This is a genomic window from Candidatus Dependentiae bacterium, from assembly GCA_040878395.1.
Lineage (GTDB): Bacteria > Babelota > Babeliae > Babelales > Vermiphilaceae > JAKBEL01.
Genome location: JBBDMI010000010.1, coordinates 57,672 through 100,260, shown reverse-complemented (window position 1 = coordinate 100,260; position 42,589 = coordinate 57,672). Strand labels below are relative to the sequence as shown.

The window sequence follows — 42,589 nt, the reverse complement described above, 5'->3', positions numbered from 1 at the left end:
AACCTGTTTAAAATAATTATTTAAAGCATTACAAAAGATGTGGGTAATGCATAGGGCTTGAACGGGGATCCAGGCGATGAATACTTATAATTAAAGATGAATGTACGTTTTGTTTACTCTTTTTTTTTGAAAGTAAAAATGACCTGGATTCCCGTTCAAGCCGGGAATGACAAAAAGGAATACTTTTATTGTGCATATCCCTGATCGTAATATTGCTTTATTTCAGGTATTTTGTATTTTCGAACTCACGTTATACAGTTATCTTTTAGATCGATTTTACGAAAAAAAATTGGGCAAAAAAAAGCCCTTCAACTTTTAAAAAAGCTGAAGGGTTAGGGGGGTGAACAATACAAATTAAGTATTGTTCATTTAGGGACATTTTATTTCTATTTTATCTACAATTAATTGCAAAAGCATCCTATCATTGCACACATATCTTGTCAAGGTAGAAAAAAGGGCTTAATGATTTTAGGCTAATCAAAACATTTATTCAGTCGTATTTTTTCTATTTTTTGATATGATCATTTTTTATAGAGAGTTAACATATATGACACATTGTTGATTTAACTTTTAATTGAGGGATTTAAAATTTATATGTTAAATAATAAGATATTGGTTAGTTTATTAATGCTTCTTTTGTCTTCAGGCTGTGCAAAGAAAGTTGATTCTAAATCTTCAAAAATAGTTGATAAAAGCAGTGATGATAATCATGTTGCGGTATTGCGTCAATTTGAAGCTCAGATTGAAGGTATAGAGTGTGCATTATGTGCACAAGATGTAGTTGATGTATTTACTGCATTAGATGGCGTTCAATATGCAGATTTTATTATGAGCGGCACTGAGTATGAACAGGGATATATTCGTTTTGCCTATGATGTGAGCAAAAAAAATATTAATATACAGGCTATAGATGAGCGACTGCAAGATGAAGGCTTTGAACTGTTATTATTAGATGGTTCATTTTATATTGAACCTTTTTATAACCAGGGTAAGCAGTTCGTTGCTTTTGATGAAGAAACTGCAATGCCGTTTTGTTATGGTAATGATATTGAATCAATAAAAAAAATGGTCCGTCCGCATGATAGCAGAATGTTTCTTGCCGAAGGTAAAATAAAAAAAGATTCACAAGCAGACAGTTTCTTTTTTACGTTATTGAGTTAAAAGAAAGCCCCATTTAAGGGGCTTTCTTAGTTTATAAATAAGTTTTTCTTTCCCAGTCAGAAATATGCGTATTATATGCATAGAGTTCTTTGTTTTTTAAAGCAATAAATGATTGCATTAATGTCTCGCCAAAAAGTTTTTGAATAAAAGAGCTGTTTTGCAGGTTGTGTAATGCTTCATGTAGGCTTGCAGGTAATGATGCAATTTCATGTTGTGTTAACTGTTGTTTGGTTAAGGTGTATAGGTTTTCTTCTGCAGGTGCAGGTTCAATGCGTTGGTGGATTATGCCATCAAGTCCTGACTTGAGTAATGCTGCAAATGCAAGATAAGGATTGCACATTACATCAGGGCAACGTAGTTCAGCACGCACACTGCTAGGCTCATTACTTTCGGGCAGACGAATAAGGGCAGATCGATTTTTGGTTCCCCAACAGACATAAATTGGCGCTTCATAGCCGGGAACTAATCGTTTGTAAGAGTTTATAGTCGGATTAAAAATTGCAGTTGTTGATGGTATGTGATGCAATACGCCTGCCAAAAATTGTTTACCAACTTTTGAAAATTTATATGTATCTTGTTCATCATAAAATGCATTTTGTTGAGCGATCGGATCCCAAAGGCTAAAGTGAATATGCATTGCGCTCCCATTTTGATTGGCAAATGGTTTAGGCATAAAGGTGACATTGTGACCATATTCTTGAGAGATAGATTTGAGTGAGTATTTTGCTAGTGTTACTTGATCAGCAATTGCAATCGGATCGCCATATTTAATTGAAAACTCATGTTGTCCTGATGAAACTTCATGATGTAGTTTTTCAACATTAATACCCATTGCCTTGAGTATGTGTATTAATGATCCATTTTGCAATGTACGTTTTATATTTGTTTCAGCGTTAAAATAGTTATTATTATCAATAGGTTTATTATCTTGATCGAGTATAAAGAACTCTAATTCAGGGCCGATGTTGCATGCGTAACCGTGTTGCGCAATTTCTTGTGTAACATTTTTGAGTAAAATTCTTGGGCTATCTGTAAATGGTTCATGTTGGTTTAGATATAAATCACAAATCATGATTGCAGTTTTATTTATTCCTTGTAGCCATGGAACAATACGTATGGTATTTATATCAGGTTTTAAAAGCATGTCGCTTTTGCTGATATTTGAGCATCCTGCAACGGATGAACCGTCAAAAGTAATGCCATTTTCTAGTGCATCTTGGACATGATCAAGCGGGATTAAAACTTCCTTGAGATTGCCTAGCAGGTCAGAAAATAAAAAATTAACAAAATAAACTTCTTGATTTTTTAGTTCATCTACAATCAAATCCGCTGCATGTAATTGAGACATGCATGCTATAAAACAAAATATATAAGGAATTATTTTTTTCATCAGGTTCTCCTTTTTGATGATGCGTGATAAATAAGATTGCTATACGCAATGAAGATACGTTATTTATAAAGCAAGTCAATATTAAAAAAAGGAATGGATTATGTATGTTAGATGTGTGCTTTTGGTTGTGATGTTTTTTATAAAATTGCTAGATGCTCAATCGAATGAAAAGCCGGATATTACCGTTTTTATTGCACAAAATATTATCACGATGAATAATGATATGCCACAAGCAAAAGCGGTGGCTGTTAAAGATGGCAAGATACTTGGTGTCGGCACAATTGAAAGTCTCAGGCCATGGCTTGAGCGGCATTCATATGAAATTGATGATCGGTTTAAAGATGATGTTATTCTTCCCGGTTTTATTGAAGCTCATATGCATCCACAGGTTACCGGTTTGTTATGGCAAGCCGTTTACGTTGGGCATTTTGATAGACATGCTCCGGATGGCACTCCCATTAAAGGATTAAAAACAAAACAAGAAGCATTAGATAAAATAAAAGATGCAGTAGAGCGAAAGAAAAAAAATGGTGTGAAAGATGGATGGGTTTTTGCATGGGGATACCAACCGGAATTTTTTGATAACAGTCCATTAACTATTGATGATTTAGATCCAATTTCTGCACAATTTGATGTCATGGTAGAAAATGCGAGTATGCATTTATATTACGTTAATAGTAACGTGCTTAAAAAAATGGGCGTAACGCCTGAAATGAATATTACCGGTGTGGAGGTAAAAAATGGAAAATTAACCGGTGTGCTCAAAGAAATTAAAGCATTGAAGCGCTTATTGCCTTATTTGCCTCATTCAAATCTTAATGTATTAGAGCGGATTACACGTAATGCTGCACAATTAGCGCATCGTGTAGGGGTAACTACTATGGCTGATGCTGCTCTTGGTTATATTCCTGCAGCATATAAAGCGTATCAAAATGAAACAGCAAAATCTGATTTTCCTGTGCGGGTAGTGGTATTTCCTGAAATCGATGCGGTCAAAGAAAAAGGTGGCATTTCATATCTTGAGCAATTACACGCGCAAAATAATGAGATGCTTGCGTGTGGTCCGGTTAAATTTTTAATTGATGGTTCAGTTCAGGGATTTACTGCAAACTTACAGTGGCCATATTACTTGAATGGTAAAAATGGTATTGCAAATATGAGCTTGAATGAACTAAAACCGGATGTTCTTATGATACATAAAGCCGGTTATCAAGTCGCGATTCATACAAATGGTAATCAAGCAACAGAGGATGCCATACAAGCAATAAAATATGCATTAACTGCCGTGCCACGTTTGGATCATAGGCATCGTTTAGAGCATAATCAAATGGTAACCGAGAATCAGCTCATGCGAATGAAAACGTTTGGCATTGTAACAAATCTGTTTGTTAATCATGTGTACTACTGGGGTGACTTATATACCGATCATATTCTTGGTTATGAGCGCTCTCGTCGCATTGATCCTGCAAAATCTGCATTACGCCATGGAGTGAAATTCAGCTTTCATTCAGATGCTTCAGTAACACCGGTTGATCCGCTCAAGACAGTTTGGATTGCAGTTACGCGTAAAACAATGAGCGGCAAAGTGTTGGGGCCTGAGCAACGTATTTCAGTATATGACGCGCTTAAAGCAGTAACGTTAGATGCGGCATATTTATTATTTCAAGATGATAAAAAAGGGTCCATTGAAGTAGGTAAAATGGCTGATTTTGCCATTCTTGATAAAGATCCACTTGCGATAGATGTTGATGCTATTCCAAAAGTAAAAGTGAAAGCAACGGTTTTAGGCGGTAGGATATTTTTGGTTAAATGATATAGGGCAATTTATAAAAAACGTTATAAGTGACGCCAGCTGTTTTTATAAAGTTCATGATGAATTATTTAAAGTTATTATTTTATAAAATTACAGTCAAATATGTAGATTATTTGCACTTAGTATCTATTTGATAAAAAGATTGCATTTTTGTTTCCAGTATAAAGATGATGAAGGCAAGATAGCTGTACGTATGTTGAGATACAAAATGTAAATATAGAAAATATAAATCTGTTTTCTGTAGGAGAGATCAATGAAATGTTATAAAAAAATAATATTAATAAGTTTAATGCCTTTTTTCTTGTATGGGGGAAAAAAGAAGATAACGAAAAAAGCTGTTTGCGTTACTCCCGTTGTTCAATCGCCAATAGTACGCTCTGCACTATCATCATCGTCTGCAGTTCGTTCGATGAGTTTATCTCAACGATTGGGCATAGCTTCTTCACAAGGCAGTGTTGCGTCATTACAGGCAGATGTTGAAAAATTAAAGTACTTTACACAAAAACAAAAAGCGCCATCAGCTGCTCCGATGCAGGCGCAATCAACATCGAATCTTATTCAAGGTTTGCGTCATAAATGGGAATTACCTGTAACTGACGCAACTCGACTTGCCGCCATTATGCAAAAGTGGAATGTGTGCGCACCGGTTGCGCAAACATTACTTACACGTGGTTATAATACTCAAGAGCTTATTGAAAAATATGTGCGACTTCCATATGAGCAAGTAATTCCGCATCCTTCATTATTATTAAATGCCACAACGGCTATTGATCGTATTAAAGTTGCAATAAACAATAAAGAGCAGATATTGATTTGTGGAGATTACGATGTTGATGGTATGACTTCCAGTGCATTATTAGTAAGTTGTCTGAAGCCATTGGGTGCGCAGATAGATTGGCATATTCCACATCGAGTAAAAGATGGTTATGGTTTAAAAAGTGATACTATTGAAAAAGCTGCCCAAGCGGGATATAAAGTGGTCATTACGGTAGATAATGGCATCACTGCATTTGAACCGGCAAAGAAGGCAAAAGAGTTGGGCATTGATTTAATTATTACTGATCATCATCTTGCTCATGGAGGTGTTCCTGAGGCTTTTACTATTGTTAATCCAAATCAACCTGGTTGTCAGTATCCAAATAAAGCTCTTGCAGGCGTTGGCGTTGCCTTTAAATTGATGAGGTTGTTATATGAACAGATTGATCAACCGCTGCCACCAAAAGCATATGAAATGATGATGTTGGGTACCATTGCAGATGTTGTTGAGCTAAAAGATGAAAATCGGTTTTGGGTACGTCATGGCTTAAATCTAGTGAGTGAGCATGGACCAAGTCCTGCACTAGCGAAATTACGTGCAAATGCAGGGTTAGAAAAACCTCGCTTAGGTTCAATAGATATTGCATTTAATATTACGCCACAGCTGAATGCTTTAGGAAGATTAAGTGATGCTAATTTAGGGGTGAATTTTTTGTTAGATGAAGAGGTGGGAACAATAGGTGTGACTTTAAAGCAGTTCAATCAAAATCGAAAAAAAATTCAAAGTTTAATGTTTAAGGCGATTAAAGATAAAGTGAATAAGCGTGAAATAAGTTTGCGTAATGATCCGGTTATTGTCGTGTCAGATCCAGCTTTTCATCCGGGAGTAAATGGATTAGTAGCATCAAAAGTGGTTGAAAAATGGTATAAACCCACCATCTTGTTTCAAGAAATTACGTTACCTGACGGACAAGTCATTTGTAAAGGTTCTGGTAGATCGATTAATCGATTTAATATGTTTGAAGCGCTTAATCAATGCAAGGATCTGTTGCTTGGGTTTGGTGGACATGTATGTGCAGCCGGTTTAAGTTTAAAAAAGGAAAATCTTCCTGAATTCAAAACACGTTTGGCTGCAATTTTCGAACGCAGTGTTCAAAAAGAACATAAGATAAGTCGCCATGTTGTCGATGCGGTTGCTACATTAGCAGAATTAAATCCGACATTGATTGAGGATTATCGTCATCTTGAACCATTTGGAAACCATAATTTTCAACCTACTTTACTTTTTAAAGATGTCACTGTTGCCAAAAAACCGGAATGGTTAGGGTTTGGCGGTGGTCATGTTAAATGTGAATTGCAAGCAGATGGGCAAACACGGAATGTTAAGTTTTTCTTTCGACCTGAAATGTTTTATCGATTAAAAGAGTTGCATGAAAAAAAACAGTCATTTAAGTTAATTGGATATCCGGATGATAATCATTGGAAAGGGAAGCGAAGCATAGAGATTAATGGTGTTGATATAGAAAAAATAACTGCTTAAGGTTTTTAACATTAAGTATTAATCATTGTTTTGTTATTAAACAAATCTTTTGGATCTAAAGATAGCCTCTTTAGGTCCTTTTTATTAATAGATTGGTTTTGTTGATTCTATAGTTTTGGATAAAGTCTATGCATAAGGGCTTCTGTTTTAGCCTTTACCTTTTCAGAATATTCTTGAGGATCATTTTCGGGCTTAGTTATAACATACTCCCATGCAGAGCGCATAGGTGCTCCATCCATTGTGATGAAAAAATTTATCCATGGAGTGTTGTCTCGATTTGCTACCAAGATTTGAACATTGGGAGTTTTTTTGAGATGGAGAGCGCTTTTAATATAATCATTTATATCAAGAGCATAAAAAATATCTCCAGACCCAATCCAAATTTTTGAGAAAGGGGCAACTTTTTTATATTGTTTGTTGGTCAGTTTTATCTGTGCTTCTTTGTCTGCACTTAATTGACGGTTTGCATGTGTACTGTTTGTATATGTAGGTGCATATAAAATTGGGCTCTTAGTTTTATTAATAAGAGTGATGGAATTTTCTTTATCTTCAATCACTTTTTGTAGAATATCGCTCGCATCAATAAAGATCCAGCTAAAAAAAGCTAACGATAGTATAATTAGTCGTTTCATATTATTTGTTCCTCTTATAGAATATTTCCCCTTATTATATTATATAATAACACGATTTATTTCAAATTGTAAAGTTAATTTTAATCAGATTGATTGAAATTACTCTAATTTGTAAGTTTTATCTCTTTTTATCTTATTCTAGGCTTTGATTAAAGTAATGTGTTAATTGATAAAGGGCAGGTAATTGTTCAAAATTTTAGCAAAATAAGAGGCTCTATAATGTTGTTTAATGCAAAATATATAAAGTGCGCTTTATGTCTGTTTTTTTCTGTTTTTGCAGATTCAATAGTTGTTTATCCGGCAAAAAAAATTATAACTATGAATTCTACGCAACCTGAAGCGAATGCGGTTGCGGTAAAAGATGGTAAAATTTTTGATGTAGGGATGTTTTCACGAATTATATCAGAATTAACCGATTACGTAGTTGACCAACGTTTTGAGAAAAATATTATAGTTCCAGGCTTTATTGAAGCGCATATGCATCCACAGGTGACAGGTTTCTTGTGGCAGTATCTCTACGTTGGCTACTATGATCGTCATGATCCAAATGGGAACTTGATTGTAGGTTGTAAAACAAAACAACAGGTTCTTGAGCGCATTGCAAAAGCAGTTGAACAGAAAAGAGATAAAAATGGATGGATTATAGCTTGGGGTTATCAATCAGAGTTTTATGGTCATGAACCATTAGTTGTTGATGAGTTAGATCCGATTTCACGACATTATAAGGTTATGGTTGAAAATGCAAATATGCATGCACTTTATGTGAATAGCGCAGTTCTTGAAGAAATTGGTATAGATACGGATACAGAAATTCCTGGCGTGAGTTTGTTTGAAGGTAAATTTACGGGTGAATTGCTTGAATTACAAGCTATGAGATTAGCTCTTGCACATTTGCCAGAAATAACTATTAAAGATATGTGTAATATTACGCGAGCGGCTTCACGATTAGCGCACCGCGTTGGTGTTACTACAATGGTAGATGCTGCGTGCGGTCTTGCGTTTTTGACTCATGGGTTGGAAGCATACCAACATGAAGTGCCAAAATCGGATTTTCCACAACGTGTAGTGTTGTTTCCTATCAATGGTTTAGTTCTTAACAAGGGACTTGATTATATACAAGAGTTGCGCAAAAAAGATACAGCTAAGCTTTCAGTTGATGCAGTTAAGTTTCTAACAGATGGTTCGTTGCAATGTCATACCGCTCATTTACAATGGCCATTTTATCATCACTGCGGATGTAATGGTATGGAAAATATTTCTATTGAAGAGCTTAAAAAGCAATGGCTTATGTTTCATGAGGCAGGGTTGCGTGTGGCGGTGCATGTGAATGGTAGTCAAGCGATAGAGCAAGCATTGCAAGCATCTAAATATGTTCTAGATATATATCCGCGTTTTGATCATCGTCATAGTTTTGAGCATACACAAATGGCTACTGAAAATCAGCTTGAACGTATGGCAGCATTGGGGGTGGTATCAAATTTTTTTATTAACCATATATATTATTGGGGTGATACGCATATTAAAAATTTAGGGTTAACACGTGCTCAAAATTTAAACCCATTGCAATCGGCATTACGTCATGGTGTGCGATTTAGCGTGCATTCAGATGCATCAGTGACACCGGTTGATCCATTATTTTCTATGTGGGTTGCGACTAATCGTATTTCGGCTTCAGGAAATGTTTTGGGAAAACATCAATGTATCAGTGTGTATGAAGCGCTTAAAGCAGTAACATTAGATGCAGCATATTTGTTGCATAAAGATAATGTTCTTGGCAGTATAGAAATCGGAAAATATGCTGATTTTACCATTCTGGATAAAAATCCACTAGAGGTTAACAAGAAAACAATTAAAGATATTAAAGTGAAAGCAACCGTTTTGGGAGGCAAAGTTTTTCCTGTTCATGTCCCTGGCAGTTGGCGCTATTTGAGATTGAACAATGCATGCAAAAAACTTTTACAGCAATATCAATTTTCATTATGAATAAAGTTTTTATTGTTTATTCGCCTCATTAAATGAACTATTTTGTACTATTTGTTCATTAGGTTGTTGATCAATCAATGCATGCAACATATTAATTAAGAATATTTTTTCAAGATCATCAGCTGGTTTTTTGTTTGAACGATCCCATTGTTGTAGTTGTTTGAGGAGTTGATATGCAACTCGTTCGATATATTGATACAGCTGCTGTTTTTGAATTAATTGTGCATCTTCAAATGGTTGCTCATTTAATTCACATTCTTTTTTTGTGATTTGGCCATGTACAATAATATTATTTAAACGAAATAATGCTGTTTTTAATGCTTGCGTTGCTGTTTCTAATGATCCGAATTTGAGTAAATCGAATAAATGTTCAAATGGTACACCGCTAAAAAATTCATCAGGCTTTAAAGCTTCTCGCTCGACATTATTAATTTCAGGAAAAAATGTTGGTAATGTAGAAACTTGTTCGGCAACAGGATGAGTTTTGATGCCGGTTTCAATTGCTTGAAATAAAGTACAAAAGCCGCGACAGCGTTTAAAAGGAAAAGCAATTTTTTGTTGTATATCAAATACCAGTGGCCAACTATTTTGATCGATCCACATGCGCAGTGTTTCAAAGTCAGAGCTCCAAATGATCGGTTTTTTTGTAAGAGCTAAAAGTTCTACCTCTTTTGACCATGTTGCCGGGCGTTCTTTTAGTATGCCGAGAACTATTTCATCTTTATCCTCACGTTTTTCAAGAAGTTCTAAAAACTTACGTGCATGAGGAGCCAGAATTATTTTTTTTCTTTTTTTTACTACAATCAGTTCATGAAATGGCAAAACAGGTGTAATGGCAACAGTATGTTCATTTTTTAGTTTTTTTGTATACAGTTGGTCAAATGAGCTGGGTAATGCAGCTTGCTCCAGTTCAGGGATTTGGATTTTCACTAAATAAATAGTGTTATCACGTTTTATAAAATGAACACAAACCGAATTGTCATAAAGTTCTTCAAGTAGTTGTGCTGCACGTGCAATCTCTTTTGCAGCTTGTACATCAAGAGTAGGTTTTTCTTGAAGGTTATGAGTATTTGGGACCATGCGTGCATGCATCATGTCAAAATCGGGAATTAAACGATTTATTTTTTTTGCAATAACCGGATACACCATATCGTCATGGACATAAAATCTATCAAGAGCTACTGAAGCATCTTTTATTCCTTGGCTATGACCAAAGGCACTTTCGATAGAAACAATGTGAGGGATATTGCTTGTATTGTCATATGAACAACTGACTCCGGACACTACAAGGCCATTTGCATTGGTGTCCTCCATGATCATTGATTGTAAAATAACTTCAAGATGTAATGTATTGTCTAATAATCTGTATGACATCATTTGGGCAATCGTATCTTCATTGAAATATGATATGAGAACTTGTGCGATACCGGCATTAATATTGCGTGCTGCAATAGGATAGACACTTTTTGCACCAAACAGAGGTTGCTTTGTGGAGCTTCTGACGATTAAATTATTTTTTTGTCGTTGACTGCGCTCTAAAAAAGATTGAATAGCGCTATCTATTTTGCCGCTTGCAATATCATGTTGAAATGCTGTTTGAATTGCGGCACGTATGGCGATGAGATCTTCTCGAGCTTTTAGGGTAATTTCTTTATATGCACGAGTTTCCAGTACAACATTTGCCCATAATTTTTTTATATAATCAAGCATCGATAGTTTATATTTTTTACGCCCACGTTTTTCTTCTATCCCCGAAGGAATGCCGGCTAGAAAATGTTCAACATCAATAGATCTTAATGTTACAAATGGCGGAATTGCAACGCGATAATTTCCTAACGGTTTTAAACGGTTTATTTTTTCAGCAACAGATTGTAAATCATAGAGTTGCTGGGTTTTGAAACCAACATTGTTGAGTGATGTTTGTGCAAAAGTGCAACTGATATTACCTAGGAAAATGATATATAACAGATTTTTTTTTAACATGAAAAGACTCCTCTATTGTTGTACTGTAGCGGCTAGTCCACTTTAGGTCAATAGTTATACCTGTATTTGGTTAAATTTTAATACGACCATATGCTTTTGCCAAAAGGCTCATTTAAAAGTACATTTTAATATAAAATATATGTATGGTCATTAACACCAAGGATATCACATGCGTTCTATTTTTACTGCAATTATATTCTGTGTAGTTTTTTCTTTTCAATTTACGCTTGCTCGTTTTATCGATTTTTTTCAATTAAAGCATCCACAAACCGGTCAGTGTGTTATATTAATTGGTGATTGCCACGGAGTCGAAAATCTTGCCTCAGAGAATCGTGCAGCGCTTATCAATTTTGCACATACATATGACGCACATATTATTGTAGAGGATATGTCAGATTATTCCATGTTCGCACGCTATCTTCCTGAAAAAGTATATAACGAAAATGACTTCTTTTCTTTTCATTCTTTGCATTCAAGAAAGCGTATGGCCTATACGAGTTTGTCGTTAACGTATCATTGCAAAAGAAAAAATGTTTCGGTAACCAATGTTGAGTTTCGCCATGGTGGCGGATTGGGTGATTATTCTTTTTTGCCTATGAATATATATTATGATTTGATTGATCATTTAGTTGGCAGTATTTGGCAACAAACAAAAGATATCTTATCCCAAGAGCATCGTGTCTGCTTACAAAAGGTAATGTCACAAATATATGCATTTATTGAAAAAGATATTTTGCTCAGCGCAATAAATCCGATTCCCTATGACGAGAGTAGTATAGGCTTGAGTGACATCGACCTGCGACTTTGTTTAATGCTTGATATATTGATGATGCAAGATTTTATCGAAAAAACAAAAGAAAATCCAAAGAAAACCATAATTATGTGTGCCGGTGCTTATCACATTGAAAATATAAAGCAGATGCTCAATGCTATGCATTATCAAGATGTGTCATCAGTAAGACGCGAAATACGTTCTTATAAAGAGTTACGGCTGCGTGATGTTTTTGCCAAACATATTGAAGATACTGAAAAAATTAAAAAATGTAGTTCAACCGTTTCGATCGGTTTTAATGACCGCAAACGAGTTTATTGGAGTGTCACCAAAAAAGCGATTGTCAGTGGTGCAGCATTAACCACCTTGGCAAGCATGTTTTATATATATTCAAAAGATTTTAGGTGGTAAATTAGAGACTTTTTCGTTTTTGCGCTTGAAGACTTTTTTTATACTCCATGACAGCACGTTTGATTACGTCAGGATCGTCTTGCAAAATTTTCCGTATATTTGGAGAACGATCAATTCCCGTAGAGACAGGTGCTTGAGTTGGCTCGGTTGATCTTTTTATAGCAGATTGAGACCTTGGTTTGGCTCTTATTCTTTTGTAAACATCAGCCGCTTTGATCTGTATCACTGTCAGTGCACATAGACTCATAAAAACTATCTTATTCATTAATTATCCTTAGCTTTTTTTAGTATTGTTTTTGCGGAAGCATGTCGAGTGATTGTGTTATAGCTTAAATAGAAGAAATAGGATGTCATTTTGTCATCAAGTATGTTCAGTTGTTCTTTCAGCAGAGTGTGATAACAACATTCTTGATGACAAAATAACATTTTTAACATGATTTAGCTCAAATGTTTTTTAAGCAATTCTTGAATGATTTTTGGATTGCCTTTGCCTTCTGTTTTTTTCATTGCTTGGCCAACAAAAAATCCGAACATGCGATCTTTTCCTGATTTAAGTTGTGCAACTTGATCCGGGTGAGCATCGACAATTTCTTTGACAATTGCTTCAAGCTCTTCAGGTGAACCGATTTGCTCTAATCCTTTTTCTTTGACCACATCAGCAGGCTTTTGACCGGTTTGAGCAACGATTTCAAATACTTCTTTTGCAGCAGCAGCATTGATGGTTCCTTTTTCTTGAAGTTCAAGAAGTTCTGCCATTAACGCCGGAGTTACTTTGCATACATGAACATCGATCTTATGCTCTTTTAGGTGCCCCATTAAATCACGCAATATCCAGTTGATCAGTTGTTTGCTTTTGGTTAGTTCGCGTGCTTGCTCAAAGTAGTCAGCTATTTCTTTATTATCAACCAGGATTTCAGCTTCGTAAGGCGTTAGTTTGACTTCGTTTACCAAGCGGTCAAATTTTGCTTTTGGTAGCTCAGGCATGATTTTTTTTATGCGAGAGATCCATTCTTCGTTGATCTCAATGAGCGGTAAATCAGGCTCAGGGAAATAACGGTAATCAGCCGCTTCTTCTTTTGAGCGCATCGGTTTGGTTATTTTTTTATGGGTATCCCATAAGCGAGTTTCTTGTTTGATGCTTCCGCCGGATTCAAGAATGTCAATATGGCGTTCGATTTCATGCTCAATTGCATCGCCAATGAATTTAAATGAATTAATATTTTTCATCTCGCAACGTGTACCAAGTTCTTTTGCATCTTTTTTGCGCACAGAAATATTGGTGTCTGCACGAAATGCACCTTCTTCCATGTTTCCGGTACAGATGCCTAAATAGGTAACAATTTGATGCAATGTTTTTAGATACGCTTTCGCTTCATAGGTACTTTCAATATCAGGATAGGTAACAATCTCTAGCAAGGGTGTTCCGGCACGATTTAAATCGACGAAACTTTCATTGGTTCCTGATGCATGAATATTTTTTCCTGCATCTTCTTCCATATGAATACGAATTAAACGAATGTTTTTTGTTGAGCCATCTTCCAACCGAATAGGAACAAAGCCTTCAGAGCAAATTGGATCTTTATCTTGGGTAATTTGGTACCCCTTTGGCAAGTCAGGATAAAAGTAATGTTTGCGAGCAAATGATGAAATATTATTAATGGTGCAGTTCGTTGCAAGTCCTGCTAAAATACCAAAATCAACCACTTTTTTATTGAGTACAGGCAAAACTCCCGGATATCCGGCGCATATATTACAAATGCATTCATTAGGGCTTTTGCATTGTTTGTTGTTACTTGGGCAGAAGATTTTGCTGTTGGTATCGAGTTGTACATGGACCTCTATACCGATATTCAATGCATAATCTGGATAATGATCTAAAATAGAAGGTTGTTTTTTGGACACGTGAATTCCTTGGCAAAAAGCATATTAGATTCTATATGTATGTTTATTAGTTTACCAAATGTGCCTTTTGCTGCAATGGGCATCATTTTTTTTCAATTTTATACTCATAACGATGTAGTCCAGGAGTGCTTTCAACAATAATTTTCCCTTGAAACATTTTTTCTAATGCCAAGAGTGAGTTGTATTGTTCTTGTGTTACATAAGCAAACATTTCAGGATTGAGATAGACTAATAGTTCAGCATCCGGTTGCAGATCCAGTGCTGCAGTTTCGACATTGCGTAAAATTTCAAAGCATTCAGTTTCAATTGATTTAACATGTCCACTGCCACGGCAGGTTGGGCAATCATTAGTAAGCAGTTGTTGTAATGTTTTGCCTGAACGTTTGCGTGTCATTTGAACAAGTCCAAATTCAGAAACTTTCAACACGACTGATTGAAAGCGGTCCTTTTCTTTGAGCATTTTATCAAAATGTCGCATTAATTTATGGCGATTAGCAGATGTTGCCATATCGATAAAGTCGATGACAATGAGTCCGCCAATATTACGTAAACGAAGTTGACGAACAACTTCTTCGGCAGCTTCCAGATTTGTTTTTAAGATAGTATCTTCTAGATTTGTTTTTCCGACAAATCTACCGGTGTTGACATCGACGACTGTCATAGCTTCTGTGGTTTCAATAATTAGAGATCCACCGGATTTGAGGTGAGCTTTTTTCTTGAGCGTGTCATGAATTTGATCTTGAATGCCATAAAAATCAAAAATATTAATTGGATTGTTATAATAACGGATACGATCAACAAATTCCGGTGCCATTTTTTTTACAAATTTGCAAATTTGTTGTTGATTGTCTCTGTCGTCAGTAATAACTGCTTCAACATCGTCATCGAGGTGGTCGCGAACAATTTGTAATGTCAGTTCTAAATCTTCATGTATTTTTGCAGCAGGTTCAGCTGCTTTGAAATTATTTTGAATAGTTTCCCAAGTTGCAAGAAGGTAGTTGATGTCTTTGTAAATTTCTTTTTGATCAGTGCTGTCAGCTGATGTACGAATAATGGCACCCATATTTTCCGGTAGTTTTGCACTGACCAATTCTTTAAGACGATAACGTTCGTCACGATCTTCGATTTTTTTTGATACACCAATGCGCGGAATGTTTGGCATAAGCACAACAAATCTGCCGGGTAAGGTGAAACAGGTAGTTAATTTTGCACCTTTTTGATATACAGGCTCTTTGTTTACTTGTACTAAAACGTCATCGCCTTCATTGAATATTTTGGCGATATCCAGTTTTTCACGTTTAGGTTTTTTAGGCGCATCGTCATCAAGCTGAGTTATTTTACTTATTTTCTCAATGGCTAAATCACGATCAATTTCAGAAATATGCAAAAAACCGGCTTTTTCTTGTCCGATATCAACAAATGCTGTTTGAATACCGGGAAGAATCTTTGTTATGCGGCCCTTAAAGTAACTACGTTCCAGATGGGTAGTTAAAGGTGCTGAGAAGTAAATGTTTTGTGCACGATTATCGTGTGTTACTGCGATACGTGTTTGCCATGGGGCTTTATTTATTAATATTTTTTTCATATTTTAACTATTCCAGTGTTTTGTCGGGTGGCGGATAAAAAAATGCTTCAAAAAGTAGCCTTTATACTATAATATAGCGCATCTAATTACTAATGAGTAGAAAATAACAAAAAAGTATGTTAAAGTCCCATTTAAAGTGGATCGATTGTATATTTTTTAAAAAAAAGAAGGGGAAAAATGTTAAACAATAAATTTACCTTGTTGAGTTTGGCCTTATTGCTAGCTTTGTCTGGATGTGAAAAACAGTGTAATGATTGTGATCCATGCAGCGAAGTTGACGTGCCTGTTTCAGATGTACAATTTCATAGTATGTTTGATGAAGGGTTAGAAGAATTTGATGTAGCAACAGAAGTTGAAGTTGATGGTGTGTCATGTGATTTACATGATTTTGTATGGGTAGAAGATACTGAAAATGCTGATGGCTTTAAAAATGTATGCTTTAGTTTCGATGGGGATAATGTAAGAGAAGATCAAGCTGACGCACTTGTACATAACATTGAACTTGCAAAATCTCGTTTGAATGATGATTCAGATTATCCGGCAACAATAGTTATTGAAGGGCATGCATGTCATTCAGCCGGTCGTCCTGCATATAATATGGCAAAATCAGAATCACGTGCAAAAGCTGTATATGAAAAGTGTGTAGAAGCTGGTATTCCTGCAGATTGCATTAAAGTTGTAGGTCGCGGACAAGAAGTTCCTGCAATTATTGATGGCGTTGAAGTAACCGGTGATCGCGTTGCACAAGCACCGAATCGTCGTTGTGAAATGAGAGTTATATACGCTTAGGTTCGGTTTTTTTCAAAAAAAACCTTTAAAATTGTTTAAAAAAAAAGAGGCTTTACTATTTTTGGTGGAGTCTCTTTTTTTTTAAAAAGTTGTCACATTTTTTTCTATTGTTCATGCTGAGCCTGTCGAAGTATCATGATCTTAAGTTTTTTTATTTTTTTTTATTTAAAGTTATTTATTGTCCTCGCCGGATCAGTCGTCGCATAAAGCTTTGCCTGACAGGCATGGCCCAAAGGTTGTCCTTCGATACACTCAACTACGTTGAGCACTCACAGCCTACACTAAAGTTTCGGCGTGCAGGCAGGATGAAATCTAGAAGGGTCTTGCCGTGCCCAGCGAAGTTTTAACGAAGACGGGCCACAACCTCTGGACTCCAGGCAAAAAAAGGGGTCCTTTTTTTGAATCCCCTTATCGCGGATAAAAACGTCCTTCGGACTGTCAGCTCACGTTCTCATTTACATTCGACCTTAGGCTTCCATATCCGCTATCGGATTTATATAAAAAATATTTAAATTATATCCTATTTCTCGCGCAAAAAGTCGACACACGCAAAATTATAAAAATTTTGCTTTGGCCTCCTTTGCTGCTACCGGCTATAACTTTGATAAACTTTTCCATTAAAAAATCTTGTGTAACCCGCGTGGCTATTAGGATTTTGTCCTTGCGGCAAATACCGAGATTCTTGTTCAAGCCGGGAATGACAAAAGGATTTATTATTCAAATTGAGTACATTTATTACGTATATTTCTGATCATAATATTGCTTTATTTCAGGCATTTTTGTGTTTTCGAACTCGCATTATTTTAAGTAATTATTTTAAACAAGTTTAATTTTCAAGCTTATTTTAGTAAAAGTTACTTTCAAAATAATTATCACACAAAATAACAAAGTTTCTCACCCCTGTCATTCCTGCGAAGGCAGGAATCCACAATAAATGAAATAAATTCATTAAAAAATATTATTTTAGATTCCCTGTAATTTTCCTCATAAGCCCTACAATGCCTATGCTATTTAATTGTACAAGCTTTTTATGGATTCCTGCCTTCGCAGCCTGCCCGCCTTAGCTTTAGCGACGGCTGGGAATGACAGGATGAGGGAAATGGCGCCATGGAAAGCCTAAAACAAAAAAATATGTTTTTTAAAGGATAAAATGTGGGTAATGCATAGGCGCAGGCAGGGATCCACTAGTTAAAGTTTTTCCTTATCGGTTTTATATAAAAAATATTTTTTAAATTTTGTGCAGAGAAGATAGTTATAAGCTATTTGCCTACACAAAATTCTCTAAAAACCTTATCCATTGCAGATTCGCTAATTGTTTTGCCGGTCAGTTCGCTTAGGTCAGAGATTGCGTCTTGTAAATGAATGGATACCAATTCGTAGGCAATATTATCGCCAAATAATGGTAATGTATTTTTTAGTTTTTGTTCAAGTGCGAGCAAGAGATTGAATTGCCTTTTGTTAAGTAGGAAGGGTGATTCAATTGCGCTGAGTAAAAGTTCAATTTTTTGTTCGATAGCAGATTCTACTTTGTCGATATTTTCTTGTGTGCCATGCGTTGTAATAGTAATAGCTTGAGCAGATTGAAAGTCTGTTTTTTTAGGTAAGTCAGATTTATTAAAGATGGTAATGATTTTATCAGGATGTTGTTCTGCTATCTCTTGATAAACCTCTTTTTCTTGTACGTTCATTTGGCGAGAGCTATCAACTACTAATAAAATAATATCAGCAAGATGTGCTTCTTTGAGTGACCGCTCGATTCCTTTTTGTTCAATAATATCATCAGTATTGCGTAAGCCTGCAGTATCGATCAATGTCCAATAATTTTGTTGTTTATACATGCCTGCTTCAATAACATCTCGTGTTGTGCCGGCGATGTGAGTGACAATTGCACGGTCTTTTTGTAATAATGCATTAAATAATGAAGATTTCCCTGCATTAACCGAACCGATAATGGCGATACGGATTCCTTGGCGGATGCGTTGTTGTTGGTCAAATGTTATTTTTAACTGTTCAATTGTTTTGCATCTGTTGGTTATGATGTTTTTGATTGCATCGCCAAATTCCATATCTTCTTCATCAATAAATTCAAAGCTTGCTTGGCAGAATGCAAGAGCTTTGAGAAGGTCTTGTTCAATTTCTACAATCCATTGTGAAAAACTTCCTTCAACTTGTGCAAGCGATTGCTTGAGGGCCATCTGAGTATTTGCGTGTATGAGCTCGTTAATTGCTTCTGCTTGCACTAAGTCCATTTTGTTGTTCATAACTGCACGCTTACAAAATTCGCCTTCACGAGCTAAACGTGCACCATGTTTGATGGCAATCTCGATAATGTCTTGAATAATAAATTGATTATTGTGAGTTGTTATCTCAACGACATTCTCACCGGTAAATGTGCGTGGGCCATGCATAACCAAAAACATTGCATAATCGATAGCATTGTTGTTTTGGTCGATAACATGTCCGGCATGAATAGTGTGTGTTGGGACCTCATTAATGAGTTTTTTATTTGGCAAGCGGCTCAATCGTGTCGCAATATCTAATGCATGAGGTCCGGACAAACGAAGCAATGCAATAGCGCCGCTTCCGCGTGGTGTGCATTGTGCAATAATAGTTTGTAGTTCAGGACTTTGTATCATAACCTTCCATTTATTTTGGTTAACTACCAGTCGTTAATACTACTTTAAAACCTTTTAATGGTCGTTTGAAGTTATTACGTGCTGATTGTAACATTAAATGTGCGCAATTACGGAATAAAGTGCGATTTTTTTCATCTTCAGGAAATACAGGCTTTGTGAAAGTTACCTTTAGATGATAACGTTGAGGTTCTACATTAAATTGAGCATGTTTAATTTGCAATGCATTGAGCAAGTCTTCAAGCCATTTTTGAGCATAGGCAACCATTTCCTCATTCCATGGATCAGTAGATTCAATTTTTCGTGTACGAGCAGCCACAGGAGCTTTGCTTTTTTCAGGTGCCGGTGTTGGTTTGGATGCTTCAGCAGTCTTTTTTTGGCGTAAAGGTCTTGCTGTCGGCTTTGAGTTGCGACTTCTTGGTTTTTCTTCTCCATAAAAAAGTGCAATTTTTGCAGATTTAGTAGTGAAGCCAAACATATTTTTTTTAGGGTGTTCGTGAATACGAACCGAGAATTCAGCCGGTTGTTCTGCACGTTTCCATGCGCAATCGATAGCTTTTACTACTGATGAAGCTTCTTGAACGATTGATTTCATAAAAAATGACCTCTTAAAGCAAATTTGTTCTTACTTTTTTTTGCAGAGGGCGCATTTTTAGAAAAAATAAATGAATTAGTTTGAAACAAAAAAGACGCTTGCCTTGCCTGCAAATAAATCAAGAACATGAATATGAATGAATAAATGGAGCGGAAAACGGGATTCGAACCCGCGACCTTTGCCTTGGCAAGGCAACGCTCTACCAGCTGAGCTATTTCCGCATTAACGGTATAATCAGTAAAAAATGTACCATTCGTGGACATTTTGTCAAATGTTTTGTGCATATTTTATGCTAAAAAGGTTTAAATGCCTGTTATTTGTAAAATACCGATAGAAAGGTCTTGATATCGTTTACATTGTAGAATTTGCTATTTCTGATAATATCACCTTTAATATGGCTCATGTAATAAGACAAACGTTATCGGTATATATAAGTTTGTCTTTCAATTTTAATTTAGAATGCTTGTACAAACCGCTTACAGCCCCAAAATGAAAGGTAAAAAATGATTGACAGTATTTCAGGGAAAGTTACTGCACAAAATGAGTCACATATTACCGTAAGTGTCGGCCCGCTAGGTTTTGGCGTTTCAATACCATCTACTATGCATGTTGCCATTGGGCAAGAAGTAGACTTATTTTTATATATGCATTGGAATCAAGAGCAGGGGCCGAGTCTTTATGGTTTTGCAACAGAATTAGATAAAACAGTATTTTTATTGATTACCAGTTGTTCAGGTGTTGGTCCAAAAATTGCAATGGCAGCATTAGCACAGCTTGGTGGTGCTGCATTTGTGCAAGCGGTGCAACAGGCGGATGATAAAATGCTGAGTAAAATTAGTGGTATTGGTGCAAAAAAAGCGGAGCAAATGGTTGTGCAACTAAAACACAAAGTTGCAAAATTACTCAAATCAGGAGTTCAGTTTGAAGGTGCAGAGCATATTTCAGACATTCATAATGTTTCTGAGGTATTGCATTCTCTTAATTACTCACGAAATGAAATTGATGCTGCAATGAATTGGTTGCAAAGACAAAATAAAGGAGCACAAGTTCCGTTTGATAAATTGGTTAGGCAGGCTCTTTCGTTTTTGGCCAAGAGGACATAATCCTTTCGATGTTTTTTGTGGTAAACTTGTTTGATTATGCATGAAGTTATAAAAAATTAACCTATAATGAGGAATAATAAAGTTAGATAAAGTAAAAGAAATTATTTTTTTTTCATCATTGTTATTTTAATTCACGGAGTTTATATGAATTTACTTACTTCATTAGTTTTAGTAAAAAATTTTTTAGATTTTCCTGTTGCGGTTTTGTTTTTTGTGGTCGGGCTGTTTTTAACTATTAAGACACGTTTTATACAGGTTCGTGCGATGCCAAAGTTTATCGATTTGATCAAAGGTGGAATTTCGCGTAAAAAAGTGCAAAACAAAGAGGGCGATGTTAAAACAATTGATACTTTTCATGCGTTGTTTACTGCAATGTCCACGACTATTGGTATTGGAAATTTAGTGGGCCCAACGGTGGCAATTTTTGCCGGTGGTCCCGGTGCAATGTTTTGGTTGCTCCTTTATATTTTTCTGGGTTCGGTTACCAAGTTTACTGAAGTTGTGTTTGCCATGTCTACACGCATAAAAACTGAAAATGGTCATATAATTGGTGGCCCAATGCAATACCTAAAACATGTAAGTATTTTTTTTGCTAATTGGTTTATGTATGTAATGGCTGTTTTGTTTATTGGTTGGTCGATGGTACAATCAAATACATTGGCTGCAATGTATGCGCAAGATGGCATTCCTGAATGGGTAACCGGTGTTGCATTGGCTGCAATTACGCTCTACGTTCTTGTTGGTGGCGCACAGCGTGTGGGAGAAGTTGCCAGTAAATTGGTGCCGATAATGTTTTTCTTTTATATATCGTTTGCATTGTTAATTTTGTTTCAAGACATAGTTGCTTTACAACTAGCTGTTGCGAGTATAACTCAATGTATTTTAACTCCGGCCGCTCCAATAGGTGGATTTTTGGGCGCGACTGTTTTGCAAGCAATGAAATGTGGCCTTTACAGAGGTGTATTTATTACCGAAGCCGGTTTGGGAACTTCATCAATTGCTCATGCAATGGCAGATACACAAAAACCGGCTGATCAAGGTGTGTTGGCGATGTTTTCTATGGCAGCAGATGCATTACTCGCTTTAATTTCTGGGTTAATTGTATTGGTAACCGGCGTTTGGGAACAAGGCGTATTTCGTTCAACATTGATTTATGAAGCATTCAAGGTTAGTGCGCCGGCGCTTGGGCAGTTCGTGTTATTAGTAAGTATTTCATTGTTTGTAATTACCACAGTAATCGGTAATAGTTTTAATGGTCGACAAACATTTGCATCAATTACCAACTTTAAATATGTTAATTGGTATGTTTGGTTTACGGTCATTATGACATTCGTTGGTTCAATGTTGCATGTTGAACTTGCATGGGTGATTATGGACATTTTAATTGCTTTGGTTGCGATTCCAAATTTAATCGGTATTGCTATTTTGGCGATACGCCGACCACAAGAACTCAAATTATAAATTTGGATAAAATTTTGTATAAAAAAAAGAGGCTCGCAGTTGCGAGCCTCTTTTTTTTATGATGCTTTTTTAATTTTGTGCTTGTTGTATTACTGTTTGAAGTAATTGTAAGCTTTGTTTGGCATCTTGAAGTTGTCTAGCTTCTTGTTCAGTTAATTTTTCAGATGTAGCTTTTTCATTGAGTGTACGTACTGTGGAAATTAATTCGCTTAATTCGGTGATGAGCTTTAGTTGTTGTTCTTGCTCTTGCATTTGTAGATTTGCCTTACGGATTTGTAATTCAGCAACAACTTTTTGCATAGCTTGTTCGTCATTGCCAAAAAGAGCATTGATAAAGGTTTCTGCTGCTTTGTCTCCACATCGAGCTGCAAAAGTTCCGACAAATTGGCGCCCTGCAGTCATGCCAAACTCTATTGAAATTTGTTGACCTAAGGGGAGCTCTGGTTTTGGTTGTTTTACGGTAACTGGAGAAAATGTGAAATTAATTTTTTCATTTGGTAATTGGTCTCGCGCATCAAAGTTAGCATCAAAATAAGAGTTTGCGTTAGATGAGGCTTCTTCAGGCGCATTGCCGTCTGTACTTGGGTTCACAGAAGGACCTGTGGGGATGCCTGAAGCATCAGCACCAAATAGAAATGAACAGTTACTTAACAAGATACATAATAATATTTTTTTCATGAAAAATCCTTTTTGAAAGTTAACATATGTGTTTTGTAGTATAGCAGTAATTTTTTTTAAAAAAAGAGTGTATCATAGCTGGCCATTTGTCAAACCGAAAAATATACCTTATGATGACATGCATATTTTATTCACATTTTTTATCAGGATTATTATGCGTACATTTTTATTATTTGCATTGCTTGCATCAGCTCCAATTTCTATATTAACTCAAAAAAATGAACTACCATCATGTCATTATCAAGGTGATACATTTGATTATGGTGCGATGTTGACCTATTGTTCACAAAAAATTGAAAGTTTTGCTCCTCGATTAGAAGCATTACAAGATGATTCACAAGAGATGGTATTAGAGCCGACAAATGAGCAAGAAAGAAATGATATGTTATGTGCATATACATCTTTTTTAAAGGCTGTATTTCGTATGCGTCAAGAGATTGCATGTATTGATGATGAAACGGCACATTTAGTTGCGTCAGCTATTTGGTATTCGATGCATGGCGTGTTTCAGTTATTTGCAGCTGAAGTACAAAAAGAGGCAATTAATGAAGTTATTGATTGGATAAAAAAACATGCTGATGATACGTGGGAGCCACAAGAGAATGTAGATGCGTATAAGCCAAAGTCACAATGGGCAGCATTGAGAAAAGAAGAAGCAGATGATTTTTCTGATTTATTGCGTGAGATAGAAGAGGATCTTTAATTTTTATAAGTGGCAATTGATATATTGTAGTTGAAAAGAGAGATGAGTCTTTTGTCTTCTCATCGCTCTATTTCATAATAAGTTTATTGAAGCATTTTCAAAAGAGATGCTTCTTTTTTTTTCATGACTTCATAATCTTTATCTTCAATGTGATCGTAACCAAGCAAATGGCAGATGCCATGCACGAGCAACATGTCCATGCGATTGTCAAATGACATTTGCCAACGATCAAGATCATCGTTTACATATTGCGGGCATATAATGATATCTCCTAAATTTTTGTCATCTTCAGTTTCCGGTTCAATGCGAGCTCCCGCTGCAATAAGATGAAATGGAAAAGACAAGATATCGGTTACTCTATCTCTATCACGGAAATCATTATTGTATTTTTGCATTGCTTCCGGTGTGACCAAAACAATGTTTATATCAAAGTCTGCATAATCTAATGCATCTAATGCTATTTTTGTGTGCTGTTCTAATGCTTTAATGTCTACGGGGAATGTTTGTTCATTTTTAATAAGAATCATATAATATCCTCATGATTATAGTACTTTAGTATAAATGTTAATTAAAAAAAACAAATAGGTTTTTCATGAAACAACTATTCCTTTATGCTCTTTTTTTATGTACGGCATTGTCTGTTAATGCAAGTAATGATTCAAAAGCACATGAACTTTTTGTTCAATATCAAACAATGCGTGAAGCCGGCGCTGAGCAAGGAACAGTTTCGCTGCAAACATGGAAAATAATAAAACCTTTGTTATTGGAAGAACAAGATTTTAAGTTTTCCGTATGTACTATCTTTTATAAGGTTGAAGGCCGACCTGTTGTTCAATCAGCTGAAGTTATGATTAATCCGGCAAATGAATAAAAACCTGGATATGTTTTATTCGGAATACCCTTCGATACTTTGCTATCGCTCAACTCAGGGAGAAATGATCTAGTTTTATCGCTCAACTTAGGGAGAAATGATCTAATTTTTTGTTTTTTAAGTGAGTGTTGATAGCCTTTGTAATCAATTGTATGATCTAAATAGTCATGTATTATATCTTTGCTTATAGGACAGAGGTTAACAATATTGAAAGATACAATATATTAATTTCTCCCTGAGTTGAGCGCAGCGAAGTATCGAAGGGTATTCCGATTATATTTTTACTTACTGTTTTTTAAATTTTTTCTTTGAAAGTTGTGGTAGTAATTGCCAATTTCTTTTAATTAAAGCCTCTTTTTTCTTTCTGGACCACTTTTTTATTTGGTGTTCCATTGCTAGCGCAGAATCTTTTGAAGGAAACTCTTCATAAAAAACTAACTTTACCGGTCGACGTGTGAATGTATAGCAATCTATGATTGCTCCTTGCTGATGTTCACTTAATCTTCGCTTGAGATCCCAAGTCTGGCCTGTATAATAGGAGCCATCTTTACATTCTAAAATATATACAAAGCAGGATTTATTCATATTTTTTCATCTGTTTTTACTGTAATATTTATATCGGAATACCCTTCGATACTTCGCTATCGCTCAACTCAGGGAGAAATGATCTAGTTTTATCGCTCAACTTAGGGAGAAATGATCTAATTTTTTGTTTTTTAAGTGAGTGTTGATAGCCTTTGTAATCAATTGTATGATCTAAATAGTCATGTATTATATCTTTGCTTATAGGACAGAGGTTAACAATATTGAAAGATACAATATATTAATTTCTCCCTGAGTTGAGCGATAGCGAAGTATCGAAGGGTATTCCTTTTATTATAACTTATTCACACACCACGAATCCATGCCATAACTCATTAATTTGTTTTAATTCATTCTCATCACGTTTGTTACTGCTATAATCTAAACTTAATGATTTTGTTGCGCCTTTAATAAGTGCATCTTGGGTTTTAAGTTTATGTAATGTTTCATCGTCAGCAAAAATAGTTAATGTTTCCAGTTCTTGTTTTAATGAAAGTTGCTGAGTTGTTTTGATTTTACGCACAGCACCAATTACTTGTAGTACCAATTGCATAGTGACAGCTTCGTTAGTAAATGCATAGACAGTTTGTATATCAGCAAACTTTGTTTTATGAATTGAGTCAATCCCAACTGAATCTTTGTAGATTAATGTATAAATTTCTTCTGTAACAAATGGTAAATAAGGTGCATATAGTTGCAAGATGCGCAAGCCGACATGATATAATGTCCAGCGTGTTGCAAAAAGTTCTTCATGATCGTAGTTGTCAGGATTAAACAGTTGATCCTTAATTAACTCTAAATAGTTGTCACAAAAGATGTGCCAGAAAAATGATTCGGCTGCATTGAGCGCAAGGCCAAATTCATTTTTTTCTAAATAATTATGATAGATTGCAAATGTTGCAGAAGCTTCATTGAGCAGCCATTGGTTGATTAAACCAAATTTTTGTGGTGCTTCTTTTATTTGAGCTGCATTGATATGCTCTTTGGTGAATCTGAATGCGTTCCAAAGCTTAGTAACTAGTTTGCCGCCAATTTTTAATTGATTTTCTGAAAACGCAACATCATGTCCTAAATTTCCTGAGGCAGTCCAATAACGAATGACATCGGCAGAATACTGACTCAATAAATGTTCAGGACTTGTTGCTTTTTGATTTTTTGATTTAGAAAGTTTTTCTTTACTGTCAGCAAGTACGTGTCCGGAAATAACAATGTTTTCCCAAGGGATCTGTTTGTTGTGCATCCAGGTTTTGACGATGGTATAAAACGCCCATGTACGGATAATGTCATGCGCTTGTGGCCGCATGCTCATAGGAATAAACCCATTAATTTTAGGGTCATCAAAATTAACTTCGTTGTTGGTAAATAGTTGATAACAAATATACGGTGTAATGGAAGAGGTATTCCAAGTATCCATAACATCAGTATCGGCAATCAATTTTTTACCTTTAAACTCAGCAGGAATGTTGCCGGGATATTCAGTTTCTTGAGGATCTACCGGTAATGCATCTGCCGGTGGTAATAAAAATTGATCAGTACCTTCAACGTGCCATACCGGAAATGGAATGCCATAAAAACGTTGGCGAGACAAGCACCAATCCCATCCTAAATTTTTCACCCAATCGATATAGCGTGCTTTCATAAATGATGGATACCAATTGATCTTATCGGCCAGTTTAATGAAAGCATTTTTATGTTCTAAAATGTTCAAAAACCATTGGGCTAATGTAACGTATTCAATCTCTTTTTTGCATCGTTCATGAACACTTACATTGTGCTCAATAGGTTTTTGTTTGAGCAATAAGTTTTTGTTTTGTAATTCTAGTATTATTTTTGCGCGTGCATCAGGAACTTTTAATCCGGCTAAAATACCGGTTTCATCAGTGAACTTTCCATCAAAGCCGATCGATTGTTTGTAGGGTAAATTGTGATTTTTGAACCATAGAATATCTGTTTTATCACCAAAGGTGCAGCACATAACAAGACCGGTTCCTTTTTCTATCTCTACAGTTTCATCGGCAAGCAACGGAACTTTATTACCAAATATTGGCACTATTGCATGTTTGCCTTTGAGCACATTGTATCGATTGTCATCAGGATGATAAAAAACGGCAACACATGAAGGTAATAGTTCAGGGCGTGTGGTACTGATAATTAGATCATTGCCATCTTCATCTTTGAAAACAATATCATTAAACATAGATGGTTTTAATGCATCATCAAGTTCTGCTTGTGCAACTGAAGTACGGCATGTAGTGCAATATAATGCAGGTTCATGTTTGCGATAAATATAACCTTTTTTGACTAAATCAATAAACGAGGCCTGTGAAAGTTTCCGGGTGTTTTCTGAAATAGTGGAATAACAAGCATCCCAATCGACCGAAAGGCCCATGCGTTGCCAAAGATCTTTAAACTCTTGCTCAGCTTCTTTTGTTTCTTCAAGGCATAAGTCAATAAATGCGGAACGTCCCATTTTATGCGCACTGGTTTTGCATTTTTTTTCAACATATCGTTCAGTTGGTAAGCCATTGTCATCAAACCCAAATGGATAAAAAACGGAAAAACCATTCATGCGTTTATAGCGCGCAATAATATCAGTTTGTGTGTAGGAAAATATATGACCGATGTGTAGATTGCCTGAAACAGTAGGGGGTGGTGTATCAATTGACCATACAGGTCCGGGATGGTGTTCTTTTTTATAGGTTTGTTCTGATTGCCACTTAGTGCGAAGTTCAGCTTCGCTTGTTTTGTGTTCGTACCGTTTATCCATGTTTTCCCTTATTTACACACTAAAATAGATATAAGTTAGTGTACTTTTAAAACTCATTAGGGTCAAAGCTGAGGTATTGCCTTTTGTGCATGTTAAGATCTAATATTGATAAAGGAAAAAGATATCTTGGTGTTTCACTGGCATAACAAAAAACTGTTTTTAAGGTGTGGCAATGAAGGTACGCGTTACTATCAAAAAGCATTTCATGAGTATGTTGCGCAGATAGCAGCATCTGCACAACAATAAATTAATTAAGCAACAGTGGTTAATTGAGATCCATAATGATCATGCAATTGTCCAATTAACTGTTTTGCTTGTACGCGCATTTTTGCAGAGGTTCGTTTATTGTTAGCCAGTATTCGGAGTTTTTTAAGTGATGCGTTGATACAAAGGCGACCCAGGGCAATCGCGTGAATAAGCCCTAGTTTATAAGGGTTTCCCAAAGTGCGCTTTGGCTGGTCGTTATCATATTTCGTTTGCCTTGAATGCTTCGATTGATCGGCGATTTGTGCAACTTTGACAAACTAAAGCATCGAAGAGCTGACATGTTCATTGGAGTATTAAATTTTCGGATAGTCGATCGGTCCTCATCCATTGCTGTATCAAGATGCCAATGCAGCTTGTTCTCAATTGACCAATGTGCGCGTGACAGACACAGAATTCTGGCTGCATGCGGCGGTAAGCTGCTAATATAGCAGCGCATGGCAACTGCTTGTTTCCCTTTTTTTACCACAGTTGATTTGACCAAAGCTATGTTGCGCAATCCTGCCCATTCAGGTTTTTGTTCAAGCCATCCAATATCATCTGTTGCCCAATACTCACGAACTTCGCGTCTCCCGTGGTCACAATCTTCAGACCAACTATAATTAGCTGGTATATCATCGAACGTTTTTTCGCTTACATCGATTAAATAATCTTTTACATCCTTATAAAATTGATGCTGGTTACCTTTCAGTGTAATCAAATAATCTGTTCCATGGGCACGTATTTTTGAAACAATGTTTTTTTGTGCACCAATTGCGTCAATTGTTACAATTTTGCCTTTTAGACAGAGTTTATCTAATAGCGTTGGAATAGCGGTAATCTCATTGCTATGTTTTGCAACCCTAACTGAACCTACAACCACTTTCAATCTGTCAATCCATCCACGGACAATACACAGAGGGTCATCTGATGAATAAGTTCGTATAACTTTACCATCAATCTTAATGTGATCATTTATATTATTATCAGCGCCTTCTAGCCAAATTGTAAGCCACAATTCTAATTGTTGAGGAAGAACTAAACCTAACGCTGCATTAATTGTATCGTGCGATGGCATACGATCTTTTAAACCAAATAAAGGCATAAACCATTCTTTGTGATCATTGCCAAAATTTGCAATTTCTACAATATTGTTTGCCCCACCAAGCAACGCACAAATTGCCAATATTATGATGCATTCAAGGCTATACACCTTATTTCTATCTGATCGAAAGTCTTCTACTTCTAAAATACAGCTTATTAAATTTGCAAATCTTGGGTTTTGGTGTACGTTTTCAAGAGATATGCTATTCATAAAGGTTCCTTTTTTAGGTGAATTTGAAAATTGAATCGAATAGCATATCCCTATCTCAAATCATAAAATCAGTCAACTTTCAATAAAAAATGATCTATTTTTGATAAAAAACCTAAAAAAATGCGGGTTTCTTTCTTCCCTGTAAAACACCTATAAATTCGAAGTTATTCACGCGATTGCCCTGAAGGCGACCAATCTTTTGTGTTGCGACCAATCTTTTGTTGACTAATTGTAATTAATCTATGTACGCTTGATTGTAAGTGATAATTATTTCTAAAATGATAAACGATAATAGGGCTTTTTATGAAAATAATGAATTTGATTTGTTTAGTTGTAATATCAGTAATCAATCTCCGTGCTGCTGATACTTCTTATCCACAAGATAGTTGGATTGTTTCTATTGGTAGGTTTATCGGTGATGTGCTTAAATCGAAAGAAGAACTATTATATATTGCATTCGACGACCAAAAATATACAAAAATGGAACAACTTTTAGATAAGAATGAAGATTTGGCAAATGCATTAGTGCCATCTGATTATATGCCTACTGAAAGAAGTATACTTATGCAAGCAGTGATCAGGGGTGATATTCGAGCTGCTAGAATGTTGTTGCAACATGGTGCAGATCCGAACAAAGGTACACGATCTCTGGGGACACCGTTGCAACAAGCAGTGAGAAGACTAAATAGCGGAATGGTTAAACTGTTGATAGATTATGGTGTTGATACAACAAGAGCACGAGAGCAAGGATTAGTTGATTTTGCTCGTAATCGAGGTGAAGACGGATTGGCAGCTTCCTTAGAAAAGGCCTCAGTTTCAGGTAGTAAGACGAAGAGTGCCAAAAAATGACTTTATCAAAAATATATTTGAAAGCAAAAAAATTATTTTCACGTGCGCAGATAGCAGCATCCGCGCAACAATCAGAAAGTAATTAGGCTACAGTTGTCAATTGAGGTCCGTAGTGATCATGTAGCTGTCCAATGAGTTGTTTTGCTTGAACTCTTACTTTTGCAGATGTTCGTTTATTATCAGCTAATATTTGTAGCTCTTTTAGTGATGCAGGTGCGTCGCCCATTTTTTCATAGCATGTTGCCAGGCGAATGCGTATTTGTGGCAGTTTTTCCCATTCCGGCTCAATACGTTTAAAGCAATGTAAAGCATCTTTGAGATTTTCTTGCATTAAATAAGATTCGCCTAAATTATACCAAACGCGTATATCGTTAGGTCTCTGTGCCAAAATCTGTTTATACACATTAACTGATTGGCCAAACTGTTTTGAAAGATAATATGCATTTGCCAAACTGAACATCACTTCAGAATCGGACGGATTGCATTCTAAAGCTTTATGATATGCCCAAATTGCATCGCTGAATTCTTTTTGATTAAATGCCGCACGAGCATATGTTTTGTAGCCGAATTCATTATCAAGATCTGCAATGGTACATGCTTTTTTGAAACAGTCTAATGCCTTTTTGTTTTCATTTTTTTCTGCAAACATGCGACCCATATTGAAATATGCTTTGCCATAATGTGGGCGTAATTGTAAAGCAGTTTTTAGGCATTTTTCAACTTTATCATACTCTTTTTTGCGCAAATAGAATGATGCTAAGTTGTTATATCCTTCAGGATAATAAGGGTTGATGCGAAGCCCTTGTTTGAGAGATTCAATTGCTTGATCAAGGTGATTTAAATGCGAATAACACACGGCAACATTATTCCATGGATCAGGATAGGTGTTGTCCATTTGTGTTGCTTTTTTAAAGTAAGGGATTGCGTCTTCATATCGCTTGTATATTTGGGAAAGTTCAACAGCGTAGTTGTTGTATGCACGAGCTTTGCGCGGAGCATTCTGTATGATGTTCATCCAAAATTCAGTTCCTGAACTCCATACAGAGTTGCGTTGCCATGTTGCCAGACTGAGAGGCACAATGAGGAGTGATGCCATAACAGTGCGGGCTTGGCGTGTTTGCAATGTCTTTTGATGCTGTTTTGTTCTGGATACAATAAGTTCGATTGCTTTAATAATAGCGCATGCCAAAATTAATAACCATCCAATTGATGCGGTATAAGTCTTATAATCAACCAACAGTTCCGGTGATGGAATGATGCTTGATCGTGGTGCAATACACATAAAGAACCATAATGCGCCAAAACATAGGACATGAGTTTTATGTGTATATAAAATACGAAAGATAGTGAGCCCAATTATTACAAGTGTCAAAAAGGGCAAAAAGCAGTCGGGGGCAAAAAAACCACGTGCCAATACCCAGTCATATTCAACACTGATGTTAAATGGCCAAATGAACATCCAAAGGTAATGCAATATGACTTTAAATTGTGAAATAAAGAATGACCAAGTGCTAATTTTTGCTTGTGGATTTTCAGTGATGATATTGCCAATGTTGTTTTTTACTTCCATATTTAAACAAAGAATGTTGGTAAAAAATGATGGCTTTAAAAACCATAGGTAGATTCCTACAATAAGAACAAACACGCCGGTATGTAGCCACCAGCGCTTTTTGATTGATTCCCATGATCCGTGAGAAACAAAAAACCAATCGACTAATAATAAAAGCAATGGGGAAATAATTGCGATTTCTTTGGTGCAACATGAAATAATGGCAATGCAAAATAAAAGTATCGAAAGTAATAATTTTTTGATAAACGTATTTGCATAACAAAGGTGTAAGAATGTTAACACCATTGATAAAATTGCCATGCAGGCTAGGCCTTCGAGTTGCCCTTGAATCACATATGATACGGTTTGTGTTTGCACCGGATGCAGTAAGAATAACATTGAAGTAACCGTTGCGATGCTTAATGCATTTCGTTTAAAAAAATGTTGTCCTTTACTTCGGAGGAGAGCAAAAAGGATAATAAAAAACAGAAGAACTCCATTTGTTGTGTGAATCATTAGATTGCCCATTCGATATGAAAAGGGATCGAATTTGCCAATGCTATAGTGAATAGCATTTAACCAATAACTAATCCATCGTGGGCCGGAAAAGCATAAGCTTAAAAAATTGTGATGACGAATATAAAAATGCTTTTGAATATTTGCAATGTCATCAAATTGAAATGCATAATGCAGCGATGGCCAATAGGTAATTGCGGTGACAATTGACAGTAAAACTGGGGGAAGTAAACGATACAATAATGGTAATGTTTTAGATGAGCCGATTGGTTTTGGCATCATATTCTCCTTGTCTTTTTTTTAGCTTTTTACTTGTTTGCTTGTAATATGGGGTAAGTCTACTGTGCCCGAATTTGTTTGTCGAGAGTGAAATCCTTCTTATAAATGATTCTTTCAATTTGACCAATCTGTGTGCCTCATCTAAACTTAGCAATGAGTATTCTGATCTGATTATATCAAAAAACAATGGAGTATCATGTTACACGACATTATTATCAACTTACAAAAGTATCTGGCCCTTCTTTTGGCCTATGGTTTTTCGGTTACTATTGCAGGAGCAGCAAAGGCCTGGATTGCAAAAAAAGCTGGTGATTATACTGCAGATCATGCAGGTTTTTTAACTTTAGATCCATTAGTTCATGTTGATTTTGTTGGTATGATAGTGCTTTTAATGACTGGATTTGGTTGGGGGCGTGAAGTGCCGGTGAATATGTATAATATTTATGCACCACGCAGAACAGCAAAAATTTTAGCTGTTTTTTATTCTTCAACGATTGTACATATTTTAATTGGCGTAGCGATTATGCTTCTTGCCTCAGGATTGAATGTTGTGCAAGCACTTTATTTGGGTTCAGCCGTAGTGGGCAAAACATTCGCAATTATTTTGCAAGGCGCAATGGGGATTAATATTTTCCTGGCAATGTTACGTTTTATTCAAGCCTCAATAGATTTAATATTTATGCAAGTAATTGAACGACATCCTGAATATGGCATGTATATTCAATTGGGCTCGCTGGTTGCAACATTAACACTCTTGTTGGTTTTGGGTAGACAAATTCAAATGTTGTTTGGTTATATCACATTGATGCTGTCTGCAATGATCTTAAACTTTTTTGTGTAATGGAAGTGAATTATGGATATTGAAAAACAGATTGCAAAATTATCTCATGGCGCAGTACAAGTTTTGCCGGTTGAAGAATTAAAAAACAAATTAAATAAAAAAAAACCGTTACGTATTAAACTTGGTGCCGATCCAACTTCTCCAGACTTACATTTAGGTCATGCTGTTGTGCTTGCAAAAATGCGTGACTTTCAAGATTTGGGCCATGAAGTTATTTTTTTGATTGGTGATTATACTGCACGTATTGGTGATCCATCAGGAAAATCAAAAACGCGCCCAACTTTAAGCAAAGAAGATATCAAAAAAAACATGCAAACCTATTTTGAACAGGTTGGTAAAATTTTAGATCCAAAAAAAACCACCGTGCGTTATAACAGTGAATGGTTAGATAAACTTGATAGTTCAGATTTTTTAAAATTGTGTGGCAAAATTACTTTGGCGCAAATTACTGAACGTGAAGATTTTGCAAAACGCATGCGCGAACAACAACCGATCGGTTTTCATGAATTAATGTATCCATTATTACAAGCATATGATTCTGTTGCATTGCAAGCGGATGTTGAGCTTGGCGGAACGGATCAAACATTTAATTTATTGTTAGGTCGTGATTTGCAACAGCAGTTTGATCAAGAACCGCAAGTAGTCATTACTATGCCATTGCTTGAAGGTTTGGATGGTACGCATAAAATGTCCAAATCATTGGGGAATGCAATTGGGTTAGCCGAACCGGCAAACGAAGCATTTGGTAAATTAATGTCAATTTCAGATGAATTGATGTGGCGTTATTTTGAACTTTTATTGGGTGTAACAAAAGAAGATTTGAGCGTATTACAAGAACGTATTGCTGCAGGAAATTTGCATCCAATGGCACTCAAAAAACAGATGGCGCATGATATTGTTGCAAAGTTTTGGACGATGCAAGAAGCTGATGAAGCACGAAAACAGTTTGAAGATGTTTTTCAAAAACGTGATCATACAGCAGCGCAAGAAGTTGCATTATCAAAGGATGTTTCAAACCCTATTTGGATTGTACAATTATTAAAAGAGCTTAATGCAATTAAAACAACGTCTGATGGCAAACGATTGATAGAACAAAGAGCTGTTTCAATCGATGGCGAAGTTGTTAAAGATTTTAAGGCTGAAATTGTCTTGAAAAAAGGTATGGTTGTCAAAGCGGGTAAGCATAAGATCTATAATATTTTAATTTAGCTATGTCAAACGAACATAATATTATTGGTTTTTTATTAATTAATAAGCCAAAAAATCTTACCTCTCGCGATTGCATTAATAAATTGCAAAAACTATTGCCAAAAAAAACAAAAATTGGCCATGCAGGCATATTGGATATATTTGCCACAGGACTGCTTATAGTGGGTATTGGACGAGAGGCGACTCGTTTTTTTAAATACCTTATGAAATTAGACAAACAGTATGTTACAAAAGCCACATTGGGCAAGTTGACCAATACATTGGATTATACCGGCGAGCTTGTCAAAACATGCGATAAGTTAGTAACTGCTGAGCAAATTGAACAATCAATAGGTTCTTTTGGCGATAACTATAATCAAATTCCACCACTTTTTTCTGCACTGAAATGGAAAGGAGAGCGTTTATCTGATTTAACGCGGTCGGCAACACGCTTGGATAAAAGTTTAGATTTTATTTTACGCACAAAGCAAAAAAATGTAGATCTGTACGATATGAAATTAATTCATTTTAATTTTCCTGAACTGACATTGTTTGCGCATGTTTCTCATGGCACCTATATTCGTTCATTGGTTAATGATGTTGCACAAAAATGTAATTCATGTGCAACGATATATGAGCTTGAACGTACGGCAATTGGCCCATTTAACGTTGGGGATGCAGTTGCATTGCAGGATTTGCATTCTATTGAAGATATTCAGCAACATATAATTGATGTTGATACTGTTGAACAATGTTATAAAAATTATCTTAATGATCGAAAAGATCTGTTTAAAATGAAAATATAAAAGAAGAAAGCTCAAGGATATTTTGGCTCTCTTCTTTTATTTAGATGTTTTGTTTATGTCGCTGGCTTATTATCTTGGTTCTTTCCCTTCCATGTCGCAACCGATTTCTTTGGCAAATGCAAACATATCAGTATTTTCTTCATAGTCATGAGCCTTAACGCATTGATAGAATGATTCTAATGTTTTGCGTAACACATCGCGTTTTTTAATCATATCATCATAGGCTTCTTTAAGTGTATTTATTTGTGCAATGAGTTCGTCAGCTTTATCTTCATTGAGATCAAGAAGTGTTGCGTATGCTGCTTTGAGTTCTTCAATTTTATTTTCAAGACGTGCTAATTTTATGTTGAGTGTTGCGATTTCATTCTCAAGTGCAGCAATATTTTTTTTTGTATCAATGATATTGTTGTTTTTTTTAGCTATCGTGGTTTCTAAGTTGCTGATAGTGCGATCATAATTTTGTGCTTCTGTTCTGATGCATGCAAAAAGTGCTTTTCGTTCATTACCTCTTTTGCGAAGTTCAGAGCACCATGGTTTAAGTTTTTCGTTCCATTCGTCCATAAATGCTATTTGCTCAGTAACTTCGCCTCCAAACTGTTCTAAGTTATTCAAGATATTGTCCATTTGTTGATACCAATCAGGTACTTGTATTGCAGCAATGTTTAAGGTAAACAGGAGTCCGGCTAATATATTTTTATTTTTCATGTTGTTTTCCATTTTATGGTAGTTATAATGTTTAATTATTATGAGGTTATTCTTTTTTTTCTTTGATTGTATTCGATTTTTTGGTATTTTTTTTGCATATAGATTTTTCAAGCTCATCCCAATCGATACGGATTTCCGCGTTGTATTCCTGCAGTATTTTGTAGTATTGCTCCAGGTTGTTTCGGAACAATTCTCTTTCGGCAACTGTTTTTTGATAATCTTGCATAAGTTGGGCAATCGTGTTCATAAGCGCTTTTGCTTTTTCTTCATCTTCGCCTATAAGCTCTTGATATGATTTATTAACTTTTATTATTTCTTCTTCTAGATTTTTGATATGATTGTTTTTTTCGGCGATTTCAAGTTCAAGAAATGCAATGTGTGAACTGAGTTCATCAATAGTTTTATCTAAATTTTGAATTGCAGTATTCAGTTCATTGATGTATGTGTCCTTATCGGCAAAATGAGTGTGGATACACTTTATTAATTTTTTGCGTTGCTTTACGCGCAAAACAAGTTCTTCCGGTGGAGTTGCGAGATTGTTTCGCCATTCTTGATAAAATGCTTTACTTTGGTCAAAGCTTTCTTTGAGCCCGGCACTTGCAGCAATTATTAGTTCGATTTTCTTTGACCAATCAGGAGCTGAAATTTCATCTCCTGGTTTCGTTTCCGCTTTAATCTTAATGTAGGATGATATTCCAATAGGAAATAATATGGCCCATAAAATGTTATGCTTCATGAGTGCTCTTTCTTTTTATAAAAAAGGGTTATAGATCTGTGTGGTAACTTTAAAAATATAATAAATACGTATGAATAGGGTCAATGAATTTAGTCTTTTTTGCATTTTTTCAAGATTAGGATTATTGTTTTTTAATGTTTGCATGGCATACGTAAAAAAAGGAAATCCATGAGAGAAGCCATAATGAAAAGCGTTCATATTTTATTAGCGTTATGTATCTATTTTAATATAGCTGCTGATCAACATGCGTTTTTTTTAAGTGCGGTTGATGATGTCGCTCATTATACAGAAATATTACAGGTGCAATTATCTCAATTACAAGGACAGCTTGACGAGCTTAATCAGATGTCATCGTGTGATTGTCTTGATGAGCATGTGTATGTTTCTTATAATGTTTTTGAATCTAAATTAAATGCGCTTGATGATGTTGTCCAAGAGTTTCATCAAGAATTTCATGCGGCCATTGAAACAGTTTCTATAAGCACTTTAGATAAAGTATTGGAGTATATAACTACATACACATTTGCAGGAACAGATCAGAGTTCACAGCAGCATATTACTAATGTTGTTCAAGAGGTTCTTGAGATTAATCGTATAAAATTAAGCAGTTCTAAGAATGTCGTTATTATGAAGGTTGATGATGTATGGTATGCATCTCATTCACCAGATCATATTGAACCTTTTTTTCAATTGCGTGAAAGTGACCATAACTTATGGTATGGCGACAATGAGGATCTTTGGGGATATGATAAATTTGGTAAATTATTTGTTATTGATAAAAATAATAAGCGAAGAATTGTAACCGGTTAAATATAGTAGTATGAAGCATATATATTTTTTATTTCTGTTGTTTATTGCGCATAATGCATTATCGATAAATGACGCTGAGCAATATGACAAACTGAGTTCTTTTAGTAATCATAAGTCTTTGGCTGATGCATGCGATCAATGGAATCCTGTGCCCATATGTAAGCGTTTATGTGATAGATCATCTCGCTTGGTTCCTAATAACTTTTTGACGGCGCAACTTATTGTGCGACATCTCTCGGCCGATTCAGCTCGTATGCAAGATGCATGCTGTCGAACTCAAAACGTATCCATTCCTGATTTTGTATTTGGTAGGGACATTCTAATTAAGAATATTTTTCTTGCCTCAAAGCTTGCCGATGAAGGAAAGTTTACCTTGCCGGGCAGCGCTCCAGCATTTGGAGCTGATCAAAGTGAACAGTATATTGCTTGTACTGCTGATACAAAGCTCAAGATTGAAGGATCTTTTCAGGAAACCAATGGTGAGTTAAGCTTGTTTTCTACATTTGTCATGTATGATTGCGTTAAATTAGCAACCGGTTTTTATGTCCCTGTTCGGCATATCGAACGTGATTTGAGATTACAATGTGTTGATGGGCAAATTACATGCGGGCGACCGGATAATATTACTGGTGAAGATAATATCATTCAGTTTTTTAGTGATTATGTTGATTTTAATGATTATATTTTTAATGGTATTCTGGCTCCTAAATGTATTGAATGTAATCTCCATCAAAAGCGTACCGGTCTTGGTGATGTTTCAGTTGCGACTATTTTAGATTTTGCCGGGTATTCAGATTGGTGGCAAATTGCTCGTTTTGGTTTGGTTGGTATTTTGCCTACGGGTGAAATTCGCAACGGTAATATTTTGTGGGAAATTGAATTTGGAACCGGCGCCTTTCGTTTTAAGCCATTTATTGATATTCATATGTGGACCGGTTATCAATATTTTAATCCACGTTTTTATTTAGATGTGATTATTTCAGCGCCGTTTCATGGACAGCGGCGTATTCCACAAAAAAAAGATAAAAAATCGGAGCTATTAATTCCGCCACGTTTCCAGCCATTTATCGTTTTGCCTTTTGACGATTTTGATGCAACAAAACGTGAGTTTGCAGATGCTGCTTCAACGACCCGTATTCATTATGGCACACAGGTTGATGTGCTTGCGGGTAATCTATTTTTTAATATTATGCAATCGGCTTTTTCTGCAGGACTTTTTTATGAAGGAACCTATAAAGGTTCGGACAGGTTAGCGGTTGTATGTCCAAAAGCAAAATTTAATACGTACTTGCTGGAGAAAATTAGCAATCAAATTGCACATATGATTCGTTGGAATGTGCAATGGACCGGTGATGGACAAACTGTTTTTGAGTTTGGATCTCGCCATGTTCTGGGCGGTAGAAACACGTTTAATATAAATGAGATTTTTGCATCAGCAATTATCTATTATTAATTTTCATTGTCAGGTTGTATGCATAGTTCATGACCGAGTTCTTTTACAAATGTTTCAAATTCAGACTGTTCATTTTGTCTTAGGAGTTCATTCATGATGTATAACTTTTGCGAAAGAGATTGGTGATCAGCAGAGGTTATAAGTAGTTCATTAATGATGCTTTCAAGCTGGCTGATATATGCTTCAAATAAAACCTGTTCACCTTTATAGGTTTTATTGAGCAGATGGCAAATTACACTGAATGTTTTTAAACTTTCGCCCATAATGTCGATTTTCTTTTGCAAGCATTGGCATGAACTTTGTCCTAGTGTAGGGTAAAATGCTCCGAGTATGATTAATATTAATTGGTTTTTCATCTGTTTTTATCCTTTTTTTTCATTCTTTTCTTTGAGAGTACACTTATTCAGGTTGGGGTTCAATATAATGATAAGTAATATAACAACAGCAATAAAATGCTTAAAAACACCTTTATCGAAGCTTTTAAGGTACCTTTTTAATTGACAAATATGGAAACTTTAGTACAATTATAATATATTAATTTAGCTATAGTTCTCGGAGGTTTCAATATGAAAAGTCTTACTCTACTACTGTTTTTATCTGTTTTATGTTCAAGTCATTTCAGTTTTGGAGCTGATCCTGATCAGGAACGTGTGTATAGACTATTTATACCTGGCTCTCAGGGTCGAGCGGGTGTTTTTTTTGACGTTTCAGAGTCAAATTGTAGTGAGATGTTGAGGATGTCGTATATAGATCAACATAAGCAAGCTTGTTTTAACTTTATACCTCAATTTTTGTATGCAGGGCAAACGCATGATGATCTTGTTGCATTGGCAACAAAATGTTGTAAAAAAGGAAATAGGGCAGAGTCTCTTTTAGAGGTATTGTTACACGATAAGTATCTGCTAAATGTTTTACAGAGAACACATGATTATAATGATACTTATAGTCGGATGTTTAGTCGTGTAGTGGTTGATCAGTATGCTCATTTAATAGACAGTGAAACCGAGCTTTGTACATTGAATAATCCAAAAAGTTTAGGATTTAAACTTATAGTAGATAAAAAGATTGCGCCTTCTTTAAGAACATTAGCGATAAAAAAAATTGCTGAAGCTACAACTTCAACTCTCAAAGAAAAGTTTTTAGATTATGAGAGTTACTTTGATCATTTGCATGGTACTATGCAACAATTACCTTGGCCTCTACAAGCACCACTTTGCAATGTCATGGTTCATTCTTTTCCGGAGTTGAAATATGAAATTAATGTTAACATTCAAGATAGCACTGATAGGTTAATCAGCTTTAACAATGATGGTCAGGTGTCGTATTGGGACATTGCAGGGAAATCATGGAAAAGTTTTAGCAATATACTTCCGGAAAAAGAGTACGAACAAATTTATAATGAACAAAATCTCGAAGATGAAGATGAAGAAAACTTGTTAGACATTTACTTAAAGGATATTTATTCGCTTGCTTCTGCTAAAAATGACGTACTCATTTATTGTGCAACGGTGAGTGATATTTTTGTTTATGATATGAACGGAACCTATAAATATATGTTCAAGACGGGTCTTGATGTTCACGCTGACTGTGATCCTGAGTATGCTAGAATAACAATCGATAATAGTGCTCAATATGCAGCCATGCTTATGCCTATTAAAGTAGCGGGTGAAGAAAAACATCGTATTATTATATATAAAAAAAATGAAGAAGGGTGTTTTCAGGATGTTTATAGATTTTTTGATATAAATGTTTCGAACTCCTTTTTTAATAGTATTTACTTTGATTCTGAGGGTAAACTGGTTTGTTTATTTTCAGGCTCTAATTATGTAAGTTATGTCATTGATATAGATAATGATGATGCACCTGTGCAGAAAGTTGTTATGAGTGATTTTGAACGCATAGCATTTTGCAGCGCTCGTGTTTTTCTTGGTCGCTTGGCGAAAAAGAAAGATTTCAAACAGATGCAAGATCTTTTGGGGAATAAAGATGTTCAAGCATTAGTGAGTCCAATTGGGTTTGACATGCTTAAGCAATATGCCTTGGATAAATTTACTCAAGAGTTGTGGCGTTATCGTCATTTGGATTCTAATAGCTCAAGTGGCAAAGAAAGTGATACGTCTGATAGTTTAAGCTCTGAAGATTTCTGTAGTGAAGAAGATGCTGTGTCTGATGATTCGGGCAGTGAGATGAGTGATGTTTCGCATGACGATTCTGATGTTGATGCAAGTGATTTGTTGTTTAATGAAGAAAAATATCTTCTGGATCTAGTTAAAGAAATTATACAGATAAAACATGGTATAGTTGATGAAGGTGCGGATGTAGATATGCCGCAGGCTGCAATAAGTTCAGGCTCAAAAAGAAAAAGATCCGGTTCAGATAAAGGTAAAGAGGAAGATCTTTCAATGATGAGAACAGAATAATATTTAAGGATGTTTATGGTGAATATAATAAAAAAAATAGTTTCATTGTTGTGTATTAGTTTAGCAATGGGTTTATATGCAGCTGACACTCCACAAAATGTGCACGTGGTGCCGTGGACTTATAAAAGAGGGAAACCGGTTTTTTTGTTTAATGCTTATGTTGGTAATGAACGTACGCTTAACATATTAATTGAGCTGTTTATGGGTAAAAAATATCAGGAGCAGACATTAAAAGATGCTGCGTCAAATCTGTTTGTTGAAGCAACAAGATCAGCATTTTTAACGGGTACAGTTGAAGGTGATGGTTTAGCTTTTCTTGATAGTGCAAGGGATTATATAAAACATAAATTACACACCTCTTTTGAAGTTGATGGCGCAGCAGTGTTTTTCCCCCATGTAGAGTATAAAGAACCTAGTGAAATGGATTCATGTGATAAGGATCGTGATGGCAAAAAAATATGGATATATGCAAAAAAGCTTTATAAAATTATCGATTCAAATGAAAATAGGTTTGTTCGGAAAAATAGGGTATGTATTTTGAGTGAGTCATTATGCAAATTATTTAAAACATACAAATTAAGCTTTGACACTGCGCAATTAGCAAAAAGAAGGGATTGTGAAAGGAAAGAGCGGCTTAGGCTTTATGCAAAAAAAAGAATAAGTGAATTCAGTGCTGAAGATATTTTGAAACTTCATAATGATACTACTAATATATATGATATTGAATATTTGCGTGCAGTAGCAGGTCAACGAGAGACAAAACATGTCT

At 35.6% G+C, this 42,589-nt stretch carries 35 protein-coding genes and 1 tRNA gene (1 of these 36 running past the window's edge); 18 read left to right on the top strand and 18 right to left on the bottom strand.

The genetic code is table 11. The features are described 5' to 3' along the window. Positions 1-594: 594 nt before the first annotated feature. Complete coding sequence (locus WD055_04450) at positions 595-1,161, top strand: hypothetical protein (GenBank protein ID MEX0849456.1); 567 nt, start codon at positions 595-597, stop codon at positions 1,159-1,161. Between the two features lie 31 nt (positions 1,162-1,192). Here WD055_04450 and WD055_04445 read toward each other — a convergent pair whose 3' ends face one another. Then, entirely contained in the window at positions 1,193-2,551 is a 1,359-nt protein-coding gene (locus tag WD055_04445) for a glutamine synthetase family protein (protein ID MEX0849455.1), read from the bottom strand. Positions 2,552-2,651: 100 nt separating this feature from the next. Between WD055_04445 and WD055_04440 the strand changes: the two genes are divergently transcribed. Both WD055_04440 and recJ read left to right on the top strand, forming a co-directional pair. Further along, positions 2,652-4,364, top strand: a complete 1,713-nt coding sequence (locus WD055_04440) for an amidohydrolase (GenBank protein ID MEX0849454.1) — start codon at positions 2,652-2,654, stop codon at positions 4,362-4,364. Positions 4,365-4,617: 253 nt separating this feature from the next. Continuing rightward, positions 4,618-6,660, top strand: a complete 2,043-nt coding sequence (gene recJ / locus WD055_04435) for a single-stranded-DNA-specific exonuclease RecJ (GenBank protein MEX0849453.1) — start codon at positions 4,618-4,620, stop codon at positions 6,658-6,660. A 107-nt stretch (positions 6,661-6,767) separates the two neighbouring features. On the opposite strand, the gene WD055_04430 is transcribed toward recJ, so the two are convergent. After that, positions 6,768-7,292: a hypothetical protein gene (locus tag WD055_04430; GenBank protein ID MEX0849452.1), complete on the bottom strand. Its 525-nt coding sequence runs from the start codon at positions 7,290-7,292 to the stop codon at positions 6,768-6,770. A gap of 318 nt (positions 7,293-7,610) precedes the next feature. On the opposite strand from WD055_04430, the gene WD055_04425 reads away from it, so the two are divergent. Beyond that, on the top strand, positions 7,611-9,275 hold the full coding sequence (locus WD055_04425; protein MEX0849451.1) for an amidohydrolase: 1,665 nt from the start codon (positions 7,611-7,613) through the stop codon (positions 9,273-9,275). A gap of 9 nt (positions 9,276-9,284) precedes the next feature. Here WD055_04425 and WD055_04420 read toward each other — a convergent pair whose 3' ends face one another. Further along, entirely contained in the window at positions 9,285-11,258 is a 1,974-nt protein-coding gene (locus tag WD055_04420; GenBank protein ID MEX0849450.1) for a PEP/pyruvate-binding domain-containing protein, read from the bottom strand. Between the two features lie 169 nt (positions 11,259-11,427). On the opposite strand from WD055_04420, the gene WD055_04415 reads away from it, so the two are divergent. Next, on the top strand, positions 11,428-12,441 hold the full coding sequence (locus WD055_04415) for a hypothetical protein (GenBank protein ID MEX0849449.1): 1,014 nt from the start codon (positions 11,428-11,430) through the stop codon (positions 12,439-12,441). A gap of 1 nt (position 12,442) precedes the next feature. Here WD055_04415 and WD055_04410 read toward each other — a convergent pair whose 3' ends face one another. The 3 genes from WD055_04410 to WD055_04400 all read right to left on the bottom strand — a co-directional run bounded on the left by WD055_04410 (position 12,443) and on the right by WD055_04400 (position 15,928). Next, positions 12,443-12,706 carry a hypothetical protein gene (locus WD055_04410; protein ID MEX0849448.1) on the bottom strand — a complete coding sequence of 88 codons (264 nt, stop codon included), beginning with the start codon at positions 12,704-12,706 and terminating at the stop codon, positions 12,443-12,445. Positions 12,707-12,879: 173 nt separating this feature from the next. After that, complete coding sequence (gene gatB, locus WD055_04405) at positions 12,880-14,343, bottom strand: Asp-tRNA(Asn)/Glu-tRNA(Gln) amidotransferase subunit GatB (protein MEX0849447.1); 1,464 nt, start codon at positions 14,341-14,343, stop codon at positions 12,880-12,882. Between the two features lie 82 nt (positions 14,344-14,425). Further along, a complete protein-coding gene (locus tag WD055_04400) occupies positions 14,426-15,928 on the bottom strand; it encodes an Rne/Rng family ribonuclease (GenBank protein ID MEX0849446.1) in 1,503 nt (500 codons plus the stop codon). Positions 15,929-16,105: 177 nt separating this feature from the next. Here WD055_04400 and WD055_04395 point away from each other — a divergent pair, with 177 nt between their 5' ends. Next, a complete protein-coding gene (locus tag WD055_04395) occupies positions 16,106-16,717 on the top strand; it encodes an OmpA family protein (GenBank protein MEX0849445.1) in 612 nt (203 codons plus the stop codon). Between the two features lie 1,259 nt (positions 16,718-17,976). Here WD055_04395 and mnmE read toward each other — a convergent pair. From mnmE to WD055_04380, 3 genes are all read right to left on the bottom strand, one after another. Then, positions 17,977-19,353: a tRNA uridine-5-carboxymethylaminomethyl(34) synthesis GTPase MnmE gene (gene mnmE / locus WD055_04390; protein ID MEX0849444.1), complete on the bottom strand. Its 1,377-nt coding sequence runs from the start codon at positions 19,351-19,353 to the stop codon at positions 17,977-17,979. A gap of 19 nt (positions 19,354-19,372) precedes the next feature. Further along, the gene (locus WD055_04385; protein ID MEX0849443.1) at positions 19,373-19,945 is read right to left on the bottom strand and encodes a hypothetical protein; all 573 of its coding nucleotides are present in this window, start codon (positions 19,943-19,945) and stop codon (positions 19,373-19,375) included. Between the two features lie 145 nt (positions 19,946-20,090). Next, positions 20,091-20,166, bottom strand: a tRNA-Gly gene (locus WD055_04380). A gap of 282 nt (positions 20,167-20,448) precedes the next feature. On the opposite strand from WD055_04380, the gene ruvA reads away from it, so the two are divergent. Beyond that, the gene (gene ruvA / locus WD055_04375) at positions 20,449-21,048 is read left to right on the top strand and encodes a Holliday junction branch migration protein RuvA (GenBank protein ID MEX0849442.1); all 600 of its coding nucleotides are present in this window, start codon (positions 20,449-20,451) and stop codon (positions 21,046-21,048) included. Between the two features lie 144 nt (positions 21,049-21,192). Further along, positions 21,193-22,509, top strand: a complete 1,317-nt coding sequence (locus tag WD055_04370) for an amino acid carrier protein (GenBank protein MEX0849441.1) — start codon at positions 21,193-21,195, stop codon at positions 22,507-22,509. Positions 22,510-22,578: 69 nt separating this feature from the next. Here the strand turns inward: WD055_04370 and WD055_04365 are convergent, their stop codons facing one another. Further along, positions 22,579-23,187 (bottom strand): hypothetical protein, encoded by a 609-nt coding sequence (locus tag WD055_04365; protein MEX0849440.1) that lies wholly within the window; start codon positions 23,185-23,187, stop codon positions 22,579-22,581. Between the two features lie 154 nt (positions 23,188-23,341). Here WD055_04365 and WD055_04360 point away from each other — a divergent pair, with 154 nt between their 5' ends. Continuing rightward, the gene (locus tag WD055_04360) at positions 23,342-23,890 is read left to right on the top strand and encodes a hypothetical protein (GenBank protein ID MEX0849439.1); all 549 of its coding nucleotides are present in this window, start codon (positions 23,342-23,344) and stop codon (positions 23,888-23,890) included. 83 nt (positions 23,891-23,973) lie between these two features. On the opposite strand, the gene ybeY is transcribed toward WD055_04360, so the two are convergent. Continuing rightward, the gene (gene ybeY / locus WD055_04355) at positions 23,974-24,417 is read right to left on the bottom strand and encodes an rRNA maturation RNase YbeY (GenBank protein ID MEX0849438.1); all 444 of its coding nucleotides are present in this window, start codon (positions 24,415-24,417) and stop codon (positions 23,974-23,976) included. A gap of 65 nt (positions 24,418-24,482) precedes the next feature. On the opposite strand from ybeY, the gene WD055_04350 reads away from it, so the two are divergent. Further along, positions 24,483-24,761 (top strand): hypothetical protein, encoded by a 279-nt coding sequence (locus tag WD055_04350; GenBank protein MEX0849437.1) that lies wholly within the window; start codon positions 24,483-24,485, stop codon positions 24,759-24,761. 285 nt (positions 24,762-25,046) lie between these two features. On the opposite strand, the gene WD055_04345 is transcribed toward WD055_04350, so the two are convergent. From WD055_04345 to WD055_04335, 3 genes are all read right to left on the bottom strand, one after another. Then, positions 25,047-25,346, bottom strand: a complete 300-nt coding sequence (locus tag WD055_04345) for a GIY-YIG nuclease family protein (GenBank protein MEX0849436.1) — start codon at positions 25,344-25,346, stop codon at positions 25,047-25,049. Between the two features lie 298 nt (positions 25,347-25,644). Further along, entirely contained in the window at positions 25,645-28,110 is a 2,466-nt protein-coding gene (locus tag WD055_04340; GenBank protein ID MEX0849435.1) for a valine--tRNA ligase, read from the bottom strand. 421 nt (positions 28,111-28,531) lie between these two features. Continuing rightward, positions 28,532-29,668, bottom strand: a complete 1,137-nt coding sequence (locus WD055_04335) for an ISAs1 family transposase (GenBank protein ID MEX0849434.1) — start codon at positions 29,666-29,668, stop codon at positions 28,532-28,534. 303 nt (positions 29,669-29,971) lie between these two features. On the opposite strand from WD055_04335, the gene WD055_04330 reads away from it, so the two are divergent. Next, the gene (locus WD055_04330) at positions 29,972-30,517 is read left to right on the top strand and encodes an ankyrin repeat domain-containing protein (protein ID MEX0849433.1); all 546 of its coding nucleotides are present in this window, start codon (positions 29,972-29,974) and stop codon (positions 30,515-30,517) included. Between the two features lie 82 nt (positions 30,518-30,599). Here the strand turns inward: WD055_04330 and WD055_04325 are convergent, their stop codons facing one another. Continuing rightward, the gene (locus WD055_04325; GenBank protein ID MEX0849432.1) at positions 30,600-32,864 is read right to left on the bottom strand and encodes a tetratricopeptide repeat protein; all 2,265 of its coding nucleotides are present in this window, start codon (positions 32,862-32,864) and stop codon (positions 30,600-30,602) included. A 193-nt stretch (positions 32,865-33,057) separates the two neighbouring features. On the opposite strand from WD055_04325, the gene WD055_04320 reads away from it, so the two are divergent. Genes WD055_04320 through truB form a run of 3 tightly spaced genes read left to right on the top strand, consistent with a single transcriptional unit; the run spans position 33,058 to position 35,696 of the window. Continuing rightward, positions 33,058-33,702, top strand: a complete 645-nt coding sequence (locus WD055_04320; GenBank protein MEX0849431.1) for a hypothetical protein — start codon at positions 33,058-33,060, stop codon at positions 33,700-33,702. A gap of 12 nt (positions 33,703-33,714) precedes the next feature. Beyond that, complete coding sequence (gene tyrS / locus WD055_04315) at positions 33,715-34,911, top strand: tyrosine--tRNA ligase (protein ID MEX0849430.1); 1,197 nt, start codon at positions 33,715-33,717, stop codon at positions 34,909-34,911. Between the two features lie 2 nt (positions 34,912-34,913). Beyond that, the gene (gene truB, locus WD055_04310) at positions 34,914-35,696 is read left to right on the top strand and encodes a tRNA pseudouridine(55) synthase TruB (protein ID MEX0849429.1); all 783 of its coding nucleotides are present in this window, start codon (positions 34,914-34,916) and stop codon (positions 35,694-35,696) included. Positions 35,697-35,765: 69 nt separating this feature from the next. Here the strand turns inward: truB and WD055_04305 are convergent, their stop codons facing one another. Further along, positions 35,766-36,401: a hypothetical protein gene (locus tag WD055_04305; GenBank protein MEX0849428.1), complete on the bottom strand. Its 636-nt coding sequence runs from the start codon at positions 36,399-36,401 to the stop codon at positions 35,766-35,768. 46 nt (positions 36,402-36,447) lie between these two features. Next, on the bottom strand, positions 36,448-37,137 hold the full coding sequence (locus WD055_04300) for a hypothetical protein (protein ID MEX0849427.1): 690 nt from the start codon (positions 37,135-37,137) through the stop codon (positions 36,448-36,450). A 168-nt stretch (positions 37,138-37,305) separates the two neighbouring features. Here WD055_04300 and WD055_04295 point away from each other — a divergent pair, with 168 nt between their 5' ends. Continuing rightward, a complete protein-coding gene (locus WD055_04295) occupies positions 37,306-37,947 on the top strand; it encodes a hypothetical protein (protein ID MEX0849426.1) in 642 nt (213 codons plus the stop codon). A 10-nt stretch (positions 37,948-37,957) separates the two neighbouring features. Continuing rightward, a complete protein-coding gene (locus WD055_04290) occupies positions 37,958-39,400 on the top strand; it encodes a hypothetical protein (protein MEX0849425.1) in 1,443 nt (480 codons plus the stop codon). Here WD055_04290 and WD055_04285 read toward each other — a convergent pair. Next, positions 39,397-39,756, bottom strand: a complete 360-nt coding sequence (locus tag WD055_04285; GenBank protein ID MEX0849424.1) for a hypothetical protein — start codon at positions 39,754-39,756, stop codon at positions 39,397-39,399. The two genes, WD055_04290 and WD055_04285, sit on opposite strands and share 4 nt — an antisense overlap. Positions 39,757-39,966: 210 nt before the next feature. On the opposite strand from WD055_04285, the gene WD055_04280 reads away from it, so the two are divergent. Continuing rightward, positions 39,967-41,820, top strand: coding sequence for a hypothetical protein (locus WD055_04280; GenBank protein MEX0849423.1), 1,854 nt, complete (start codon positions 39,967-39,969; stop codon positions 41,818-41,820). Positions 41,821-41,835: 15 nt separating this feature from the next. Next, positions 41,836-42,589: the 5' portion of a hypothetical protein gene (locus WD055_04275; GenBank protein ID MEX0849422.1), read on the top strand. It continues 89 nt past the right edge of the window; only the first 754 of its 843 coding nucleotides appear in the window; its start codon is at positions 41,836-41,838; its stop codon lies beyond the right edge, outside the window.

Coding starts and splice junctions, on each gene's coding strand:
- WD055_04450 (MEX0849456.1), top strand. CDS start 595: ATGTTAAATAATAAGATATTGGTTAGTTTATTAATGCTTCTTTTGTCT.
- WD055_04445 (MEX0849455.1), bottom strand. CDS start 2,551: ATGAAAAAAATAATTCCTTATATATTTTGTTTTATAGCATGCATGTCT.
- WD055_04440 (MEX0849454.1), top strand. CDS start 2,652: ATGTATGTTAGATGTGTGCTTTTGGTTGTGATGTTTTTTATAAAATTG.
- recJ (MEX0849453.1), top strand. CDS start 4,618: ATGAAATGTTATAAAAAAATAATATTAATAAGTTTAATGCCTTTTTTC.
- WD055_04430 (MEX0849452.1), bottom strand. CDS start 7,292: ATGAAACGACTAATTATACTATCGTTAGCTTTTTTTAGCTGGATCTTT.
- WD055_04425 (MEX0849451.1), top strand. CDS start 7,611: ATGAATTCTACGCAACCTGAAGCGAATGCGGTTGCGGTAAAAGATGGT.
- WD055_04420 (MEX0849450.1), bottom strand. CDS start 11,258: ATGTTAAAAAAAAATCTGTTATATATCATTTTCCTAGGTAATATCAGT.
- WD055_04415 (MEX0849449.1), top strand. CDS start 11,428: ATGCGTTCTATTTTTACTGCAATTATATTCTGTGTAGTTTTTTCTTTT.
- WD055_04410 (MEX0849448.1), bottom strand. CDS start 12,706: ATGAATAAGATAGTTTTTATGAGTCTATGTGCACTGACAGTGATACAG.
- WD055_04400 (MEX0849446.1), bottom strand. CDS start 15,928: ATGAAAAAAATATTAATAAATAAAGCCCCATGGCAAACACGTATCGCA.
- WD055_04395 (MEX0849445.1), top strand. CDS start 16,106: ATGTTAAACAATAAATTTACCTTGTTGAGTTTGGCCTTATTGCTAGCT.
- mnmE (MEX0849444.1), bottom strand. CDS start 19,353: ATGATACAAAGTCCTGAACTACAAACTATTATTGCACAATGCACACCA.
- WD055_04385 (MEX0849443.1), bottom strand. CDS start 19,945: ATGAAATCAATCGTTCAAGAAGCTTCATCAGTAGTAAAAGCTATCGAT.
- ruvA (MEX0849442.1), top strand. CDS start 20,449: ATGATTGACAGTATTTCAGGGAAAGTTACTGCACAAAATGAGTCACAT.
- WD055_04370 (MEX0849441.1), top strand. CDS start 21,193: ATGAATTTACTTACTTCATTAGTTTTAGTAAAAAATTTTTTAGATTTT.
- WD055_04365 (MEX0849440.1), bottom strand. CDS start 23,187: ATGAAAAAAATATTATTATGTATCTTGTTAAGTAACTGTTCATTTCTA.
- WD055_04360 (MEX0849439.1), top strand. CDS start 23,342: ATGCGTACATTTTTATTATTTGCATTGCTTGCATCAGCTCCAATTTCT.
- ybeY (MEX0849438.1), bottom strand. CDS start 24,417: ATGATTCTTATTAAAAATGAACAAACATTCCCCGTAGACATTAAAGCA.
- WD055_04350 (MEX0849437.1), top strand. CDS start 24,483: ATGAAACAACTATTCCTTTATGCTCTTTTTTTATGTACGGCATTGTCT.
- WD055_04345 (MEX0849436.1), bottom strand. CDS start 25,346: ATGAATAAATCCTGCTTTGTATATATTTTAGAATGTAAAGATGGCTCC.
- WD055_04340 (MEX0849435.1), bottom strand. CDS start 28,110: ATGGATAAACGGTACGAACACAAAACAAGCGAAGCTGAACTTCGCACT.
- WD055_04335 (MEX0849434.1), bottom strand. CDS start 29,668: ATGAATAGCATATCTCTTGAAAACGTACACCAAAACCCAAGATTTGCA.
- WD055_04330 (MEX0849433.1), top strand. CDS start 29,972: ATGAAAATAATGAATTTGATTTGTTTAGTTGTAATATCAGTAATCAAT.
- WD055_04325 (MEX0849432.1), bottom strand. CDS start 32,864: ATGATGCCAAAACCAATCGGCTCATCTAAAACATTACCATTATTGTAT.
- WD055_04320 (MEX0849431.1), top strand. CDS start 33,058: ATGTTACACGACATTATTATCAACTTACAAAAGTATCTGGCCCTTCTT.
- tyrS (MEX0849430.1), top strand. CDS start 33,715: ATGGATATTGAAAAACAGATTGCAAAATTATCTCATGGCGCAGTACAA.
- truB (MEX0849429.1), top strand. CDS start 34,914: ATGTCAAACGAACATAATATTATTGGTTTTTTATTAATTAATAAGCCA.
- WD055_04305 (MEX0849428.1), bottom strand. CDS start 36,401: ATGAAAAATAAAAATATATTAGCCGGACTCCTGTTTACCTTAAACATT.
- WD055_04300 (MEX0849427.1), bottom strand. CDS start 37,137: ATGAAGCATAACATTTTATGGGCCATATTATTTCCTATTGGAATATCA.
- WD055_04295 (MEX0849426.1), top strand. CDS start 37,306: ATGAGAGAAGCCATAATGAAAAGCGTTCATATTTTATTAGCGTTATGT.
- WD055_04290 (MEX0849425.1), top strand. CDS start 37,958: ATGAAGCATATATATTTTTTATTTCTGTTGTTTATTGCGCATAATGCA.
- WD055_04285 (MEX0849424.1), bottom strand. CDS start 39,756: ATGAAAAACCAATTAATATTAATCATACTCGGAGCATTTTACCCTACA.
- WD055_04280 (MEX0849423.1), top strand. CDS start 39,967: ATGAAAAGTCTTACTCTACTACTGTTTTTATCTGTTTTATGTTCAAGT.